The organism is Pseudomonas frederiksbergensis (assembly GCF_003732665.1).
GTDB classification, from domain to species: Bacteria; Pseudomonadota; Gammaproteobacteria; order Pseudomonadales; family Pseudomonadaceae; genus Aquipseudomonas; species Aquipseudomonas frederiksbergensis_G.
The window spans coordinates 1-55,692 of the sequence record NZ_MOBP01000005.1 but is presented as its reverse complement, the minus strand read 5'-3'; the positions used below and the strand labels follow the sequence as shown (position 1 = coordinate 55,692).

The window sequence follows — 55,692 nt, the reverse complement described above, 5'->3', positions numbered from 1 at the left end:
AACCGCTGACGATGCTGTTTTTCCTGGCGCTGATCGTGCTGTTGACGATGCTCGCCCAGCGCCTGGAATGGAACGAGGTGTTCGACACCCTGGCGGATTTCAAGGTGCGCACGCTGATCATTGCCTCGGGCGTGACGCTGCTGAGTTTTCTGGTGTATGCCTGCTTCGACCTGATCGGCCGCACCTACATCCGCCAGAACCTGACCTGGAAACAGATTCTGCCGGTGGGGATCATCAGCTACGCCTTCAACCTCAATTTGAGCGCCTGGGTCGGTGGCATCGCCATGCGCTATCGCCTGTATTCGCGGCTGGGCGTGAGCAAGGGCAACATCGCGAAAATCCTCGGGTTGAGCCTGGCCACCAACTGGATCGGCTACATGCTGATTGCTGGCGTGATCTTCAGCAGCGGCCTGGTCAGCATGCCGCCGGGCTGGAAGCTGAGCAGCGATGCGTTGCAAGTGGTGGGCGTGGTGTTGCTGTTGCTGAGCGCGGGCTATCTGGCGGCGTGCCAGTTTTCCAAGCGGCGGGAATGGGCGATTCGCGGGGTGGAAATCAACTTGCCGTCCCTGCGCATGGCCGTGCTGCAACTGGCGCTTGGGGCATTGAACTGGTCGTTGATGGCGGCGGTGATTTTCACCCTGCTGCCGAGCAAACTCGACTATCCGCTGGTGCTGGGGGTGTTGCTGATCAGTGCGATTGCCGGGGTCATTACCCACATTCCGGCGGGGCTTGGGGTGTTGGAGGCGGTGTTTGTGGCGCTGCTGCAACATGAAACGTCCCGGGGCAGCCTGGTGGCGGGGTTGCTGGCGTATCGGGCGATTTATTTCATCTTGCCGTTGTTGATTGCGTTGGTGATGTACCTGGTGGTGGAGGCCAAGGCCAAGGCGTTGCGCATTAAGAAGAAACCTGCCTGAGTAATGCGGTGAGGCGGATGCCGCCTTCGCGGGCAAGCCCGCTCCCACATTGGAATGCATTCCCCTGTGGGAGCGGGTTTGCTCGCGAATGTCTCAAGAACACCGCAAATTCAACTGGACTGAATAATGCTCAACCGCTCACCCACCACCATTTCCGTGATCCAGTCCACCAGGATCGAGGTGTAGGCCTGCTGGGCAACCGGGTCGGTCAAGGCGTGGTCGGCGCCGTCGATGATGCGGTGGGTCAAGGAGTGCGTCTGCTGACACGCCGCCCGGTAACTCATGATCGTCGCATGGGGAATATGGTCGTCCGTCTCCGATTCCACCAGCAACACATCCCCGGTAAATGCCGCGCAGGCATGCAGTGCCCGGTTGTTGGCGGCATGCACCAGGGTGCTGCGGTAATCGAGCAAATCCACCTTGTCCAGTTCGCGCTTGGGCGTGTGCCACTGTTCGTCGCGGTACAGCGCCGGCACCCGCAGCGCCAGCCAGCGCACCGGGCGCAATGAGGTGAGGATCGCCGCCAGGTAACCGCCATAACTGGTGCCGACCACCGCAATCGCAGAGGTGTCGAGCGCCGGGTGGGCGAGCAAGCGGTCGTAAGCGGCGAGCAAGTCCCGCAGGTTGTCTTCACGGGTTACCTTCGACAGCGCAAGGCCGGTGCCGCCGGTGTGGCCGCGCAGGTCGAAGGTCAGGCAGACACAGCCCAGGCCGGCGATGCCTTTGGCCCGTTCCAGGTCCCGCTCCTGACTGCCGCCCCAGCCATGCACGAACAGCACGCCCGGGACTTTCGATTTGGGGCTGAGGAAATGCCCGGTCATTTGTTCGCCGTCGATGTCGATTTCAATGGTTTCGCTTCTAGCCGTCATAGGATTTGACCGTTACGTACTTGAGAAGAAAATCGCCGTTTTCAGCGGGGCCGCGATAGACCTCGATCGCGTCCGCAGGCAGTGGTTGGTCGATGTAGGTTTCCACCGAAGACACACGGATCGCACGCATCCCCGGATCGTTGACGAAGCTCTGCAACGCCGCGACTTCGGCGCTGCTGGCGCCGCCCATGCGCCAGGATTGTTCGAGCACGCCGCTGCGCTGTTTGCCGCTGCTGTCCAGGCCCTGGGCGATGTCGTAATTGCGCCGCGAAGCATAGAAACCCGGGTAAGCCTCGTCCGCCGCGCTGTCGAACACCTGGGCTTGCTGGATCGCCAGGCGCACGTCTTCGGGCAATTCCAGCTCCAGCAAGTCTTCGTAGTAACCCTGAACCACCAGCAGATTGGACCCGCCATAAACCTGTTCGCCCTGCCCGTCTTCGGTCAAGTATTGATCACCGCAGTAACTCAGCACCTTGTCGCCGATAAACGTCTGGCCGACGCTGTGGGTAATCACTTGTTCGAGGTGCTGCTCCAACACCACGCCTTCGCTGAATAGCTGTTCGACGTCGGGCCGGGCGAGGATGGTGTCGAACTGGTCGAGGCTTTTGATCAGCTCCTGGCCGCGTCCGGCACAGGCATGAATGGGTTTGAGGCGGATAGGGCCGCTGTAGAGCAAGTGCTCCGCCGCTGGCCGCGCATCCGCCAGGGAAAACACGCTGAGGCCATCGAGAACAACATTGCGCACCCGTTCGCAAAACAGCGGCGACCAACCCTCCGGCGCCAGCGCATCGCGATTGAGCAAACCGTGGCTGATGGCTTTGGTGCAGATGAAGTCGTGATCGACATAACCGCCCCACAGATCTTCCGGCCCCTTGACGCCGAACTGAAGCGCGGCGGCGGCACCGACCAGCGTCTGGGTCGGCAACAGGTACAAGTCACGTCCGCTGTGGGATTCGCGATCGAAGCTGCCGCCGAATTTGAGCCCGAGGATTTGCGCCAGCCAACGGGCCAGGGCGCGATTGGTCTCGACTTCGTGCTGCGGGGCTTCGGGCCGCACGGAATGGGCAACGACCAGTTTTTTGCGATTTGTTGGGGTCATGCGTCCCCCTTCAATCTGCGCTGATGGGTGTGGCTTGATGGGTGCAGAGATCAAGCCAAGGCTCGCCGAAAAGAAACGGCTTTCGGATCAGTCGTTTGGGTAAACGGTGATGGCTTTAGGCCCGTTTTAATCTGCACGACTTACTTCAAGCCTAGAGCATTTTGCACGATCGGAAGACTTACACCGTTCCCCTGTGGGAGCGGGCTTGCTCGCGAAGGCGGTGTGTCAGCCAGCATCAATGTCTCTGATACACCGCATTCGCGAGCAAGCCCGCTCCCACAGCTAGGTCGGCGGTGTGGGTGGTTAGCGCGCCACGCTTACGGGCGGTGTCACCCCAAACCGCGCCCGATAATCACTCGGCGCCAACCCGGTGATTTTCTTGAACGTCGCCCGAAACGCGCTCGGGTCTTGATAACCCACGGTCCAGGCGATGTGGTCGATGGTGCCGTTGGTGAACTCCAACATCTCCCGGGCCTTGCCCACCCGCAGATGCTGGCAGTACTCGGTCGGTTTGAGCCCGGTCGCTGCGCGGAAGCGACGCAGGAAGGTGCGCTCTTCCAGCCCGGCCCGCTCGGCCATCGCCGTCAGCGAAACATCGGTGGCGCCGGTGCTTTGCAGCCAATGCTGGACCTTGAGAATCGAGGCGTCGCCGTGGCTGAGGATCGGCGCAAAGTTGCTGCCGCACTGGCTCGCGCTGTCGCTGTGCTCCACCACCAGAAACCGCGCGGTGCCGCTGGCGATGCTCGGCCCGAGCAGGCGATCGACCATGCGCAAGCCCAGCTCGGACCAGGCCATCAGCCCGGCGGTGGTGATCAGGTCACCGTCATCGACGATGGGCGTGTCAGCCAGGAGCCTGATCGACGGATAACGTTCGGCAAAGGTTTTGGCGGAGGTCCAGTGGGTGGTGGCGCTGCGACCGTCGAGCAATCCGCTTTCGGCCAGCAGGATCGAGCCCACGCACACGCCGCCCAGGGTCGCGCCCTGGGCATGTTGCTGGCGAATCCAGCGAATCAATCCCTGGGGCGCCTGGCTTTCGGAGAATCCACCAATCGACGGCGGGATCATCACCGCCACCAAAGCGTTGTCCGGGCCGGGATGGCTGTCGTACACCCGCTCGGGCACCTGATCGCCCTCGCCCCGCCAGTGACTGACCCGCAACAGCGGCAACTGCGCCGCCTGATGCTCGGCCGCAATGCGATTGGCGACCCCGAACAGGTCCGTCAACCCATGCACCGCCGCCATCTGCGCGCCGGGATAGATCAGCACGCCCAGCTCGGCGACTGCCCTTTCTAAGCCCATTGTCAGTTTTCCCCCTTCTATTGTCGGTGCGGCCAATCCTCGAATGGTCGGCCAGCGCCAATACTTCATTCCACACCAACACACACTTCGAGGAAACACCCATGGCCAAGCAAGCGCTCATCGTAGTTGATATCCAGAACGACTACTTCCCCCAAGGCAAATGGCCGTTGGTCGGCGCCGATGCCGCAGCCGACAACGCCGTGCGCCTGATCCAGGCCTTCCGCGACGCCGGTGATCCGGTGGTGCATATCCGCCACGAATTTACCTCCGATGCCGCGCCGTTCTTCACGCCGGGCTCCGACGGCGCAAAGCTGCACCCCAAAGTTCTCAACCGTCCTGACGAGCCGGTGGTGCTCAAGCATTTCGTCAACTCTTTCCGTGAAACCGAACTGGAAGCGATCCTTGACGAGCAAGGCATCGAAAACCTGGTGGTGGTCGGCAGCATGAGCCACATGTGCGTCGATGGCATCACCCGCGCCGCCGCCGACCTGGGCTACGGCGTGACCGTGATCCACGATGCCTGCGCCACCCGCGACCTGGAGTTCAACGGCGTTACGGTGCCGGCCGCCCATGTTCACGCAGCCTTCATGTCAGCGCTGGGGTTTGCGTATGCCAGCGTGGTGTCTGCCGAGGAATTTCTCGCCGGCTGACATCATCGAAACAACTGGTTAAACAAAAAGGCCCGCTGCGCTCCCTCGCTGCGGGCCTTTGTATTTCCGTTCGTAAAAAATCTCACGCGTGAGCTATTGAGGGCCATCTGGAATCACTGTAGTGTTTCTCACGCGTGAGATTTTCACAACGGAGTCACCAGTATGAATAGTCGCTCTCCATCAGGTCCGCCTGCCGAGCCTGTTACCGATACAGCGAGCCGCAAGGGAGAGCGCTCGAAACCGTCCGCGAAAAAACCGTCGAGCTTCTATATGAAGCAGATGCGCGCAGGACTGGGTGCCGCCGGTTATGTGAAACACGAGACTTGGGTGCTTCCCGAAAATCGAAGCCTGCTCAAGCAGATGGAGAAACAGCTACGCCAACCGATCCTGGCTGGCTCATTCATGTCGGAGAATTACATGAGCGCAGGTACTAACTGGAACATCGACCGCCTCTTCAACGCCTTCCAGGCCCTTGATGACGTGGTTTCCAAAGACATCACTCTGTCCCTCGTTCAGGGCTCCGAGTCAAGCATCAAGCTGGAAATGAATGACTTCGGCGGCTTGCCGATCTACATCGCGGTGGTGGGCGAACAGATCATCGTCGACACCGTGCTGGTGGACGTCGAATCGATCAAGGACGTACCGGCCTTCAACGACGCCGTACTGCGTAGCCGCGAGCTGTTCCCGCTGTCCTCGATCGGTATCGAGTCGATGCCCAACGGCCAGGTTGTCTACAACATGTTCGGCGCCTTGAGCTCCGATTCGAGCCTGACCAACGTCGTGACCGAGGTCAAAACCCTCGTCGACAACGTGCAGCGCGCCAGCGAAGCCTTTGAACGTTTCTTCCATTAATTTTTCAGGAATAGGGATTACCCAATGACTCAGTCCATTTGGAGCAAATTGTTCACCGCGCTGCGCGGCGGCGCCAGTGAAGTCGGCGAATCCATCGTCGACCAACAGGCCCTGCGTATCCTCGACCAGGAAATCCGCGACGCTGACGGCGCCTTGGCCAACGCCAAGCGCGAACTGGTCACTATCATGGCCAAGCACAAGCTGTCCGCTGATCGCGTGGCCGAATACAACGCCAAGATCAAGGACCTGGAAACCAAGGCCCTGGCCGCGATCCAGGCCAACCGTGAAGACCTGGCGATGGAAGTGGCCGAAGCCATTTCGACCCTGACCAACGAACTCGATGTCGAGCAGAAGCAAGCCACCGAATTCGGCGGCTATGCGGAAAACATGCGCAAAGACATCACCAAGGCCGAAAACCGCATCAAGAGCCTGCGCCAGCAAGTGGACATGGCCAAGGCCCGTGAAAGCGTGCAGAAAGCCCAAGTCAGCGCATCGATCGCCAGTGGCGGCGCCAACGGCAAGCTGGAAACCGCCGTCGGTACGTTGAACCGTTTGCAGGCCAAGCAGCAGCAACGCGCCGCTGAACTGCAAGCCCAGGATGAACTGGCCGACGCCTCGACCGGCACCGACCTGGAACGCAAACTGCGCGAAGCCGGGATTACCCCGGACACCGGCAGCGCCAATGCGATTCTGGAACGCCTGAAGCAGAAATCGGCTGAGTAATCAGGCCGGACGCATAACCTAACCTGTGGGAGCGGGCTTGCTCGCGAAAGCGGTGTGTCATTGAGCATTAGTGTTGCCTGACACGACGCCTTCGCGAGCAAGCTCGCTCCCACATGGATTGCATGTGTTCAATTTTTTCTCGAGTCGAGGTCAAGGATGGATGCCCTGAAGGGTTTCAAGACAATCGCTGGCCTGGCGATTTTCATGGTCGCGCTGCAAGTGCTCAACGCCGTCACCAGCTACAGCCTTCTCGCATTTGGCCTGGTCCCACGGACACTCTACGGACTGCCCGGCATCCTCACTTCGCCTTTCCTCCACGCGTCTTTCGCGCACTTGAGCGCGAACCTGATTCCCTTTTTGATCCTCGGCACGCTGGTCATCATCGACGGGCTCCAGCGCTTTATCGCCGTCAGCGCAATCATCATCGGCCTGGGTGGCTTGCTGGTGTGGCTGTTCGGTTTTTCCGGCGTGCACATCGGCGCCAGCGGCTGGGTGTTCGGGCTGTGGGCGTACATCCTGTCCCGCGCCTGGTTCCAGCACAGTTGGGGCAATCTGATTACCGCCGTTGTCGTCGCCTTGTTGTATGGCGGCCTGGTGTTTGGCTTCCTGCCGCGCCAGGGCGTTTCCTTCGAAGGCCATCTCGCCGGGGCCTTCGCCGGATTTATTGCAGCCAAGGTACTTCTCTCGGCGCCCGGCAAAAGGTTTAATGCCGCCCGGTGATGCAGATTCGGGCCGCACGCATTGCCTGGAACGAGTATTCCCACGGAGTCAGGGACGCCATGTCGATTTTCCTTCTATTACGCGTGTATGCCGCGACGTTCTTCCACCGCTTCGGCTGGGCAGGACTGGCGATTGCCTTGGGCATCCACCTGAGCACGGCTTACCTCGGCCTGGTGCTTCTGGGCGAACAACACCTCACCGCCCCCGCCACGTTTACCTACTTCTATCTCACCACCACGCTGACGGTCGGCTACGGCGATCTCGCGCCACAAACAGCCGCCGGACGCGTTTTTGTGGCCACCTGGATCATGCTCGGCGGCATTGCGCTGCTGACCGCAGCCATCGGCAAAACCACCAGCAGCGTTATCGATGTATGGAGAAAAGGCATGAAGGGTAAAGGCGATTTCACCGGCAAGTCCGGCCATACAGTGCTGATTGGCTGGGAAGGTTCGTCCAGCGAGCGGGTTATCGACTTGCTGTTGGAGGATGAAACCTCCAACGACAACCTGATCGTCATCTGCGATTGCGACCTTGAAGAAAACCCGATGCCGGGCAAGGCCTCCTTTATCAAAGGCGAAAGCCTGTCCTCCAGCGCGCTGCTGATACGCGCCGGCGTGCCCGGTGCCGAGCGGGTGCTGGTGCGTACCCATTCCGACGATCTGACCCTGGCCACCGTGCTGGCGGTCAATCAACTGAATCCGGTCGGGCACGTGGTCGCGCACTTCAATGAAAGCGAAATCGCCGCCCTTGCCAGTTCCTACGCGCCGAGCCTGGAATGCACGTCGAGCATGGCCATCGAAATGCTGGTGCGCGCATCCCAGGATCCGGGCTCGTCAGTGGTCATCAGTGAGTTACTGTGCGTAGGCCAGGGCGCCACGCAATACCTGATGAAACTGCCACAAGACTATGTGGCAACATTCGGCGAGCTGTATGCGCGCATGAAAGACCGCCACAACGCGACCCTCATCGGCTATCGCGCCAAGGGTGAGCAACAACCTTCGATCAATCCGCCCAACGCCACGCGCATTGAGGGCGGTGAACTCTTCTACATCGCCTCCACTCGCCTCAAGGAGATCTCCAATGGGATGGTTTAAACAGTTAATGGGGCTTGAGGCCCCGGCCCCGACGAACTCGCAGTGGACCGAAAATGACACCGTGCCGGTGACGGGCGCCCTGGGCCTGGCACAGGGCAAGGGGTTGATGTTCGACACCACCCTGCGATTGCTGCTCGACGAAAAAACCACCGTGACCATCCCGGTGCAATCGCAGCAGATCTGGAGCGTCGGCACCGTTGACCTCGGGCAGTCGACCTGGCTCTCGCGCTATTACATGAACGACGAAGACTATTGGCTGCAAGTCCACACCACGGGCGATGTCGCCGGGCAGGTCGAGTCGGTGATCCTGTTCAATTACCTCAGCTACGTGACCATCACCAGCGAAGCGGAATTGCGTCGCCTGGCCGGCCCGCAAAGCCTGATCGGGCTGCCGACCTACACCCACAACGGCGTCGAATACACCCGGGAATGGGGCACCGAAAACGGCCAGACCGAGTTGGTCCCGCTCAGTGAAAAGGTACGTAACCCGGACGAGTCCTACGTCATCGAGCACCGTTCGATGCTGTACGCCCGCGACACCGGCCTGACCGACCGTCGCGAACTGCTGCTGTTTTCCGTGGAAGAAGACTCGGAAGGCACCATCAGCTTGAGCACTTCGCTGGGTATTTCCCTGTACACCACCGACCTGAACGTTCTTTAAAAAGGAAGATTCCCCATGCTAGAAGCGCTCTCCATTTCCCTGAACAAAGCCGCCGTCCTCGGGTTTGTGACCTACATCATTGGCGCCGCCGTGCTGTTCGCGCTGTTCCAGTTCATCTACACCCGCATCACGCCGCACAAGGAGTTCGAACTGATCCGCTCGGGCAACGTTGCGGCGGCGATTGCCCTGGGGGGCGCGATCATCGGTTTCGCCATTCCGGCGAGCAACGTGATTGCCTACTCGATCAGCATCCTCGACTTCGTGGTCTGGGCCGTGATTGCCGCGTTCGTCCAACTGCTGGCGTTCCTGATGACCAGCCTGGTGCTCAAGGGCACCTCCGAGCGCATACGCAATGGTGAAATCGCTGCCGGCATCTACGTCGCAGCCGTGGCCATCAGCGTCGGCATGCTCAACGCCGCGTGCATGACCCCTTCCCAGAACTGATCGCGCCAACGGAGATCGTGATGAAACGAAGCAAGTACGTTCAGCTCTCGCTGGCCGCGTCGGTCGCCATGGCGATCTCAGGCTGCGGGCCGGCGGAAAAAACCTACGAGATACACAAGAAGTACAACTTCCAGTCCGTGCAGCAGTGCGCCGATGAAAAGCTGCCAGTCGACGTCTGTTCCGACGCCTACATGAAGGCCATGGCCGAGCATCGCCGCATCGCGCCGGTGTACGACAACCAGGCCGATTGCGACGCCGATTTCGTTGCAGACTGGTGCCAGCAGGATTCCGCCGGCAAGTTCATCCCCAAGCTCGGCGGTTTCGAACTGAACGCCGATGGCGAGGTGACGCAAGCCGAAGTGGACGCGGCCAAGGCCAAATTGCCCGCCTCGGAAGCGAGCGCCGTCGGTGGTTCGGGCTTCTCCGGCAGCAGCCTGCTGACCGGTCTGCTGATCGGCAACATGCTCAGCGGCAACCGCAGCAGCTACTACTCCGAGCCGGTTTACCGCTACCGCGATGATCGCGGCAGCTACTCGAACTCGACGCTCAGCCAGCGCATCTCCAGCGGTTCGACCTTCAACCGGTCCAACCAGGCGCGCTACGGCAGCAGTAACTACGCCGACACCGTCAGCCGCAGCAAGGCAGCCACTGTTTCCTCGGCCACCTCCCGCGGCGGTTTCGGCAGCCAGGCCAGTGCACGCAGCGGCTGGGGCGGCTCGGGCAAGAGTTCCGGCGGCTCAAGCAGTTAAGGAATAGGGCCATGAAGAAAATTCTCTGCGCAGAGCGTCATGACTGGAAACAGACCGCCGAAAGTCTCGGCTTTATGTTCCACACCATCGACGACGAACCTTACTGGGACGAGAGCGCGTATTACCAGTTCACGCTCAAGCAGATCGAGAACGACCTCGAAGACCCGACCACCGAGCTTCATGAGATGTGCATGGACCTGGTGGCCCGCGTGGTGCACAGCGAGGAATTGCTGGATCGCCTGAGCATTCCCGCGCCGTTCTACGACCTGGTTCGCACTTCATGGCTCGAAGGCCATCCGCACCTGTACGGGCGCATGGATTTCTCCTACAACGGCACGGGTCCGGCCAAGTTGCTGGAACTCAACTACGACACGCCGACCAGTCTGTATGAAGCGTCGGCGTTTCAGTGGGGCTGGCTGGAGCAATGCATCGAACGCGGCCTGCTGCCCAAGCACGCTGACCAGTTCAACAGCATCGACACCAAGCTGCACCAGGCCTTTGCCCAGTTGCAGCTCAAGCAGCCGTTCTATTTCGCCTCGATGAAAGATTCGGTCGAAGACAAAGGCACCACCGACTACCTGCGCCTGATCGCGGAAAAGGTCGGCATCGAATCCCGGCACATCGACCTCGAAGACATCGGCCTGACCAGTGACGGACGTTTCGTCGATCTTGAAGATCGCTGGATTCCACACCTGTTCAAGCTGCATGCCTGGGAATTCATCTTCCACGAACCATTTGGCGCCGCGATCGCCCAGAGCGATACGCAGTTTTTCGAGCCGGCCTGGAAAGCGATCATCTCCAACAAGGGCATCCTGCCGTTGCTGTGGGAGTTCAACCAAGGTCACCCGAACCTGCTCGCGGCGCACCTGGATACCGATCCGAACAAAGCCGTGCCCAAGGGTTGGGTGCGCAAGCCGTTTTTCTCCCGGGAAGGCGCCAACATCGAGCTGCAAACCGCCGATGGTCTGATCGTGAAAGAGGACGGGCCCTACACGGATGCGCCGTTTATCCTTCAAGAGTTTGCGCCGTTGCCGCAGTTTGGCGACAGCTTCACGCTGGTGGGCTCCTGGGTGATTGGCGACCAGGCGGCCGGCATCGGCGTACGAGAAGACAACAGCCTGATCACCAAGGATTCGAGCCGGTTTCTGCCGCACCTGATTCTTGATTGATCCGTCCTTTGCCTGCAAAAAAACCCGGTGCCGTGCATCGGGCTTTCGGGTGAAACAGACTCTGGACCCGACAACGACAAGACATACGTCTGAAAAGCCGGATAATGGCGGCCAATTCGTCCGCCGTTATGCTGGTAATCCCCCATGGAAATCAAGGTCAACTTTCTCGACAACCTTCGACTTGAAGCCAAGTTCGACGACTTCACGGTGGTGGCCGATCAACCTATCCGCTACAAGGGCGATGGCTCGGCACCGGGTCCGTTCGATTACTTTCTGGCTTCGTCGGCGTTGTGTGCGGCGTATTTCGTGAAGTTGTACTGCGACACTCGCAGCATTCCCACCGAAAACATCCGCCTGTCGCAGAACAACATTGTTGATCCGGAAAACCGCTACAACCAGATTTTCAAGATTCAGGTCGAGCTGCCTGCGGACATTTCCGACAAGGACCGCCAAGGCATCCTGCGCTCCATCGACCGCTGCACCGTGAAAAAAGTGGTGCAGGCCGGGCCTGAGTTTGTCATCGAAGAAGTCGATAACCTCGACGCAGACGCCCAGGCATTGCTGATGCCGGCGTACAGTTCCGAGGCGAGCACTTTTATTGCCGGCAAGGACCTGCCGCTGGAGCAGACCATCGCCAATATATCGGCCATCCTGGCGGACCTGGGCATGAAGATTGAAATCGCTTCGTGGCGCAATATCGTGCCCAACGTGTGGTCGCTGCACATCCGCGACGCACACTCGCCGATGTGTTTCACCAACGGCAAGGGCGCGACCAAAGAAGGCGCGCTGGCGTCGGCGCTGGGCGAGTTTATCGAGCGACTCAACTGCAACTTCTTCTACAACGACCAGTTCTGGGGCGAAGACATCGCCAACGCGCCGTTTGTGCATTACCCGGACGAGCGCTGGTTCAAGCCTGGCCGCAAAGATGCACTGCCGGCCGAAATTCTCGACGAGTACTGCCTGAAGATTTACAACCGCGACGGCGAGTTGCGCGGCTCCCATCTGATCGACACCAACTCGGGCAACGAAGAACGCGGCATCTGCTCGCTGCCGTACGTGCGCCAGTCCGACGGCGAAGTGGTGTATTTCCCGTCCAACCTGATCGAAAACCTGTTCCTGAGCAACGGCATGAGTGCCGGCAACACACTGGCCGAAGCCCAGGTGCAGTGCCTGTCGGAGATTTTCGAGCGCGCGGTCAAACGCGAAATCATCGAAGGCGAATTCGCCCTGCCGGACGTACCGGCCGAGGTGCTGGCGAAGTACCCCGGAATCCTGGCCGGTATCCAGGCACTGGAAGAACAAGGCTTCCCGGTGCTGGTGAAGGATGCGTCCCTGGGCGGTGAATTCCCGGTGATGTGCGTCACGTTGATGAACCCGCGCACCGGCGGTGTGTTCGCCTCGTTCGGCGCGCACCCAAGCCTGGAAGTGGCGCTGGAACGCAGCCTCACCGAATTGCTCCAGGGCCGCAGCTTCGAAGGCCTCAACGACCTGCCACAGCCGACCTTTGAAGGCCATGCGGTGACCGAGCCGAATAACTTCGTCGAGCACTTTATCGACTCCAGCGGCGTGGTGTCGTGGCGCTTCTTCAGTTCCAAGTCGGATTACGAATTCGTGGAGTGGGACTTCTCCGGGCAGGGTGAAAACTCGAACGCCGAGGAAGCCGCGACCTTGTTCGGCATTCTTAAAGCCATGGGCAAAGAATCGTACATGGCGGTCTACGAGCACATCGGCGCAACGGCGTGCCGCATCCTGGTGCCGGACTATTCGGAAATCTATCCTGCGGACGATTTGATCTGGGATAACACCAACAAAGCGCTGTTCTTCCGCGCCGACATCCTCAACCTGCATCGCCTGGACGAAGACGAACTGAAAGCGCTGGTCGAGCGTCTGGTGGAAAGCGAGCTGGACGACTACACCGACATCACCTCGTTGATCGGCATCGAATTTGACGACAACACGGCGTGGGGTCAGCTGACGATCCTGGAATTGAAACTGCTGATCTATCTCGCCCTGCAGCAATATGAAGAGGCGAAAGAGGCGGTAGAGATGTTCTTGCAGTACAACGACAACACGGTTGAGCGCGGCTTGTTCTACCAGGCGGTCAATGTGGTGCTGGAGATGAAACTGGACGAAGACCTGGAACTGGAAGACTACGAGGCTAATTTCCGCCGGATGTTTGGCAACGAGCGCACGGATGCCGCGATTGGATCGGTGGACGGCAGCGTACGCTTCCATGGCCTGACGCCGACCAGCATGAAACTGGAGGGGCTCGACCGGCACCTGCGGTTGATCGACAGCTACAAGAAGCTGCACACGGCCCGGGCCAACGTGACCGCTTCAACCCGTTAAACAGCGCCCACAAAAAAGCGAAGCCAGATGGCTTCGCTTTTTTTTGTTTACGGTTCTGAAAAAGCTACGGATCAGAACGGGATATCGTCATCAAAGCTGTCGAAATCCGGAGCCGGTTGCGGCGCTGCCTGCTGTGGCGGCGGAGCCTGGCGCGACTGTTGCGGAGCCGACTGCTGCGGGCGCGGAGCCTGCTGCTGGCGTGGGGCCGGAGCGGACTGCTGGTAGTTGTTGCCCCCACCTTGTTGGTCGCCCTGTTGTGGACGGCCGCCGAGCAGTTGCATGGTGCCTTGCATGTCGACCACGATTTCAGTGGTGTAACGCTTGATACCGTCTTTTTCCCACTCGCGGGTCTGCAGCTTGCCTTCGATGTAGACCTGCGAACCCTTGCGCAGGTATTCGCCGGCGATTTCGGCAACCTTGCCGAACATCGAAACACGGTGCCATTCGGTCTTCTCGACCTTCTGACCGGTTTGCTTGTCGGTCCACTGTTCGCTGGTCGCCAGACTCAGGTTGGTCACGGCGTTACCGTTAGGCAAGTAGCGAACTTCGGGATCCTGGCCGCAAGTGCCGACCAATATGACTTTGTTAACCCCACGGGCCATAACGTTCTCCTAGGCTACGCACGCTGCCTCGGCCGGGTTGTTCACCAGGCGCTCAAGGGTCGTGCGATCCAATAGTTCTGTGTCCAATTTGATGTAAATCGCCGCTTCGTCTGCGACGACCACTGCATCGGTTACCCCTACGACGGCCTTCAGGCGCTCAACCAGACCCGCTTCGCGGATCGCCTCGGGCGACAGCGGCAAGCGCAGACTCGTCACGTAGGGAGGTTCGCGCATGGTAACAGCAAAGGCCAGCCAGAGGGCAGCGAGACCCGCGCATCCAAGGAACACAACCGACAGACCGCCATGCTGAAACATCCAGCCGCCGAGGATACCGCCGAGTGCCGAACCGAGGAACTGGCTGGTGGAATAAACCCCCATCGCCGTACCCTTGCCGCCTGCTGGTGAAACCTTACTGATCAGCGAAGGCAATGAAGCTTCCAGTAGATTGAACGCGGTAAAGAACACCACCGTCCCGATCACCAGAGCCCGCAAGCTGTCGCCGAACTGCCAGAAGAATAGCTCAGTGAGCATCAGCGTCGCGACGGCGCCCAGCAAAACTCGTTTCATTTTGCGTCGCTTCTCGCCGTAGATGATGAACGGGATCATGGCGAAGAAGGAAATCAGCAGCGCGGTCAGGTACACCCACCAGTGCTGCTCCTTGGGCAGCCCGGCTTTTTCCACCAGGGCCAGGGGCAATGCGACGAAGCTCGACATCAACATCGCGTGCAACACAAAAATTCCCAGATCCAACCGTAACAGGTCTGGATGCTTGAGCGTCGGGATCAGCGCCTGGCGGGCAACGCCGGATTCGCGATGCTGCAACGGGCCAGTAGCGCGCGGCACCATGAACATCACGATGACGATGCCGAACAACGCCATGCCGCCAGTGGCGAGGAACAACCCGGACAGGCCGAAGGCACGGGTCAGCAAGGGGCCGACGACCATGGCGACGGCGAACGACAAGCCAATCGTCATGCCGATCATGGCCATCGCCTTGGTCCGGTGCTGCTCCCGGGTCAGGTCCGACAGCAACGCCATGACCGCCGCGGAAATCGCCCCGGCGCCTTGCAGGACGCGACCGGCGATTACGCCCCAGATCGAATCCGCATTGGCCGCCAATACGCTGCCCAGGGCGAAGACGATCAGCCCGAGGTAAATCACTGGACGTCGACCAATGCGGTCGGAGATGAAACCGAACGGAATCTGAAAAATCGCCTGAGTCAGGCCGTAAGCGCCAATCGCCAGCCCGATGAGGGCCGGGGTCGCTCCCGCCAGATCCATGCCATAGGTCGCCAGTACCGGCAACACCATGAACATGCCAAGCATACGGAAGGCGAACACCAGGGCCAGACCGCTGGCTGCGCGGGTCTCACTGCCACTCATGCGTTCGCTGTGGGGATCGTGCATGGAAAAACCTCATGTGAACCGGCGGCGATTCTACCAGTCCCATCGATTGACGGGGTATATCGCGACGCTATGACGCGCATAGATGACGCAGTCTTCATGTAAGCCTGCGCGCCCTGCATTTGATAGTGTGCATCCATCCAGTATTTGGCCGTATACTCCTACGTTTTCGACGCCCGCCGAGCGAGGCCACTTTGGACAAGATCCTGATTCGTGGGGCCCGAACCCACAACCTGAAGAACATCGACCTGACCCTGCCACGGGACAAACTGATCGTCATCACCGGCCTGTCCGGATCCGGCAAGTCGTCCCTGGCTTTCGACACGCTATACGCCGAAGGCCAGCGCCGCTACGTCGAATCGCTGTCGGCCTACGCCCGGCAGTTCCTGTCGATGATGGAAAAGCCTGACGTCGACACCATCGAAGGCCTGTCGCCGGCGATTTCCATCGAACAGAAGTCGACCTCGCACAACCCGCGTTCGACGGTCGGCACCATCACCGAAATCTACGACTACCTGCGCCTGCTGTACGCCCGCGTCGGTATTCCGCGCTGCCCGGACCACGACATTCCACTGGAAGCCCAGACTGTCAGCCAGATGGTTGACCTGGTGATGGCGCAACCGGAAGGCAGCAAACTGATGCTGCTGGCGCCGGTGATTCGCGAGCGCAAAGGCGAGCATCTGTCGGTCTTCGAAGAACTGCGCGCCCAGGGTTTTGTCCGTGCCCGTGTCAACGGCCGGCTCTGCGAGCTGGATGAGTTGCCGAAGCTGGATAAACAGAAGAAGCATTCGATTGATGTGGTGGTCGACCGCTTCAAGGTCCGCGCCGATCTGCAACAGCGCCTGGCCGAATCCTTCGAGACGGCGCTGAAACTGGCGGACGGTATCGCCCTGGTGGCACCGATGGACGACGAGCCCGGCGAAGAGATCATCTTCTCCGCCCGTTTCGCCTGCCCGATCTGCGGCCACGCCATCAGCGAACTCGAACCCAAGCTGTTCTCCTTCAACAACCCCGCCGGTGCCTGCCCGACTTGCGATGGCCTGGGGGTTAAGCAATTCTTCGACATCAAGCGACTGGTGAATGGCGAACTGACCCTGGCCGAAGGCGCGATTCGCGGCTGGGACAGGCGTAACGTCTATTACTTCCAGATGCTCGGGTCGCTGGCGTCCCACTACAAGTTCAGCCTGGAAGTGCCGTTCAACGACCTGCCGGCCGATCAGCAGAAATTCATCCTGCACGGCAGCGGTTCGCAGAACGTCGACTTCAAGTACCTGAACGACCGTGGCGATATCGTCAAACGCTCGCACCCGTTCGAAGGCATCGTGCCGAACCTGGAACGCCGCTACCGCGAAACCGAGTCCGCCTCGGTGCGTGAAGAGCTGGCCAAGTTCCTCAGCACCCAGCCATGCCCGGATTGCCGTGGCACGCGGCTGCGTCGCGAGGCGCGGCACGTTTGGGTCGGCGAGAAGACCTTGCCGGCGGTGACTAACCTGCCAATCGGCGACGCCTGTGAATATTTCGGCGGGCTGAAGCTGACCGGACGCCGTGGCGAAATTGCCGACAAGATCCTTAAGGAAATCCGCGAGCGCCTGCAGTTCCTGGTTAACGTCGGGCTCGACTACTTGTCGCTGGATCGCAGCGCCGACACCTTGTCCGGCGGTGAAGCCCAGCGTATTCGTCTGGCCAGCCAGATTGGCGCAGGTCTGGTCGGGGTTCTGTACATCCTCGATGAACCGTCGATTGGCCTGCACCAGCGGGACAACGATCGTTTGCTCGGCACCCTCAAGCACCTGCGGGACATCGGCAACACGGTGATTGTGGTCGAGCACGACGAAGACGCGATTCGCCTGGCGGACTATGTGGTGGACATTGGCCCGGGGGCCGGCGTGCATGGCGGCCACATTGTTGCTGAAGGCACCCCAGCGGAAGTCATGGCTCACCCGGATTCGCTGACCGGCAAGTACCTGTCAGGCCGGGTGAAGATTGCCGTGCCGGCCAAACGTACGCCGCGTAACAAGAAGATGACCTTGTCGCTCAAGGGCGCTCGCGGCAATAACCTGCGCAATGTCGATCTGGAGATTCCGCTGGGTCTGCTGACCTGCGTGACTGGCGTGTCCGGTTCGGGCAAATCGACGCTGATCAACAACACTCTGTTCCCGCTGAGCGCCACGGCACTCAACGGCGCCACGACCCTTGAAGCTGCCGCTCACGACAGCATCAAGGGCCTGGAGCATTTGGACAAGGTGGTCGATATCGACCAGAGCCCGATTGGCCGCACACCGCGTTCCAACCCGGCGACCTACACCGGGTTGTTCACACCGATTCGCGAGTTGTTCGCCGGCGTACCGGAGTCGCGCTCCCGTGGTTACGGCCCGGGGCGTTTCTCCTTCAACGTCAAGGGCGGGCGCTGCGAAGCGTGTCAGGGCGATGGCCTGATCAAGGTTGAAATGCACTTCCTGCCGGACATCTATGTCCCGTGCGACGTCTGCAAGAGCAAGCGCTACAACCGCGAAACCCTGGAGATCAAGTACAAGGGCAAGAACATCCACGAAACCCTCGAGATGACGATCGAGGAAGCACGGGTGTTCTTCGACGCGGTGCCGGCGCTGGCGCGTAAGCTGCAGACGTTGATGGACGTCGGCCTGTCTTACATCAAGCTCGGGCAGTCGGCGACCACGCTGTCCGGCGGCGAAGCCCAGCGGGTGAAACTGTCCCGCGAGCTGTCCAAGCGCGATACCGGCAAGACCCTGTATATCCTCGATGAGCCGACCACCGGCCTGCACTTCGCGGATATCCAGCAATTGCTCGACGTGCTGCATCGCCTGCGTGACCACGGCAACACAGTGGTGGTGATCGAGCACAACCTGGACGTGATCAAGACTGCCGACTGGTTGGTGGATCTTGGGCCGGAAGGTGGTTCCAAGGGCGGGCAGATTATTGCCGTCGGTACGCCGGAAGAAGTCTCGGAGATGAAGCAGTCTCACACGGGCTTCTACCTCAAGCCGCTGCTGGCTCGCGACAAGGCCTGATCAAGCCCCATGAAAAAGCCCCTGTCACTTTATCGGTGACAGGGGCTTTTTTATGTCTTGCACCTGTAGGAGCAAAGCTTGCTCGCGAAGGCGATTTCTAAAAAGCCATCGCCGGCAAGCCGTGCTCCTGCAAAGCAGAATCAGGTATGCGATTGCAGGTAGTTCTCGAGACCGATCAACTTGATCAGACCCAACTGCTTCTCCAGCCAGTAGGTGTGATCTTCTTCGGTGTCGTTCAGCTGGATGCGCAGGATCTCGCGGCTGACGTAGTCCTTGTGCTGCTCGCAGAGCTCAATGCCCTTGCAGAGTGCGGCACGGACCTTGTATTCCAGTCGCAGATCGGCAGCGAGCATGTCAGGCACTGTGGTGCCGACATCCAGATCATCCGGACGCATACGTGGCGTGCCTTCGAGCATCAGGATACGACGCATCAGAGCATCGGCGTGCCCTGCTTCTTCTTCCATCTCGTGGTTGATTCGTTCGTAGAGCTTGGTGAATCCCCAGTCCTCATACATCCGCGAGTGAACGAAATATTGGTCACGCGCGGCCAGTTCGCCGGTCAGCAACGTGTTGAGGTAATCGATTACGTCTGGGTGGCCTTGCATCGCCCTACATCTCCCTGCTTGAAAGTCTGTAGTTTGAACCAAGGCGACTGTTTGGTCACGCCGATTGCGCGATAAAAGCGAAGATATTCTGAGAAAAGTGGTTTAAATAACGCAAAAACCGCCCAAATGAGGGCGGTTCTGCTTCTCGTTTAGACTTAGTTAAGCTGTACGCCCAACACCTTTGCGATTGCTTCTCCGTACGCCGGATCTGCCTTGTAGAAATGCTGCAACTGGCGATCAACTACATCACCGGAAACCCCGGCCATCGCGCCGGCAATGTTGTTGATCAGCAGAGTTCTCTGCTCATCACTCATCAAGCGGAACAGCGCACCGGCGTGGCTGTAGTAATCGGTGTCTTCGCGGTGATCGTAACGATCAGCCGCACCGCTCAAGGCCAGCGCAGGCTCGGCATAACGAGGGGCTTGTTTCGGCGACTCTACGTAGCTGTTCGGCTCGTAGTTTGGCGCGGCGCCACCGTTACTGCCGAACGCCATGGAACCATCGCGCTGATAGCTGTTGACCTGATTGCGCGGAGCATTCACCGGCAGTTGTTGGTGATTGGTGCCGACACGGTAGCGGTGTGCATCAGCGTAAGCGAACACGCGACCTTGCAGCATGCGATCCGGAGACAGGCCTACGCCTGGGACCATGTTGCTCGGACCGAACGCGGCTTGCTCCACTTCGGCGAAGTAGTTTTGCGGATTGCGGTTGAGTTCCAGTTCACCGACTTCGATCAGCGGGAACTCTTTCTGCGACCAGGTCTTGGTCACGTCGAACGGATTCTCGTAATGCGCCGCTGCCTGGGCCTCGGTCATGATCTGGATGCATACACGCCATTTTGGGAAATCACCGCGTTCGATCGCACCGAACAGATCACGCTGGGCGTAATCCGGATCAATACCGGCCAAACGTGCAGCGTCTGCCGGCGCCAGGTTCTTGATCCCCTGCTGAGTCTTGTAGTGCCATTTCACCCAGTGCCGCTCGCCGACGGCGTTGATCAGGCTGTAGGTATGGCTGCCGAAGCCGTGCATGTGACGGTAACCGTCAGGAATGCCACGATCCGAAAACAGGATGGTGACCTGGTGCAGCGCCTCTGGAGAGTGCGACCAGAAGTCCCACATCATCTGCGCACTTTTCAGGTTGCTTTGCGGCAGACGCTTTTGCGTGTGGATAAAGTCAGGGAATTTCAGAGGATCGCGGATGAAGAACACCGGCGTGTTGTTGCCAACGATGTCCCAGTTACCTTCTTCGGTATAGAACTTCAGGGCGAAGCCCCGTGGGTCGCGCTCGGTATCAGCCGAACCGCGCTCGCCACCCACGGTGGAGAAGCGCAGGAACGTCGGGGTTTGCTTGCCAACGGACTCGAACAGCTTGGCGCTGGTGTACTGAGTGATGTCGCGGGTAACCGTGAACGTACCGTAGGCACCCGAGCCTTTGGCGTGAACGCGGCGCTCCGGGATGTTTTCACGGTTGAAGTGGGCAAGCTTCTCGATCAGATGAAAATCGTCGAGCAGCAGCGGGCCACGAGGGCCGGCGGAACGAGAATTCTGGTTGTCGGCGACAGGAGCGCCACTGGCGGTCGTAAGCGTTTTGTTTTGGCTCATGCGATCTTCTTCCTCTGTCAGTTTTGGAACTGCCGGCTAATCGGCTTGGGACGGAGTATTGACCATTGATCAGGAAGGCTACAAATTCATTAATTTGTTGCGATCAATAGAAAAATACTACCAACGAATCCCGTTCGCATCATGACGGCGTCAACCGCAGGGAAGCTTGTATAAACAGCGCATTTCTTACAGGCACAAAAAACCGGGCACTAGGCCCGGTTCTTCGTTTCAGACTGACGTCTTACTCAGCGGATACAGCTTCACCGCCAACTGGACGATCAACCAACTCGACGTACGCCATAGGCGCGTTATCGCCAGTGCGGAAGCCGCACTTGAGGATGCGCAGGTAGCCACCCTCACGGGTAGCGTAACGCTTGCCCAGGTCGTTGAAGAGCTTACCAACGATAGCTTTCGAACGAGTACGGTCGAAAGCCAGACGGCGGTTAGCCAGGCTGTCTGTCTTGGCCAAAGTGATCAGCGGCTCAGCAACGCGACGCAGTTCTTTAGCTTTCGGCAGTGTAGTTTTGATCAGCTCGTGCTCGAACAGCGACACTGCCATGTTTTGAAACATGGCCTTGCGGTGCGAGCTAGTGCGGCTCAGGTGACGACCACTTTTACGATGACGCATGGTTCATTCCTTACCAAACACAACGTTCGGTGATTACGACGATCAGGCAGTCGCCTTGTCGTCCTTCTTAAGACTTGCAGGCGGCCAGTTGTCGAGGCGCATGCCGAGGGACAGACCGCGGGAGGCCAGAACGTCCTTGATTTCAGTCAAGGATTTCTTGCCAAGGTTCGGAGTCTTCAACAGCTCTACTTCGGTACGCTGAATCAGGTCACCGATGTAGTAGATGTTTTCCGCCTTAAGGCAGTTAGCCGAACGTACAGTCAGTTCCAGATCGTCAACCGGGCGAAGCAGGATCGGATCGATCTCGTCTTCCTGCTCGACAACCACTGGCTCACTGTCACCTTTGAGGTCGACGAACGCAGCCAACTGCTGTTGCAGGATGGTTGCAGCGCGGCGGATAGCCTCTTCAGGATCCAGAGTACCGTTGGTTTCCAGATCAATAACCAGCTTGTCCAGGTTAGTACGCTGCTCGACACGGGCGTTTTCCACCACGTATGCGATACGGCGAACCGGGCTGAACGAAGAGTCAAGCTGCAAGCGACCGATGCTGCGGCTTTCGTCTTCATCGCTCTGACGCGAGTCTGCCGGTTCATAACCACGACCACGAGCTACGGTGAGCTTCATGTTCAGGGCGCCGTTAGACGCCAGGTTAGCGATTACGTGATCGGGGTTAACGATCTCGACATCATGATCCAGCTGAATATCGGCAGCGGTAACCACCCCCGAACCCTTCTTCGACAAGGTCAGCGTAACTTCGTCACGGCCGTGCAGCTTGATAGCCAGACCTTTAAGGTTCAACAGGATTTCAATTACGTCTTCCTGTACACCTTCGATGGCGCTGTACTCGTGGAGCACACCGTCAATCTCGGCCTCGACTACTGCACAGCCGGGCATTGAGGACAACAGGATGCGTCGCAGCGCGTTGCCCAGGGTGTGGCCAAAACCACGCTCGAGAGGCTCGAGAGTGATCTTGGCGCGGGTTGGACTGACAACCTGCACATCAATATGGCGGGGTGTCAGGAACTCATTTACCGAAATCTGCATGGATGCACCTATTTTCTAGCCCTTACTTGGAGTAGAGCTCGACAATCAGGCTTTCGTTGATGTCGGCGGACAGATCACTGCGAGCAGGAACGTTCTTGAAAACGCCCGACTTCTTCTCAGTGTCTACTTCTACCCATTCTACGCGGCCACGTTGGGCACACAGATCGAGAGCTTGGACAATGCGAAGTTGGTTCTTTGCTTTCTCGCGAATCGCGACCACGTCACCAGCACGAACCTGGTACGACGGCACGTTTACGGTCTGACCGTTAACGCTTACGGATTTGTGCGATACCAGCTGACGGGATTCGGCACGAGTAGAGCCAAAACCCATACGGTATACAACGTTGTCCAGACGGCATTCGAGCAGTTGCAACAGGTTTTCGCCAGTTGCACCTTTCTTGCCAGCAGCTTCTTTGTAGTAGCCGCTGAATTGACGCTCGAGAACGCCGTAGATACGACGGACCTTCTGCTTTTCACGCAGTTGGGTGCCGTAATCGGACTGGCGACCGCGGCGTTGGCCGTGGATACCAGGTGCTGCTTCAATGTTGCACTTCGATTCGATCGCGCGCACGCCGCTCTTCAGAAAGAGATCGGTGCCTTCACGACGAGCGAGTTTGCATTTTGGACCAATGTAACGAGCCATTCTTTACAATCTCCTGGATTACACGCGGCGCTTCTTCGGCGGACGGCACCCGTTGTGCGGGATTGGCGTCACGTCGGTGATGCTGGCGATCTTGTAGCCACAGCCGTTCAAAGCGCGGACTGCGGATTCACGACCTGGGCCTGGACCTTTGACGTTAACGTCGAGGTTTTTCAGACCGTATTCCAGCGCAGCTTGACCAGCACGTTCAGCAGCTACTTGAGCAGCAAACGGCGTGGACTTGCGGGAACCGCGGAAACCCGAACCACCGGAGGTAGCCCAGGAAAGAGCGTTGCCTTGACGGTCGGTGATGGTCACGATTGTGTTGTTAAACGACGCGTGGATGTGGGCGATGCCATCAACCACTGTCTTTTTAACTTTTTTACGAGGACGAGCAGCAGGTTTAGCCATGATTAATTTCCTGTCGATTCGCTGGGGCGATTACTTGCGGATCGGCTTACGCGGACCTTTACGGGTACGCGCGTTAGTCTTGGTACGCTGACCGCGCACTGGAAGACCACGACGATGACGCAGACCGCGATAGCAACCGAGGTCCATCAAACGCTTGATTTTCATGTTGATTTCGCGACGCAGGTCACCTTCAGTGGTGAACTTCGCCACTTCGCCACGCAGCTGTTCAATCTGCTCGTCGCTCAGATCTTTGATCTTTGCGGCTGGGTTTACCCCAGTCACTGCACAAATCTTCTGTGCAGTAGTGCGACCAACACCATAGATGTAGGTCAGCGAGATAACAGTATGCTTGTTATCTGGAATGTTAACGCCTGCAATACGGGCCATTCAGTGGGACTCCAATTGACAGCTACCTACGCCCCGGAAGCCAAGAAATAGGGCGCGAGATAATATCGCTGTAATAACAAATAATCAACCCGGCAGCGCACTAGCTGCCGGGCTTGAAGCACAATCACACTCAGCCTTGGCGCTGTTTGTGACGCGGTTCCGCGCTGCAAATTACTCGAACAACACCTTCGCGGCGAATAATCTTGCAGTTACGGCACAGCTTTTTCACCGATGCACGAACTTTCATCACCAACTCCTCGAACCTTATGGGTACTCAGCGCAACATGCCGCTGCCGTAACCCTTCAGGTTGGCTTTCTTCATCAGGGATTCGTACTGGTGCGAAACGAGGTGCGATTGTACTTGGGACATGAAGTCCATCACAACCACGACGACGATCAGCAACGAGGTCCCGCCAAGGTAGAACGGTACGTTTGCTGCAACCACCAGGAACTGGGGCAACAGGCACACGGCCGTCATGTAAAGAGCACCGAACATGGTCAAACGGGTCAGAACGCCATCAATGTAGCGCGCAGACTGCTCGCCTGGACGGATGCCCGGAATAAAGGCACCGGACTTCTTCAGGTTTTCCGCTACGTCTTTCGGATTGAACATCAACGCCGTATAGAAGAAGCAGAAGAAAATAATCCCTGCACTAAACAGCAGAATATTCAACGGCTGACCAGGAGCGATCGACTGCGAGATGTCCTGCAACCAGCCCATACCTTCAGACTGACCGAACCAGGCACCCAACGAAGCCGGGAACAGCAAAATGCTGCTCGCGAAAATGGCCGGAATAACACCGGCCATGTTCACCTTCAACGGCAAGTGGCTAGTCTGCGCAGCAAAGACCTTACGGCCCTGCTGACGCTTGGCGTAGTGAACAGCAATACGACGCTGACCACGCTCAATGAACACCACGAAACCGATAATCGCTACTGCCAGCAAACCGATGGCAACCAGGGCGAAGATGTTGATATCACCCTGACGTGCAGACTCGAAAGACTGCCCGATCGCTCTCGGAAGACCGGCGACGATACCCGAAAAAATCAACATCGAGATACCGTTGCCAACACCACGCTCAGTAATCTGCTCACCCAGCCACATCATGAACATCGCACCAGCCACAAAAGTGGATACCGCGACGAAATGGAAGCCAAAGTCACCAGTGAACGCAACGCCCTGCCCCGCCAGACCAATGGACATGCCAATAGCCTGGACGAGAGCGAGGACGACAGTGCCGTAGCGGGTGTACTGGCTGATCTTGCGACGGCCAGCTTCACCTTCCTTCTTCAACTGTTCCAGCTGCGGGCTGACGGCTGTCATCAGTTGCATGATGATCGATGCCGAAATGTACGGCATGATCCCCAGTGCAAAGATGCTCATCCGCTCCAGCGCGCCGCCGGAAAACATGTTGAACAAGCTAAGAATGGTCCCCTCATTCTGTCGAAACAGGTCCGCGAGTCGGTCCGGGTTGATACCTGGAACCGGGATGTGTGCGCCTATTCGGTAGACGATAATCGCCAGGAACAGAAAACGCAGACGAGCCCAGAGTTCAGACATACCGCCTTTGCCGAGCGCAGAGAGAGCACCTTGCTTAGCCATTTATTCCTCGAACTTGCCGCCAGCTGCTTCGATAGCCGCACGCGCACCTTTGGTGGCGCCGATTCCCTTTCCGATGGTGACAGCGCGAGTAACTTCGCCGGACAGCATGATTTTCACACGCTGTACGTTGACGTTAATCACGTTGGCATCTTTCAGGGACTGCACGGTGACGATGTCGCCTTCCACTTTGGCCAGCTCGGACAGACGCACTTCTGCGCGATCCATGGCTTTCAGGGAAACGAAACCGAATTTCGGCAGGCGACGATGCAGCGGCTGTTGACCGCCTTCAAAGCCTGGAGCAATGGTGCCACCGGAGCGGGAGGACTGACCTTTGTGGCCACGGCCACCGGTCTTGCCCAAACCACTACCGATACCACGGCCCGGACGATGCTTTTCGCGACGGGAACCCGGCGCTGGACTCAGATCATTGAGTTTCATCGATTAACCCTCGACACGCAGCATGTAGTAAGCCTTGTTGATCATCCCGCGATTCTCGGGAGTATCAAGTACTTCTACAGTGTGACCGATGCGACGCAGACCCAGACCCTTAACGCACAGTTTGTGGTTAGGGATGCGGCCGGTCATGCTTTTGATCAGCGTAACTTTAACGGTAGCCATGATCAGAAGATCTCCTTGACGCTTTTGCCACGCTTGGCGGCAATGGATTCAGGAGACTGCATAGCTTTCAAACCTTTGAAAGTGGCGTGAACCACGTTTACCGGGTTAGTCGAGCCGTAGCACTTGGCCAGAACGTTCTGAACGCCAGCAACTTCGAGGACAGCACGCATAGCGCCGCCAGCGATGATACCGGTACCTTCAGAAGCAGGCTGCATGTACACCTTCGAAGCGCCGTGACCGGACTTCATTGCGTACTGCAGCGTGGTGCCGTTCAGATCAACTTGGATCATGTTGCGGCGAGCAGCTTCCATTGCCTTCTGGATCGCGGCAGGCACTTCACGTGACTTGCCACGGCCGAAGCCAACACGCCCTTTACCATCACCAACCACGGTCAACGCGGTGAAAGTGAAGATACGGCCGCCTTTAACGGTTTTGGCTACGCGGTTAACTTGAACCAGCTTCTCAATGTAGCCTTCGTCGCGCTTTTGGTCGTTATTTGACATAACTTAGAACTCCAGCCCAGCTTCACGAGCAGCATCAGCCAGCGCCTTGACGCGGCCGTGGTACTTGAAGCCAGAGCGGTCGAAAGCCACCTGCGAGACGCCAGCGGCTTTAGCACGCGTAGCGACCAGCTGGCCAACCTTAGTGGCCGCGTCGATGTTGCCAGTGGCGCCATCACGCAGTTCTTTATCCAAAGTCGAGGCAGATGCCAGAACTTTGTTGCCGTCGGCCGAAATGACCTGGGCGTAGATGTGCTGCGACGAGCGGAACACGCAGAGACGCACGACTTCGAGTTCGTGCATTTTCAGGCGTGCTTTGCGAGCGCGACGCAGTCGAGTAACTTTTTTGTCGGTCATTTGCTATGCCCTACTTCTTCTTGGCTTCTTTACGACGGACGACTTCGTCCGCGTAGCGCACACCTTTGCCTTTGTACGGCTCTGGTGGACGGAAGTCGCGGATCTCGGCGGCCACTTGACCTACCAGCTGCTTATCGATGCCCTTGATCAGGATATCGGTCTGGCTAGGAGTCTCAGCGGTGATGCCTTCCGGCAGTTCATAATCCACTGGGTGCGAGAAGCCAAGAGCCAGGTTCAGCACTGTGCCTTTTGCTTGCGCTTTGTAACCAACACCGACCAGCTGGAGCTTACGCTCGAAGCCTTGGCTTACGCCTTGGACCATGTTGTTTACCAACGCACGAGTGGTACCAGCCATTGCGCGAGTTTGTTGATCGCCATTGCGAGCAGCGAAACGCAGCTCACCAGCTTCTTCAACGATCTCAACGGACGAATGGATGTTCAGTTCGAGAGTGCCCTTGGCACCCTTCACCGAAAGCTGTTGGCCTGCGAATTTTACTTCGACACCGGCTGGCAGCTTAACGGGGTTCTTAGCGACGCGTGACATGCTTATCCCCCCTTAGAACACAGTGCAAAGAACTTCGCCGCCGACACCGGCAGCGCGCGCAGCACGATCCGTCATCACACCTTTGTTGGTGGAGACGATAGACACACCGAGACCGCCACGAACTTTTGGCAGATCATCGACGGACTTGTACTGACGCAGGCCTGGACGGCTAACGCGCTTCACTTCCTCGATGACCGGACGGCCTTCGAAGTACTTCAGCTCGATGGACAGCAGTGGCTTGATTTCGCTGCTGATCTGATAACCCGCAATGTAACCTTCGTCCTTCAGGACTTTGGCAACAGCTACCTTCAAAGTAGAAGATGGCATGCTTACGACGGACTTTTCAGCCATCTGGGCATTACGGATTCGAGTTAGCATGTCCGCTAACGGGTCCTGCATACTCATGGGCTAGACGCTCCTAATACAAAAAAATTAGCCTTGCGGCTACTACTTGTCGCCGAGCTCATCCATGCGAAAAAAGCACGGGCTCAGGCGAGCCGGGTATTCTAGACACACCCCACAAATGAATCAAGCCCCAAAAGGGGCTTGATTCAAGTTCAAGGTCACCGGTGGTCAGGATCTTGCGATCCCGAGCACCGAGACTTTGATCATGCTTACCAGCTGGCTTTAACCAGACCAGGTACGTCACCACGCATTGCAGCTTCACGCAGTTTGTTACGGCCGAGGCCGAACTTGCGGTAAACGCCGTGTGGACGACCGGTCAGGCGGCAGCGGTTACGCATGCGCGAGGCGCTTGCGTCACGTGGCTGCTTCTGCAGAGCGACTGTAGCTTCCCAACGTGCTTCTGGACTTGCGTTCAGATCAACGATGATCGCTTTCAGTGCTGCACGCTTTTTGGCGTACTTGGCAACCGTGAGCTGACGCTTCAGCTCGCGGTTTTTCATGCTCATCTTGGCCATTTTCCTACTCCAATCAGTTGCGGAACGGGAATTTGAAAGCACGCAACAGGGCGCGACCTTCATCATCGTTCTTGGCAGTGGTGGTCAGGGTAATGTCCAGACCGCGGAGAGCATCGATCTTGTCGTAGTCGATTTCCGGGAAGATGATCTGCTCTTTAACGCCCATGCTGTAGTTACCACGACCATCGAAGGACTTGGCATTCAGGCCGCGGAAGTCGCGAACCCGAGGCAGGGAGATCGACAGCAGACGATCCAGGAACTCGTACATACGCTCACGGCGCAGGGTCACTTTGACGCCGATCGGCCAACCTTCACGGACTTTAAAGCCAGCGATGGATTTCCGAGCGTAAGTCACAACGACTTTCTGACCGGTGATCTTTTCCAGGTCGGCAACAGCGTGCTCGATGACTTTTTTGTCACCGACCGCTTCGCCCAGACCCATGTTCAGGGTGATCTTTGTAACGCGTGGAACTTCCATCACGTTCGAAAGCTTAAGTTCTTCCTTAAGCTTCGGTGCGATTTCCTTCCAGTAAATCTCTTTTAGTCGTGCCATGGTCTTCTACCTAGCAGTGTTCAAGCATCAACCGCTTTTTGGGTCGACTTGAAGACACGAATTTTCTTGCCGTCTTCTACTTTGAAACCAACGCGATCAGCCTTGTTGGTTTCGCCGTTGAAAATGGCGACGTTAGAAGCGTCCAGTGGAGCTTCTTTTTCGACGATACCGCCTTGTACGCCCGACATCGGGTTAGGCTTGGTATGACGCTTAACCAGGTTCAGACCACCAATAACCAGACGGTTATTAGCGAGAACCTTAAGCACCTTACCGCGCTTACCTTTGTCTTTGCCGGCGATCACGATGATCTCGTCGTCACGACGAATCTTTTGCATGTCGGATCTCCTTACAGCACTTCTGGGGCGAGCGAGACGATCTTCATGAACTTCTCAGTACGAAGTTCACGGGTCACTGGCCCAAAGATACGGGTGCCGATCGGCTCTTGCTTGTTGTTCAGAAGAACAGCAGCGTTGCCATCAAAGCGGATAATGGAGCCATCAGCACGGCGTACGCCGTGACGAGTGCGGACTACAACAGCAGTCATCACTTGGCCTTTTTTCACTTTACCGCGAGGAATTGCTTCCTTCACGGTAACTTTGATGATGTCACCGATACCAGCGTAACGACGATGGGAGCCACCCAGCACCTTGATGCACATAACGCGGCGTGCGCCGCTGTTATCGGCCACATCGAGCATGGATTGAGTCTGAATCATATAATTTCTCCGACCCCTAGTCCTTAGACTTCCACAGCGCGTTCGAGAACATCAACCAGCGCCCAAGACTTAGTCTTGGCCAAAGGACGAGTTTCACGAATAGTGACTTTGTCGCCGATGTGGCACTGATTGGTTTCGTCGTGCGCGTGCAGCTTAGTCGAACGCTTAACGTATTTACCGTAGATCGGGTGCTTTACGCGACGCTCGATCAGAACGGTGATGGTCTTGTCCATTTTGTCGCTGACAACACGGCCAGTCAGCGTACGGACGGTTTTTTCGGCTTCAGCCATGATTACTTACCTGCCTGCTGTTTGAGCACAGTCTTCACGCGAGCGATGTCACGCTTAACTTGCCGGAGCAGGTGAGACTGCCCCAACTGGCCAGTTGCTTTCTGCATGCGCAGATTGAACTGGTCGCGCAGCAGGCCGAGCAGTTGCTCGTTAAGCTGCGGCGCGTCTTTTTCACGAAGTTCGTTCGCTTTCATCACATCACCGTCCGTTTAACAAAGGCGGTGGCGAGCGGCAGCTTTGCAGCAGCCAGGGCAAAAGCCTCACGCGCCAGCTCTTCAGAAACACCCTCGATTTCATACAGGACTTTGCCTGGCTGAATCTGGGCAACCCAGTACTCCACACTACCCTTACCTTTACCCATCCGAACTTCGAGGGGCTTTTTGGAAATAGGCTTGTCCGGGAATACACGGATCCAGATCTTGCCACCACGTTTAACGTGACGGGTCAGTGCACGACGCGCTGACTCGATCTGACGAGCGGTGAGACGACCACGAGCTACAGACTTCAGCGCGAACTCGCCGAAGCTGACTTTGCTACCGCGCTGAGCCAGACCACGGTTGTGGCCTGTCATCTGCTTGCGGAACTTCGTACGCTTTGGTTGCAACATTTGGCGTACCCCTTACTTAGCAGCTTTTTTACGAGGCGCTGGTGCTTGTGGTTTCAGTTCTTCTTGGCGACCACCAATTACTTCGCCTTTGAAGATCCAAACCTTTACACCGATCACACCGTAAGTGGTGTGAGCTTCGTAGTTGGCATAGTCGATGTCGGCACGCAGGGTGTGCAGTGGCACACGACCTTCGCGATACCATTCAGTACGTGCGATTTCAGCACCGCCGAGACGACCGCTCACTTGGATTTTGATGCCTTTGGCACCAATGCGCATGGCGTTCTGTACAGCGCGCTTCATAGCGCGACGGAACATTACGCGACGCTCCAGCTGCTGAGCTACGCTCTGCGCAACCAACATACCGTCGAGTTCCGGCTTGCGGATTTCTTCGATATTGATGTGCACAGGCACACCCATTTGTTTGGTCAGGTCCTGACGCAGTTTCTCAACATCTTCACCTTTCTTCCCGATAACGATACCTGGACGAGCGGTGTGGATGGTGATACGTGCAGTTTGGGCCGGACGATGGATATCGATACGGCTTACGGACGCGCTTTTTAGTTTGTCTTGGAGATACTCGCGCACCTTCAGATCAGCGAACAAATAGTCCGCATAAGTCCGACCGTCTGCGTACCAGACGGAGGTGTGCTCCTTGACGATTCCCAGGCGAATGCCAATGGGATGTACTTTCTGACCCATCTCTTCGACTCCGTTACTTGTCAGCAACCTTGACAGTGATATGGCAAGACCGCTTGACGATGCGATCAGCACGGCCTTTGGCACGTGGCATGATTCGCTTCAGCGAACGCCCTTCGTTGACGAAAACGGTGCTGACTTTAAGGTCATCAACGTCTGCGCCTTCGTTATGCTCGGCGTTGGCTACGGCCGACTCCAGCACTTTCTTCATGATCTCGGCGGCTTTCTTACTGCTGAAAGCCAACAGGTTGAGCGCTTCGCCCACCTTCTTCCCGCGGATCTGGTCGGCGACCAAGCGGGCTTTCTGGGCGGAGATTCGAGCGCCCGACAACTTAGCGGCTACTTCCATCGTTCCTTACCCCTTAACGCTTGGCTTTCTTGTCTGCCACGTGCCCACGATATGTGCGGGTACCGGCAAACTCGCCTAGTTTGTGGCCGACCATGTCTTCGTTCACGAGAACTGGAACATGTTGACGACCGTTATGCACAGCAATGGTCAAACCGACCATTTGTGGCAGGATCATGGAACGGCGCGACCAGGTCTTAACTGGTTTGCGATCGTTCTTTTCCGCCGCCACTTCGATCTTCTTCAGTAGGTGAAGATCAATAAAAGGACCTTTTTTCAGAGAACGTGGCACTGTCGTATCCCTCTATTTACTTGCGACGACGGACGATCATTTTGTCGGTACGCTTATTACCACGAGTCTTCGCGCCCTTAGTCGGGAAGCCCCATGGCGATACCGGATGACGACCACCAGAGGTACGACCTTCACCACCACCATGTGGGTGGTCAACCGGGTTCATGGCAACACCACGAACGGTTGGGCGAACGCCACGCCAGCGTTTGGCACCAGCTTTACCCAGCGAACGCAGGCTGTGCTCGGAGTTCGAGACTTCACCCAGGGTCGCGCGGCATTCAGCCAGCACTTTACGCATCTCACCAGAACGCAGACGCAGGGTCACGTAGACACCTTCACGAGCGATCAGCTGAGCCGAAGCACCAGCGGAACGAGCGATTTGCGCGCCTTTACCTGGCTTCAATTCGATGCCGTGTACGGTGCTACCAACTGGAATGTTACGCAGTTGCAGAGCGTTGCCCGGCTTGATCGGTGCCAAAGCACCTGCGATCAGCTGGTCGCCAGCACTCACGCCTTTAGGGGCGATGATGTAGCGACGCTCGCCATCTGCGTACAGCAGCAGAGCGATGTGAGCAGTACGGTTTGGATCGTATTCAATACGCTCGACAGTGGCAGCGATGCCATCTTTGTCGTTACGACGGAAATCGACCAGACGATAATGCTGCTTATGGCCACCACCGATGTGACGAGTGGTAATACGACCATTGTTGTTACGACCACCAGTCTTCGATTTTTTCTCGAGCAGCGGTGCGTGAGGAGCGCCTTTATGCAGCTCCTGGTTGACCACCTTGACCACAAAACGGCGGCCAGGGGAAGTCGGTTTGCATTTAACGATTGCCATGATGCACCCCTTCCTTACTCAGCACTGCTGCTGAAATCGAGATCTTGGCCTGGCTGAAGGGAGATAACTGCCTTCTTCCAGTCATTACGCTTGCCCAGACCGCGAGCAGTGCGCTTGCTCTTACCCAGAACATTCAGGGTAGTAACACGCTCTACTTTCACGCTGAACAGGCTTTCGACGGCCTTCTTGATTTCCAGCTTGGTTGCGTCAGTTGCAACCTTGAAAACGAACTGGCCTTTCTTGTCAGCCAGAACCGTAGCCTTTTCGGAAACGTGCGGGCCAAGCAGAACTTTAAATACGCGTTCCTGGTTCATCCCAGCAGCTCCTCGAATTTCTTCACGGCCGACACGGTGATCAACACCTTGTCGTATGCGATCAGACTAACTGGATCGGAACCTTGAACGTCACGGACATCAACGTGTGGCAGGTTACGAGCAGCCAGGTACAGGTTCTGATCAACTACTTCAGACACGATCAAGACGTCAGTCAGGCCCATGCCAGTCAGTTTGTTCAGCAGATCTTTGGTCTTCGGTGCATCAACAGCGAAGTCCTGAACCACAACCAGACGATCAGTACGCACCAGCTCAGCAAGGATGGAACGCATTGCTGCGCGATACATCTTCTTGTTCAGCTTCTGGGTGTGATCCTGAGGACGAGCTGCGAAAGTAGTACCGCCGCCGCGCCAGATTGGGCTACGGATAGTACCGGCACGAGCACGGCCAGTACCTTTCTGACGCCAAGGGCGCTTACCGCCACCACGAACGTCGGAACGGGTCTTTTGCTGCTTGCTACCTTGACGGCCGCCAGCCATGTAGGCCACGACTGCTTGGTGAACCAGCGTCTCGTTGAATTCGCCGCCAAATGTCAGTTCGGAAACTTCGATCGCTTGAGCGTCATTTACATTTAATTGCATGTCAGCTTCCCCTTAACCGCGAGCCTTGGCTGCTGGACGTACAACCAAGTTGCCGCCAGTAGCGCCAGGAACAGCGCCCTTGACCAACAACAGATTGCGTTCAGCGTCCACGCGCACTACTTCCAGGGACTGCACGGTCACGCGCTCAGCGCCCATATGACCGGACATTTTTTTGCCCTTGAATACACGACCAGGAGTCTGGCACTGGCCGATAGAGCCTGGAACGCGGTGGGACACGGAGTTACCGTGGGTATTATCTTGCCCGCGGAAGTTCCAACGCTTGATCGTACCCTGGAAGCCTTTACCCTTGGACTGACCGGTTACATCAACCAGTTGACCAGCAGCGAAGATTTCAGCGTTGATCAGATCGCCGGCCTGGTACTCGCCTTCTTCAAGGCGGAATTCCATTACGGTACGACCAGCGGCAACGTTCGCTTTAGCGAAGTGGCCAGCTTGAGCAGCTGTAACACGCGAAGCACGACGCTCGCCTACAGTGACTTGCACTGCACGATAGCCATCGGTCTCTTCAGTTTTGAACTGGGTGACGCGATTCGGTTCGATCTCAATGACCGTGACCGGAATGGAGACACCTTCTTCGGTGAAAATACGGGTCATACCGCATTTACGACCGACTACACCAATAGTCATGTTGTAAACCTCATGAGTGTACGGGGCTTTCACCCGCTATGGCCGCCCATTTCAGAGCGTTACACGACTAAGACCGAGTCTTAGCCGAGGCTGATCTGCACTTCCACACCGGCCGCAAGATCGAGCTTCATAAGAGCATCAACGGTTTTATCCGTTGGCTGGACGATGTCCAGAACGCGCTTATGAGTACGGATCTCGTACTGGTCACGCGCGTCTTTGTTGACGTGCGGGGAGACCAGAACGGTGAACCGCTCTTTACGGGTAGGCAGTGGAATTGGACCACGCACTTGAGCACCAGTACGTTTCGCGGTTTCCACGATTTCCTGGGTGGATTGGTCGATCAGGCGATGGTCAAAAGCCTTCAACCTGATACGGATTTGCTGATTTTGCATTGGATTTCAGACTCCGGCTGCTATTCCCACCGAGCGCAATACGCCCGTTAAAAGGAGGCGCAATTCTATAGACGGGCTACTACAGTGTCAACCCAATAAAAAAGCCCCCGCTAAGCGGGGGCTTTTTCAAGTCATCGCTTATTAAGCGATGATTTTGGCTACGACGCCAGCGCCGACGGTACGACCGCCTTCACGAATAGCGAAACGCAGACCATCTTCCATTGCGATGGTTTTGATCAGGGTGACAACCATTTTGATGTTGTCGCCTGGCATTACCATTTCAACGCCTTCCGGCAGTTCGCAGTTACCGGTCACGTCAGTGGTCCGGAAGTAGAACTGTGGACGGTAGCCTTTGAAGAACGGAGTGTGGCGACCGCCTTCTTCTTTGCTCAACACGTACACTTCAGCTTCGAAGGTAGTGTGCGGCTTAACCGAACCTGGCTTGACCAGAACCTGGCCACGCTCAACGTCGTCACGCTTGGTGCCGCGCAGCAGCACGCCGCAGTTCTCGCCAGCACGACCTTCGTCGAGCAGCTTACGGAACATTTCAACACCGGTGCAGGTGGTGACGGTAGTGTCACGCAGACCAACGATTTCCAGTGGATCCTGAACCTTGACGATACCGCGCTCGATACGGCCAGTTACAACAGTACCGCGACCGGAGATCGAGAATACGTCTTCGATTGGCATCAGGAACGGCTTGTCGATAACACGAACTGGATCTGGGATGTAGCTGTCCAGAGTCTCAACCAGTTTACGAACGGCAGTGGTGCCCATTTCGTTGTCGTCTTGGCCGTTCAGAGCCATCAGAGCCGAACCGATGATGATCGGAGTGTCGTCACCTGGGAAGTCGTAAGTGCTCAGCAGATCGCGCACTTCCATCTCAACCAGTTCCAGCAGCTCAGCGTCGTCAACCATGTCAGCCTTGTTCAGGAAGACAACGATGTACGGAACGCCAACCTGACGGGACAACAGGATGTGCTCACGGGTTTGTGGCATCGGACCATCAGCGGCCGAGCAAACCAGAATAGCGCCGTCCATTTGAGCAGCACCGGTGATCATGTTCTTCACATAGTCAGCGTGACCTGGGCAGTCAACGTGAGCGTAGTGACGGATCAGCGAGTTGTATTCAACGTGAGCGGTGTTGATGGTGATACCACGAGCCTTTTCTTCTGGAGCGCTGTCGATTTTATCGAAAGCAACAACAGCCGAACCGAAAACTTCGGAGCAGACGCGAGTCAGAGCAGCGGTCAGCGTGGTTTTACCGTGGTCGACGTGACCGATGGTGCCAACGTTGACGTGCGGGAGGGTACGGTCAAATTTTTCTTTAGCCACGACAATTAACTCCTAGCCTAAAGGGGCTGAATCAGCCTTGTTTTTTGGTAACGGTTTCGACGATGTGCGACGGAGCCGTATTGTATTTTTTGAATTCCATAGAGTAGCTTGCGCGACCTTGGGACATGGAACGGACGTCGGTTGCGTAACCGAACATCTCACCCAGCGGAACCTCGGCGCGAATCACTTTGCCGGAAACCGTGTCTTCCATACCCAGGATCATGCCGCGACGACGGTTAAGGTCGCCCATCACGTCACCCATATAGTCTTCAGGCGTAACAACCTCTACCGCCATGATCGGCTCAAGCAACTCACCACCGCCCTTCTGGGCCAGTTGCTTGGTCGCCATGGAAGCAGCCACCTTAAACGCCATCTCGTTGGAGTCGACGTCGTGGTAGGAACCATCAAACACGGTAGCCTTCAGGCCGATCAGCGGATAACCGGCAACAACGCCGTTCTTCATCTGCTCTTCGATACCCTTCTGGATAGCCGGGATGTATTCCTTAGGAACCACACCACCTACCACTTCGTTCACGAATTGCAGACCTTCCTGACCTTCGTCAGCAGGAGCAAAACGGATCCAGCAGTGGCCGAACTGACCACGACCGCCGGATTGACGAACGAACTTACCTTCGATTTCACAGTTCTTCGTGATGCGCTCACGATAGGAAACCTGAGGCTTACCGATGTTGGCTTCGACGTTGAACTCACGGCGCATCCGGTCAACCAGGATGTCCAGGTGCAACTCGCCCATGCCGGAGATGATCGTTTGACCAGTCTCTTCATCAGTTTTGACGCGGAAAGATGGATCTTCCTGAGCAAGCTTGCCCAGAGCGATACCCATTTTTTCCTGGTCGTCCTTGGTCTTAGGCTCTACGGCAACCGAAATAACCGGCTCCGGGAAGTCCATGCGCACCAGGATGATTGGCTTGTCAGCGTTGCACAAAGTCTCACCAGTGGTGACGTCCTTCATGCCGATCAAGGCCGCGATGTCACCAGCGCGTACTTCCTTGATTTCTTCACGGGCGTTTGCGTGCATTTGCACCATACGACCCACGCGCTCTTTCTTGCCTTTAACCGAGTTGATCACGCCGTCGCCGGAGGCCAACACGCCCGAGTAAACTCGAACGAAGGTCAAAGTACCCACGAATGGGTCGGTAGCGATCTTGAACGCCAGAGCCGAGAACGGCTCGCTGTCGTCTGCGTGACGCTCCATTTCCTTGGTCTCGTCATCCGGGTCAGTACCCTTGATGGCAGGAATGTCGGTTGGAGCAGGCAGGTAGTCGATCACGGCGTCGAGAACCAGGGGAACACCCTTGTTCTTGAAGGAAGAACCGCAAACAGCCAAGACGATCTCACCAGCGATAGTACGCTGACGCAGAGCGGCCTTGATTTCCGCGTTGGTGAGTTCTTCACCTTCGAGGTACTTGTTCATCAGCTCTTCGCTGGCTTCGGCCGCAGCCTCAACCATGTTGCCGCGCCACTCGTCAGCCAGTTCCTGCAATTCAGCAGGGATAGGCTTGCGAACTGGAACCATGCCTTTGTCAGCGTCGTTCCAGTAAACAGCTTCCATAGCCAACAGATCGATCTGACCCTGGAAGTTGTCTTCGGAACCGATTGCCAACTGGATTGGCACCGGGGTGTGGCCCAGACGCTGTTTGATCTGACCGATCACGCGCAGGAAGTTCGCACCAGCACGGTCCATCTTGTTTACGTAAACAAGACGTGGAACGCCGTATTTGTTGGCTTGACGCCATACGGTTTCCGACTGAGGCTCAACACCCGAGGTGCCGCAGAACACAACGACCGCGCCGTCGAGAACACGCAGGGAACGTTCAACTTCAATAGTGAAGTCTACGTGGCCCGGGGTGTCGATGACGTTGAAACGGTATTGGTCCTTGTGCTGCTTCTCGGAACCCTGCCAGAAGGCGGTAATGGCAGCAGAAGTAATGGTAATACCACGCTCCTGCTCCTGAACCATCCAGTCTGTGGTCGCGGCGCCGTCATGCACCTCGCCCATTTTGTGACTTTTGCCAGTGTAAAAAAGGACGCGCTCGGTGGTGGTGGTTTTACCAGCATCCACGTGAGCAACGATACCGATGTTACGGTAGCGGTTAATCGGTGTTGTACGAGCCATAAAGCCCTCGCAAAATTAGTGACGCTAAAATTAGAAGCGGTAGTGCGAGAAAGCCTTGTTGGCTTCAGCCATACGGTGCACGTCTTCACGCTTCTTAACTGCAGCACCTTTACCTTCAGCGGCATCCAACAGTTCGCCAGCCAAACGCAGAGCCATAGACTTCTCGCCGCGCTTGCGGGCGAAGTCTACCAACCAGCGCATTGCCAGGGCGTTACGACGGGACGGGCGAACTTCGACCGGAACCTGGTAAGTAGCACCGCCTACACGGCGCGACTTCACTTCGACCAGCGGAGCGATGGCGTCGAGAGCTTTCTCGAAGATTTCCAGGGGATCGCTGTTCTTGCGTTCTTTAACCTTTTCCAGCGCGCCATAAACGATACGCTCGGCAACGGCTTTCTTGCCGCTTTCCATAACGTGGTTCATGAACTTGGCCAGGATTTGGCTTCCGTATTTTGGATCGTCAAGCACTTCGCGCTTGGCTGCTACGCGTCTTCTTGGCATGGATAAGCCCTCAAACGGTCTTCAGGTTCGCTCGGAATCGGTGCCCTTTCGGGACGCCTCCGACCTTACTCTTATCGACTCAGAAAAATAGAAAATCAGTTTTTACAAAAAGCCGCTACTACTTAGGCTTCTTGGTACCGTACTTCGAACGACCCTGGTTACGACCTTTAACGCCGGAAGTATCCAAAGAACCGCGTACGGTGTGGTAACGAACACCTGGCAAGTCTTTTACACGACCGCCGCGGATCAGTACCACGCTGTGCTCTTGCAGGTTGTGGCCTTCACCGCCGATGTACGAGGAAACCTCGAAACCGTTGGTCAGGCGCACACGGCATACTTTACGCAGTGCCGAGTTAGGTTTTTTCGGCGTGGTGGTATACACACGGGTGCATACGCCACGACGTTGCGGGCAGTTCTGCAGCGCAGGCACGTCGGATTTCTCGACGATACGCTTACGCGGCTGACGTACCAGCTGGTTGATAGTTGCCATCTACTAGCTCCACTGTTGTCTTGCGACGCTATTGTCTTGCAAGAAAAGCAAAATGGCAGGAACGAATTCCCGCCAAATTTAGGGGTACAAGAGTCTAAAGAGGATCTTGTCCCCAGTCAAGGCAAGGCCCCGACCTCCCCGCTCATCCAACCTCGACAAATTGTCTCGATTCGATGAACGGAACGACCGGGGCCCCACACTCATTTACCGCAGAACTCAGTTACCGCTCGAGTTCAGTGCTTCGGTCAGTGCAGCTTCCACTTCACTGGCGCTTACGCGCAACGGTTTGTCAGCATCACGGCGGCGCTTACGCTCGCTGTGATAAGCCAGACCAGTACCCGCCGGGATCAAACGACCCACGACTACGTTTTCTTTCAGGCCGCGCAGGTAATCGCGCTTGCCGGTTACCGCCGCTTCGGTCAGTACGCGGGTGGTTTCCTGGAAGGAAGCCGCCGAGATGAACGATTCGGTGGACAACGACGCCTTGGTGATACCCAACAGCACGCGAGTGAACTTGGAAACGAATTTCTCGTCGCCAGCCAGACGCTCGTTCTCTACCAGAACGTGAGTCAATTCCATCTGGTCGCCCTTGATGAAACTGGAATCGCCGGATTCAGCGATTTCAACTTTACGCAGCATCTGACGCAGGATGGTCTCGATGTGCTTGTCGTTGATCTTCACGCCTTGCAGACGATAAACGTCCTGGATCTCGTTCACGATGTACTTGGCCAGCGCACTCACACCCAGCAGACGCAGGATGTCGTGTGGATCGCTCGGGCCGTCGGAGATAACTTCGCCGCGGTTTACCTGTTCGCCTTCGAAGACGTTCAGGTGACGCCACTTCGGAATCAGCTCTTCGTACGGATCGCTACCGTCGTTCGGGGTAATGACCAGACGGCGCTTGCCTTTGGTCTCTTTACCGAACGCGATGGTGCCGCTGACTTCAGCCAGAATCGAGGCTTCTTTCGGACGACGGGCTTCGAACAAGTCGGCAACACGCGGCAGACCACCGGTGATGTCGCGGGTTTTCGAAGTTTCTTGCGGGATACGAGCGATAACATCACCGATCGCAACCTGCACACCATCCGCTACACCGACCAGGGCGTTAGCCGGCAGGAAGTACTGAGCCGGTACGTCTGTACCTGGCAGCAGCAGATCCTTGCCATCGACACCGACCATCTTAACGGCAGGACGAATGTCCTTACCGGCAGCTGGACGGTCTTTGGCGTCGAGTACTTCAATGTTGGTCATACCGGTCAATTCGTCAGTCTGACGCTTGATCGTGATGCCTTCTTCCATGCCCACGTAGGTCACGGTACCTTTCATTTCGGTAACGATTGGGTGAGTGTGCGGATCCCACTTGGCCACGATTGCGCCAGCGTCGACCTTGTCACCTTCTTTAACCGAAATCACAGCACCGTACGGCAGCTTGTAACGCTCGCGCTCACGACCGAAGTCATCAGCGATTGCCAGCTCACCGGAACGGGACACCGCAACCAGGCAACCATCCACTCGTTCAACGTGCTTCAGGTTGTGCAGACGGACAGTACCGCCATTCTTCACCTGAACGCTGTCGGCTGCGGAGGTCCGGCTTGCCGCACCACCGATGTGGAACGTACGCATGGTCAGCTGAGTACCCGGCTCACCGATGGACTGGGCAGCGATAACGCCGACCGCTTCACCGATGTTCACCTGGTGACCACGAGCCAAGTCACGGCCGTAGCACTTGGCGCAAATGCCGTAGCGGGTTTCGCAGCTGATCGGCGAACGCACGATCACTTCGTCGATGCTGTTCAGCTCGATGAACTCGACCCACTTCTCGTCTACCAGCGTGCCGGCAGGAACGATGATTTCTTCAGTACCTGGCTTGAACACGTCACGGGCGATAACTCGACCCAATACGCGCTCGCCCAATGGCTCAACAACGTCACCGCCTTCAATGTGCGGAGTCATTACCAGGCCATGCTCGGTGCCGCAATCGATCTCGGTCACAACCAGATCCTGCGCCACGTCTACCAGACGACGAGTCAGGTAACCGGAGTTCGCAGTTTTCAACGCGGTATCCGCCAAACCTTTACGAGCACCGTGAGTGGAGATGAAGTACTGAAGTACGCTCAAACCTTCACGGAAGTTCGCAGTAATCGGCGTTTCGATGATGGAACCGTCCGGCTTGGCCATCAGGCCACGCATACCGGCGAGCTGACGGATCTGCGCAGCAGAACCCCGTGCGCCCGAGTCGGCCATCATGTACATCGAGTTGAAGGATTCCTGGTCGACTTCGACGCCATGACGGTCGATGACTTTCTCTTTCGAGAGGTTGGCCATCATCGCCTTGGAAACTTCGTCGTTCGCCTTGGACCAAAGGTCGATCACTTTGTTGTACTTCTCGCCCTGGGTTACCAGGCCGGAGGCGTACTGACTTTCGATCTCTTTCACTTCGTCGGTAGCAGCACCGATGATGCGGGCTTTTTCATCCGGGATAACGAAGTCGTTAACACCGATGGAAACGCCGGAAATGGTCGAATAGGCAAAACCGGTGTACATCAACTGGTCGGCGAAGATCACGGTCTCTTTCAAACCAACCACGCGGTAGCACTGGTTGATCAGCTTGGAGATCGCCTTTTTCTTCATCGGCTGGTTGACGACGTCGTACGACAGGCCAGGTGGAACAACCTGGAACAACAGCGCACGGCCAACGGTGGTGTCGACGATACGGGTGTTCTTGACGCTGCCGCCATCACGATCGTTAACGGTTTCGTTGATCCGCACTTTGACTTTGGCGTGCAGTGCGGCTTCGCCGGCACGGAACACACGGTCAACTTCTTGCAGATCCGCGAACACACGACCTTCGCCCTTGGCGTTGATCGCTTCACGAGTCATGTAGTACAGACCCAATACAACGTCCTGCGACGGAACGATGATTGGCTCACCGTTGGCTGGCGACAGAATGTTGTTGGTCGACATCATCAACGCACGCGCTTCCAACTGGGCTTCCAGTGTCAGCGGTACGTGCACGGCCATTTGGTCGCCGTCGAAGTCGGCGTTGTACGCAGCACAGACCAACGGGTGCAGCTGGATAGCCTTACCTTCGATCAGTACCGGCTCAAACGCCTGGATACCCAGACGGTGAAGGGTCGGTGCACGATTGAGAAGAACCGGGTGTTCGCGGATTACTTCAGCGAGAACGTCCCAAACTTCCGGCAGCTCGCGCTCGACCATCTTCTTGGCAGCTTTGATGGTGGTAGCGAGACCACGCATTTCCAGCTTGCCGAAAATGAACGGCTTGAACAGCTCGAGAGCCATCTTCTTCGGCAGACCGCACTGGTGCAGACGCAGGGTCGGACCTACGGTAATTACCGAACGACCGGAGTAGTCAACACGCTTACCGAGCAAGTTCTGACGGAAACGACCTTGCTTACCCTTGATCATGTCAGCCAGGGATTTCAGAGGACGCTTGTTGGAACCGGTGATAGCGCGGCCACGACGACCGTTGTCGAGCAGTGCATCGACGGCTTCCTGCAACATACGCTTTTCGTTGCGCACGATGATGTCCGGAGCGGACAGATCGAGCAGGCGCTTCAAGCGGTTGTTACGGTTGATCACTCGACGATACAGATCGTTGAGGTCGGAAGTCGCGAAGCGACCGCCATCCAGCGGGACCAGTGGACGCAAATCTGGCGGCAGAACCGGCAGAACGGTCAGCACCATCCATTCTGGAAGGTTGCCGGAACCCTGGAAGGCTTCCATCAACTTCAGACGCTTGGACAGCTTCTTGATTTTGGTTTCGGAGTTGGTTTGCGGAATTTCTTCACGCAGACGGCCAATCTCGTGTTCCAGGTCGATAGCGTGCAGCAGTTCACGAACAGCTTCGGCACCCATGCGGGCATCGAAATCGTCGCCGAACTCTTCCAGCGCTTCGAAGTACTGCTCGTCGTTCAGCAGCTGACCTTTTTCAAGGGTGGTCATGCCCGGGTCGATAACGACGTAGCTCTCGAAGTAGAGAACGCGTTCGATATCACGCAGGGTCATGTCCATCAGCAAACCGATACGCGACGGCAGCGATTTCAGGAACCAGATGTGGGCAACCGGCGAAGCCAGTTCGATGTGCGCCATGCGCTCACGACGAACTTTAGCCAGCGCGACTTCAACGCCGCACTTCTCGCAGATCACGCCGCGATGCTTCAAGCGCTTGTACTTACCGCACAGGCACTCGTAATCCTTTACCGGGCCAAAGATCTTGGCGCAGAACAGGCCGTCACGCTCTGGTTTGAACGTACGGTAGTTGATGGTTTCCGGCTTTTTAACTTCACCGAACGACCACGAACGGATCATCTCAGGCGATGCCAATCCAATACGGATGGCGTCGAACTCTTCGACTTGACCCTGGTTTTTCAGCAAATTCAGTAGGTCTTTCAAGGCCTTTCCTCCTGGCGGAGCAGAGAGCGGGCAATCCTGCCCCGCTCTCGATTCGCGTCACGTGTTATTCGGTTTCCAGATCGATATCGATGCCGAGGGAACGAATTTCCTTGATCAACACGTTGAAAGACTCGGGCATGCCCGGCTCCATACGGTGATCGCCATCCACGATGTTTTTGTACATCTTGGTACGGCCGTTCACATCGTCCGACTTCACTGTGAGCATTTCTTGCAGAGTGTAAGCGGCACCGTATGCTTCCAGTGCCCAGACCTCCATCTCCCCGAAACGCTGACCACCGAACTGTGCCTTACCACCCAGCGGCTGCTGGGTAACCAGGCTGTACGAACCGGTAGAACGAGCGTGCATCTTGTCGTCTACCAAGTGGTTCAGCTTCAGCATGTACATGTAGCCAACAGTAACCGGGCGCTCGAACTTGTTGCCGGTACGGCCGTCGGTCAGCTGCATCTGGCCGCTTTCTGGCAGGTCTGCCAGCTTCAGCATGGCCTTGATTTCGCTTTCCTTGGCGCCGTCGAACACTGGAGTGGCCATTGGAACGCCGCCACGCAGGTTCTTCGCCAGATCCAGGATTTCCTGGTCGGAGAAGCTATCCAGATCTTCGTTACGACCGCCGATCTGGTTGTAGATCTCGTCGAGGAATTTACGAAGCTCAGCGACTTTGCGCTGTTCTTCGATCATCCGGTTGATCTTCTCGCCCAGACCTTTAGCCGCGAGGCCGAGGTGGGTTTCAAGGATCTGACCAACGTTCATACGCGAAGGTACGCCCAACGGGTTGAGGACGACGTCGACCGGGGTGCCATTGGCATCGTGCGGCATGTCTTCAACCGGCATGATCACGGAGACCACACCTTTGTTACCGTGACGACCGGCCATCTTGTCGCCCGGCTGGATGCGGCGACGGATTGCCAGGTAAACCTTGACGATTTTCAGCACGCCTGGAGCCAGGTCATCGCCCTGCTGCAGTTTGCGCTTCTTGTCTTCGAACTTGTCGTCCAGCAGACGGCGACGATCAACGATGTAGGCCTGGGCCTTCTCGAGCTGCTCGTTCAGAGCATCTTCAGTCATGCGCAGTTTGAACCACTGACCATGCTCAAGACCGTCGAGTACTTCGTCGGTGATGTCCTGACCTTTCTTCAGGCCGGCGCCGCCTTCGGCTTTGTGGCCGACCAGAGCGGAACGCAGACGTTCGAAAGTTGCGCCTTCAACGATACGGAACTCTTCGTTCAGGTCCTTGCGGATCTCGTCGAGTTGAGTCTTCTCGATCGACAGTGCACGAGCATCACGCTCAACGCCGTCGCGGGTGAAGACCTGTACGTCGATGACGGTCCCCTTGGTGCCGGTAGGCACACGCAGGGAGGTGTCTTTAACGTCGCTGGCTTTTTCACCGAAGATGGCACGCAACAGCTTCTCTTCCGGAGTCAGTTGGGTCTCGCCTTTCGGAGTGACCTTACCAACCAGGATGTCGCCTGCGCCAACTTCAGCACCTACGTAAACGATACCGGCTTCGTCCAGCTTGTTCAGTGCAGCTTCACCCACGTTCGGGATGTCTGCAGTGATTTCCTCTGGCCCAAGCTTGGTATCACGAGCCACACAGGTCAGTTCCTGGATGTGGATCGTGGTGAAGCGGTCTTCTTGAACAACTCGTTCCGACAGGCAGATGGAGTCTTCGAAGTTGTAACCGTTCCAGGCCATGAACGCGATGCGCATGTTCTGACCCAACGCCAGTTCACCCATATCGGTGGACGGGCCGTCAGCCATGATGTCGCTACGCTGAACCCGATCACCTTTACGCACCAGCGGACGCTGGTTGATGCAGGTGTTCTGGTTGGAGCGGGTGTATTTGGTCAGGTTGTAGATGTCGACACCAGCTTCACCGGTTTCAACTTCATCATCAGCAACACGAACCACGATACGGCTGGCATCAACGGAGTCGATCACGCCGCCACGACGAGCCACGACGCAAACGCCGGAGTCACGGGCTACGTTACGCTCCATGCCAGTACCGACCAGCGGCTTGTCAGCGCGCAGGGTTGGTACAGCTTGACGCTGCATGTTCGAACCCATCAACGCACGGTTGGCGTCATCGTGCTCGAGGAACGGGATCAGCGACGCTGCAACCGAAACTACCTGCTTCGGCGAAACGTCCATCAAGGTGACGTCTTCCGGCGCCTTGACGGTGAACTCGTTCAAGTGACGAACAGCTACCAGCTCGTCGATCAGCATTTTCTTGTCGTTCATCGTGGCCGAAGCCTGAGCGATCACGTGATCAGCTTCTTCGATGGCGGACAGGAACACGATCTCGTCGGTGACCAGAGCGTCTTTCACCACACGGTACGGGCTCTCGAGGAAGCCGTACTGGTTGGTGCGCGCATAGGCAGCCAGGGAGTTGATCAGACCGATGTTCGGACCTTCCGGCGTTTCAATCGGGCATACACGACCATAGTGAGTCGGGTGTACGTCACGAACTTCAAAGCCAGCACGCTCACGAGTCAAACCGCCCGGGCCGAGCGCAGACACACGACGCTTGTGGGTGATCTCGGACAGCGGGTTGTTCTGGTCCATGAACTGGGAAAGCTGGCTGGAACCGAAGAACTCTTTCACCGCCGCAGCCACTGGCTTGGCGTTGATCAGGTCTTGCGGCATCAGGCCTTCGCTTTCTGCCATCGACAGACGCTCTTTGACCGCACGCTCAACACGTACCAGGCCAACGCGGAACTGGTTTTCGGCCATTTCGCCTACGCAGCGAACACGACGGTTACCCAGGTGGTCGATGTCATCGACGATGCCTTTACCGTTACGGATGTCGACCAGAGTCTTCAGAACCGCGACGATGTCTTCTTTGCACAACACGCCCGAACCTTCGATCTCGGTACGACCGATACGACGGTTGAACTTCATCCGGCCGACCGCAGACAGGTCATAGCGCTCAGGGCTGAAGAACAGGTTGTTGAACAGAGTCTCGGCAGCGTCTTTGGTTGGCGGCTCGCCTGGACGCATCATGCGATAGATCTCGACCAGCGCTTCCAATTGGTTGCTGGTGGAGTCGATCTTCAGCGTGTCGGAGACGAACGGACCGCAGTCGATATCGTTGGTGTACAGAGTTTCGATGCGAACAACCTGGGCCTTGGCGATTTTTGCCAGGATCTCGGTGTTCAGCTCGGTGTTGCACTCTGCCAGGATTTCGCCGGTTGCCGGGTGCACGATGACCTTGGCTGTAGTGCGACCCAGGACGTAGTCCAGAGGCACTTGCAGCTCTTTGATCCCTGCTTTTTCCAGCTGGTTGATGTGGCGAGCAGTGATACGACGACCTTGCTCGACAATAACCTTGCCTTTGTCATCCAGGATATCCAGGACAGCAATTTCACCGCGCAGGCGATGAGGCACCAGTTCCAGGCTGAGGTTTTCACCTTGCACGTGGAAGACGTTGGTGGTGTAGAACGCGTCCAGCACTTCTTCAGTGGTATAGCCGAGCGCGCGCAGCAATACCGATGCAGGCAGCTTGCGACGACGGTCGATACGCACGAATACGCAGTCTTTCGGATCGAACTCGAAGTCCAACCACGAACCGCGGTAAGGAATGATGCGCGCGGAGTACAGCAGTTTACCGGAGCTGTGCGTCTTGCCACGGTCGTGGTCGAAGAACACGCCCGGGGAACGGTGCAGCTGGGAAACGATTACACGCTCGGTACCGTTGATTACGAAAGTACCGTTCTCAGTCATCAGGGGGATTTCACCCATGTAGACTTCTTGCTCTTTGATGTCCTTGATCGCTTTGTTCGACGATTCTTTGTCGAAAATGATCAGGCGCACTTTTACCCGCAAAGGTACGGCATAAGTTACACCGCGCAATACGCATTCTTTGACATCAAATGCCGGTTCGCCCAGGCGATAACCGACGTACTCCAGCGCAGCATTGCCGGAGTAGCTGATGATCGGGAAAACGGATTTGAAGGCCGCATGCAGGCCCACGTCGCGGAACTGATCTTTAGTCGCTCCCGCTTGCAAGAATTCACGATACGAATCCAGCTGGATGGCCAGGAGGTACGGCACATCCATGACGTCCGGCAACTTGCTAAAGTCCTTGCGGATACGTTTTTTCTCAGTATATGAGTAAGCCATCAGCGTTCCCCAGCTTGGTCACCTGCTTGTTTGGCCCCTCCCGACGGGAGCAGCCAGAAAATCGTGCAAACCCCATGGTTTGCTCCACCGCATCGGGTGGTTACAGCTCGTTACCAGCACCGACCCAGTCGGCTGCCAATAACGGAAAAAGGCCGGTGGCAAGAGCCACCAGCCATCAGCCTTTCGCTTAACGCTCGGGCTGGAGGTGCAAAGTCGATGCTTACTTCAGCTCGACTTTAGCGCCTGCTTCTTCCAGAGTGGCTTTTGCTTTGTCAGCTGCGTCTTTCGATACAGCTTCCAGAACGATGCCAGGAGCGCCGTCAACTACTGCCTTGGCTTCTTTCAGGCCCAGACCGGTCAGTTCACGTACTGCCTTGATCACGTTAACTTTCTTCTCGCCAGCTTCGGTCAGCATGACGTTGAATTCGGTTTGCTCTTCAACAACGGCGGCAGCAGCAGCTGGACCAGCGGAAGCAGCGGCAGCGGAAACGCCGAATTTTTCTTCGAAAGCTTTGATCAGCTCAACAACCTGCAGAACCGACATTTCAGCTACGGCGTTGAGGATATCTTCTTGGGAGATAGACATTACTGTATTTCCTGAATTGGGGGACGGCCTACGCGGCCATCGAAATAAACAAAAATACGCGAAAGGAGATGCTCAGCCTTAGGCTGCAGCAGCTTCTTTTTGCTCGCGAACTGCAGCCAGAGTACGAGCCAACTTGCTGGTAGCGCCTTGAATCACGCTCATCAGCTGAGAAATAGCTTCGTTACGGGTCGGCAGTGTTGCCAGTACGTCGATTTGGTTAGCTGCGAGGAACTTGCCCTCGAACGCAGCTGCCTTGATCTCGAACTTATCCTGACTCTTGGCGAATTCTTTGAACAAACGGGCAGCAGCGCCTGGATGATCTTTGGAGAACGCGATCAGAGTCGGGCCGGTGAACACGTCGTTGAGGACACTGTATTCAGTGTCAGCAACAGCGCGCTTGAGCAGGGTGTTACGTACAACACGTACGTATACGCCAGCTTCACGAGCCTCTTTACGGAGTCCGGTCATTGCGCCTACTGTCACACCGCGGGCATCAGCCACAACAGCGGACAGGGCAACTTTGGCAGCCTCGTTGACTTCAGCGACGATGGCCTTCTTGTCTTCGAGATTAATTGCCACGGGTTTAACTCCTGCTTGTTACCGTTTCATCTGGCCGAAGCCGGATGTCGTTTTGGTGTCTGATTCGGTAAGGAACCGGGAGCACCATCTGCGTAGGCTTGAGGTTTAAGACTTGCGTCGCCTACGGTCTTGGATAGCCCCCGCCAGGCAGGGACCCCAATTTTTCAATTGGCGCAATCGCTTGCGCCAACCTGTGTCTTACGCGTCGAGCGAGCCTTGGTCGATGACCAGGCCTGGACCCATGGTGGTGCTCAGGGTAACGCGCTTGACGTAAATACCTTTCGAGGAAGCTGGCTTGATACGCTTCAGATCAGCGATCAGGGCTTCAACGTTTTCCTTCAGCTTGACGGCATCGAAGCCGACTTTGCCAACGGAGGTGTGGATGATGCCGTTTTTGTCGGTGCGATAACGAACCTGACCAGCCTTGGCGTTTTTAACCGCGGTAGCTACGTCTGGAGTTACGGTGCCGACTTTAGGGTTAGGCATCAGGCCACGTGGGCCCAGGATCTGACCCAACTGACCAACAACGCGCATTGCATCCGGGGATGCGATAACTACGTCATAGTTCAGGTCGCCGCCTTTCATTTCGGCAGCCAGATCGTCCATACCTACACGGTCAGCGCCGGCAGCCAGAGCGGCCTCAGCAGCTGGACCCTGGGTGAAAACAGCAACGCGAACAGTCTTGCCAGTGCCGTGTGGCAGCACAGTAGCGCTACGAACGACCTGGTCGGATTTACGCGGGTCAACGCCCAGGTTTACAGCAACGTCGAACGACTCGCTGAACTTGACGGTCGACAGCTCAGCCAGCAGAGCAGCAGCATCTACAAAGTTGTAGGACTTGCCTGCTTCGATTTTGCCGGCGATAGCCTTTTGACGCTTGGTCAACTTAGCCATTACACACCCTCCACGTTAAGGCCCATGCTACGAGCAGAACCGGCGATAGTACGCACGGCTGCTTCCATATCAGCTGCAGTCAGATCCGCGTTTTTGGTTTTCGCGATTTCTTCCAGCTGAGCACGGGTCACGGTGCCAACCTTAACGGTGTTCGGACGAGCGGAACCGCTAGTCAGACCAGCAGCTTTCTTCAGCAGAACCGAAGCAGGTGTGGATTTGGTTTCGAAAGTGAAGCTACGGTCGCTGTAGACAGTGATGATCACTGGAGTCGGCAGACCTGCTTCAAGACCCTGAGTACGGGCGTTGAAAGCCTTGCAGAATTCCATGATGTTCACGCCGTGCTGACCCAGAGCAGGACCAACAGGTGGGCTTGGGTTAGCCTGAGCGGCCTTCACTTGCAGCTTGATGTAAGCGGTAATCTTCTTGGCCATGAGGCACTCCAATTACGGGTTCGAACGCCTCGAAAGGCTCCCCGGTTACTTGCGCGTTTATCCCAGTGACGACAAAACCCCACAGCCTAGGGCTGCGGGGTTGGGATGCTTGCCCAGCTAGACCTTTTCGACCTGGCTGAACTCTAGCTCTACCGGAGTAGAGCGACCGAAAATGAGCACCGCCACTTGGATCCGGCTCTTTTCGTAGTTAACTTCTTCAACCGTGCCGGTAAAATCAGCAAACGGCCCGTCGTTGACTCGCACCGACTCGCCTGGCTCGAAGAGTGTCTTCGGCTTCGGCTTGTCGCTACCGTCAGCAACGCGACGCAGAATCGCTTCCGCCTCTTTATCTGTGATCGGTGCAGGCTTGTCGGCAGTACCGCCGATAAAACCCATCACCCGAGGAGTATCCTTGACCAAGTGCCAAGTACCCTCATTCATGTCCATCTGAACCAGCACGTAACCTGGGAAGAACTTGCGTTCGCTTTTGCGTTTCTGGCCATTACGCATTTCAACCACTTCTTCAGTGGGAACCAGAATTTCGCCGAAGCCATCTTCCATGCCAGCCAGCTTTACGCGCTCTACCAACGAGCGCATGACATGCTTCTCGTAACCGGAGTAAGCATGCACAACGTACCAACGCTTAGCCACGGGACACCCTTAGCCGACAATCAAGGAAACAAGCCAGCCGAGCAGGGAATCAAGCCCCCACAACAGCAACGCCATAACCAGAACAACAGCCACAACAATCAACGTGGTCTGCGTGGTTTCTTGGCGAGTTGGCCATACGACTTTACGAATCTCGGTGCGAGCTTCCTTAACCAGTACAAAGAAAGACTTGCCCTTGACTGTCTGCAGGCCTACAAAGGCAGCTACAGCAGCAATGGCGAGCAAAGCTAGTACGCGGTACAGGATCGGCGAAGCAGAGTAATACTGATTGCCAACAACGCCAACAACCACCAAAGCGACTACTACTAGCCACTTGAGCAGATCGAAGCGAGAGCCTTGAGCTTCAGCTTTAGGAGTCATCTATGAAGATCCTGTGAAAAGAAAGCCAGACACACCAAGTGAATCTGGCAGGTCAGGAGGGAATCGAACCCCCAACCTACGGTTTTGGAGACCGTCGCTCTGCCAATTGAGCTACTGACCTAAAACAAAATCAGGCCGACCATTATGCCGGCCTGAAAAAGACATTACAACAACTTACTCGATGACTTTAGCTACGACACCAGCGCCGACGGTACGACCGCCTTCACGGATAGCGAAGCGAAGACCATCTTCCATCGCGATGGTTTTGATCAGGGTAACGGTCATCTGAACGTTATCACCCGGCATCACCATTTCAACGCCTTCTGGCAATTCGCAGTTACCGGTCACATCCGTAGTACGGAAATAGAACTGTGGACGGTAGCCCTTGAAGAACGGCGTATGACGACCACCTTCTTCCTTGCTCAGAACGTAAACCTCTGCAGTGAACTTGGTGTGCGGCTTGACAGTGCCTGGCTTGACCAAAACCTGGCCACGCTCAACATCATCACGCTTAGTACCGCGCAGCAGCACCCCACAGTTCTCGCCAGCACGACCTTCGTCGAGCAGCTTGCGGAACATCTCAACACCAGTGCAAGTAGTTTTGACAGTGTCACGAAGACCAACAATCTCAACTTCTTCCTGAATGCGAACAATGCCACGCTCAACACGACCAGTCACGACAGTACCGCGACCGGAGATCGAGAACACATCCTCGATCGGCATCAAAAACGGCTTATCAATAGCGCGCTCAGGCTGCGGAATGTAGCTATCCAGAGTCTCGACCAACTTCTTGACGGCAGTTGTACCCATCTCGTTGTCGTCTTGACCGTTCAACGCCATCAGCGCCGAACCAATGATGATCGGAGTGTCATCACCTGGGAAATCGTAAGTGCTCAGCAGATCACGCACTTCCATCTCAACCAGCTCCAGCAGCTCAGCATCATCAACCATGTCCGCCTTATTCAGGAAGACAACGATGTACGGAACGCCAACCTGGCGAGAGAGCAAGATGTGCTCACGGGTTTGCGGCATCGGACCATCAGCGGCCGAGCAAACCAGAATCGCGCCATCCATCTGAGCAGCACCGGTAATCATGTTTTTTACGTAGTCAGCGTGACCTGGGCAGTCAACGTGTGCGTAGTGACGCACGGCCGAATCGTATTCAACGTGAGCGGTGTTGATGGTGATACCACGAGCTTTTTCTTCTGGGGCGCTATCGATCTTGTCGAAGTCGACCTTTGCCGAACCGAACACTTCGGAGCAGACGCGGGTCAAGGCTGCGGTCAAAGTAGTCTTGCCATGGTCTACGTGACCAATGGTGCCTACGTTGACGTGCGGCTTATTACGTTCGAACTTTTCCTTAGCCATCGAAATAACTCCCAGCAGAAGAATTGAGCAAGTAACATCGGCCATTAAAACAAAGGCAGATATTTTCATATCTGCCTTGTTATATGGAGCTCTTGAGCGGATTTGAACCGCTGACCTCACCCTTACCAAGGGTGTGCTCTACCAACTGAGCTACAAGAGCGCAACACTTCGCAGGACCTGCAAACTTGGAGCGGGTAGCGGGAATCGAACCCGCATCATCAGCTTGGAAGGCTGAGGTTCTACCACTAAACTATACCCGCGGAGCTTGCAGCTCTCGCTAAAAATGGTGGAGGGGGAAGGATTCGAACCTTCGAAGTCGTAGACGTCAGATTTACAGTCTGATCCCTTTGGCCGCTCGGGAACCCCTCCTAAGCGAGCCGGCATTCTATATCATGCCAGCCTTCTGTCAAGCATTTTCTCATAAAAAACCTGAGGTTAGCTGCGTTGACATCGCACCGCACTGTTTACCGTTAAAGGTCTTCACTGCGAAGCGGGCGCCATTCTATGCAAACTATTCGGCGGGTGCAACCCCCTCGCACGGCATTATTTTATGTTTTAACTCATTGAATTCTTTAGAAAGGTTCTGCAGCTTTGAATCATCCAGCAAACGCCGGCTTTCGGGCGCCACGCGGAGCCAAAAACCGCCAGATTCAGGAGTGTCCTTAGGCAACGGTTGAACCTTGATATCCATACCACTCAATCGGCGCTCGATTGCCTGCGCAGTTTCCTGCCGCGCAATACCTCCCACATAGAGACAATCAGTGTCCGCCTGAAGAGACTTACCCTTATCACGAGCTACGTCAGCCGCCTCACTCAACAGCCGAATATCCTGCTGGGACCCACGATACAAACTCAGAGGCGTCACATCCTTCGCACGAAGCGGCGCCTCTTGTTGATGCCATACGTAATAAAACACATTGAGAACGAGCAACAGCAGAAACAACCAACGCATAAGAACCTCAGGGCAAAGGACACGCCATAGCCAAACCTACAAACACCAGGTCAGGAACCACTCGAGCCTCAGGCACGACCCCGGAGACCAGATCGGCATCTCCACCAGTGAGGAATACGGTGAAGTCCTCCCCCCAATAGCTGCGCGCCAACTCGAGTTGAGTAAGGACAAAGCCGCGCAGCATCAACGAGCATCCTCTCTCAACCGCTTCGACGGTTGTCCGGCCAGGCACAAGACTTTCCAGAGCGCGCTCAGCCGCAAGATCGCCATAACGGATGCGGCGAGTATGGGTACGTAGCTGGTTGCGCATCAAAGGCATCCCCGGACAAATGAATCCGCCAAGATGCGTTCCATCGCCAGCTATAAAGTCTGCAGTGACCGCCGTGCCGAAATCCAACACAAGACATGCGCCGGAGGCGAGATGAAACCCACCTAACATCGCCAGCCAACGATCAAGACCAAGCCTTTCGAAATCGTCATAGCCGTTGCGAACCCCGGACATTTCACGAGCCGGCGCCGCGCACGTCACCGACACGCCAAAAGCCGCCGTCAAAAGGGAGATCAGGGCAGCGGTTTCCTCTCCCGTTCTGACACTGACTAATCGACAGTGCTTCAGCTCCAATCTACCGAGCTGCTTCAGCCCATCCAACAACGCGAGGTCCGAATCAACAACCCCCTCTGCCACCACGAGCCTGATGTCCGCACCAAGCACCCGCCACTTGATAAAGCTGTTACCGCAGTCGAGCTCAAGAATCATCACGCAACCTCAAACTGAGCTCACCACCACTAAAGATTTTTTCCACACCATCCACCTTCAAGCGTAAGGCACCCTGGCTATCGATACCCATTACGACACCATCTATCTGATTGACACCCGCAATCAATGAGACAGCCCGCCCTTGCCACAGATGGTTTTGCTCCCATTCGGCATGGATAGCTGAAAACCCATCGCGCTGATGACGACCCAGGTAAGCCTGAAGCATCAAGTTCAACTCCACTACCAGGAGATTGCGATCAAACACCTTACCGGACTCGAGCCGCATCGATGTCCACTGCTGATCCACCTCGTCGGCCGCTTGCATGTTCACATTGACTCCAACGCCTATGACTACATGACAGACGTCCGCGGGATCACCAACCAGTTCAAGCAGGATGCCAGCGATCTTTTTTTGACCAGCCAGAAGGTCGTTAGGCCATTTTAACCCTACACCCGCAACACCCTGCTTACGCAAGGCATGCATGACAGCAAGCCCGACAACCAGGCTCAAACCTTCCAACTGACGCATCCCACCTTCAATGCGCAACACAAGGCTGTAGTAGAGGTTTTCCGCAAATGGGCTAACCCATTTACGACCTCGCCTTCCCCGACCGGCAGTCTGTCGCTCCGCGAGCACCAGGAACGGCGCAGCCTGGCCTTGCTCGATAGCGCGCAAGGCTTCTGCGTTAGTGGAATCAATAGAATCAAAGACCTGGACAGGCCAACCGCAAATAGACGACTTATCATCTATTTCTGCAGGATCAAGCAGCGTCAATGGCGCGGCCAATTGATAGCCACGACCACGCACCTTATGAATTGATAGCCCCAACTCAGCCTCTAGATGCTGTAGTTGCTTCCATACCGCGCTACGACTGATCCCCAAGGCAACACCCAGAGCTTGACCTGAATGGAATCGGCCATCCTTTAGAAGCTTTAACAACGTCAGCATGCAAGTCTCGCCTCACAATGAGGCCCGAATAATAGCCATGCGTCGAGCCGTTGCATAGAAACCCTGTCGGTCGGATTTTTCTTCGGGCAAAACAAAACCCCTACCTGCATACGCAGATAGGGGTTTCGGAATTTAATCTTGACGATGACCTACTCTCACATGGGGAAACCCCACACTACCATCGGCGATGCATCGTTTCACTGCTGAGTTCGGGATGGGATCAGGTGGTTCCAATGCTCTATGGTCGTCAAGAAATTCGGTAGCCGGCTCGTTTTCCTTACGGATCACGCTCCAGCGAATGGGTATGTGACAGCTTTGTGTGTTTTTTTGCTGCGAACTTTCGGTTCAT

63 protein-coding genes, 4 tRNA genes and 1 rRNA gene (1 of these 68 only partly in view) are annotated in these 55,692 nt (G+C 56.6%); 12 read left to right on the top strand and 56 right to left on the bottom strand.

What is annotated here, in order from left to right:
• Positions 1-914, top strand: partial view of a lysylphosphatidylglycerol synthase domain-containing protein gene (locus BK665_RS08040; RefSeq protein ID WP_123404403.1) — the 3' portion only. The gene continues 73 nt to the left of window position 1, outside the view; only the last 914 of its 987 coding nucleotides appear in the window; its start codon lies off the left edge, out of view; the stop codon is at positions 912-914.
• 110 nt (positions 915-1,024) lie between these two features.
• Here the strand turns inward: BK665_RS08040 and BK665_RS08035 are convergent, their stop codons facing one another.
• The 3 genes from BK665_RS08035 to BK665_RS08025 form a co-directional block, all read right to left on the bottom strand.
• A complete protein-coding gene (locus BK665_RS08035; RefSeq protein WP_123404401.1) occupies positions 1,025-1,783 on the bottom strand; it encodes an alpha/beta hydrolase family protein in 759 nt (252 codons plus the stop codon).
• Complete coding sequence (locus tag BK665_RS08030) at positions 1,773-2,882, bottom strand: DUF3182 family protein (RefSeq protein WP_123404399.1); 1,110 nt, start codon at positions 2,880-2,882, stop codon at positions 1,773-1,775. The genes BK665_RS08035 and BK665_RS08030 overlap by 11 nt, the downstream gene beginning before the upstream one ends.
• A 303-nt stretch (positions 2,883-3,185) precedes the next feature.
• Positions 3,186-4,181, bottom strand: a complete 996-nt coding sequence (locus BK665_RS08025; RefSeq protein WP_123404397.1) for a GlxA family transcriptional regulator — start codon at positions 4,179-4,181, stop codon at positions 3,186-3,188.
• Between the two features lie 101 nt (positions 4,182-4,282).
• On the opposite strand from BK665_RS08025, the gene BK665_RS08020 reads away from it, so the two are divergent.
• The 10 genes from BK665_RS08020 to BK665_RS07970 all read left to right on the top strand — a co-directional run bounded on the left by BK665_RS08020 (position 4,283) and on the right by BK665_RS07970 (position 13,592).
• A complete protein-coding gene (locus BK665_RS08020) occupies positions 4,283-4,831 on the top strand; it encodes a cysteine hydrolase family protein (RefSeq protein WP_123404395.1) in 549 nt (182 codons plus the stop codon).
• Positions 4,832-5,101: 270 nt separating this feature from the next.
• Positions 5,102-5,683, top strand: a complete 582-nt coding sequence (locus BK665_RS08015) for a YjfI family protein (protein WP_123404393.1) — start codon at positions 5,102-5,104, stop codon at positions 5,681-5,683.
• Between the two features lie 24 nt (positions 5,684-5,707).
• Positions 5,708-6,406 carry a PspA/IM30 family protein gene (locus BK665_RS08010; protein WP_123404391.1) on the top strand — a complete coding sequence of 233 codons (699 nt, stop codon included), beginning with the start codon at positions 5,708-5,710 and terminating at the stop codon, positions 6,404-6,406.
• Between the two features lie 156 nt (positions 6,407-6,562).
• Positions 6,563-7,126: a rhomboid family intramembrane serine protease gene (locus tag BK665_RS08000; protein ID WP_123404389.1), complete on the top strand. Its 564-nt coding sequence runs from the start codon at positions 6,563-6,565 to the stop codon at positions 7,124-7,126.
• A 59-nt stretch (positions 7,127-7,185) separates the two neighbouring features.
• Positions 7,186-8,220, top strand: coding sequence for an ion channel (locus BK665_RS07995; RefSeq protein WP_123404387.1), 1,035 nt, complete (start codon positions 7,186-7,188; stop codon positions 8,218-8,220).
• Positions 8,207-8,881, top strand: coding sequence for a DUF2491 family protein (locus BK665_RS07990; RefSeq protein ID WP_123404385.1), 675 nt, complete (start codon positions 8,207-8,209; stop codon positions 8,879-8,881). The genes BK665_RS07995 and BK665_RS07990 overlap by 14 nt, the downstream gene beginning before the upstream one ends.
• 15 nt (positions 8,882-8,896) lie before the next feature.
• Positions 8,897-9,325 carry a DUF350 domain-containing protein gene (locus BK665_RS07985; RefSeq protein WP_123404383.1) on the top strand — a complete coding sequence of 143 codons (429 nt, stop codon included), beginning with the start codon at positions 8,897-8,899 and terminating at the stop codon, positions 9,323-9,325.
• Positions 9,326-9,345: 20 nt separating this feature from the next.
• A complete protein-coding gene (locus BK665_RS07980; RefSeq protein ID WP_123404381.1) occupies positions 9,346-10,074 on the top strand; it encodes a DUF1190 domain-containing protein in 729 nt (242 codons plus the stop codon).
• A gap of 11 nt (positions 10,075-10,085) precedes the next feature.
• Complete coding sequence (locus BK665_RS07975) at positions 10,086-11,243, top strand: glutathionylspermidine synthase family protein (RefSeq protein WP_123404379.1); 1,158 nt, start codon at positions 10,086-10,088, stop codon at positions 11,241-11,243.
• 144 nt (positions 11,244-11,387) lie between these two features.
• Complete coding sequence (locus BK665_RS07970; protein ID WP_123404377.1) at positions 11,388-13,592, top strand: OsmC domain/YcaO domain-containing protein; 2,205 nt, start codon at positions 11,388-11,390, stop codon at positions 13,590-13,592.
• A gap of 71 nt (positions 13,593-13,663) precedes the next feature.
• Here BK665_RS07970 and BK665_RS07965 read toward each other — a convergent pair whose 3' ends face one another.
• Both BK665_RS07965 and BK665_RS07960 read right to left on the bottom strand, forming a co-directional pair.
• Positions 13,664-14,194, bottom strand: coding sequence for a single-stranded DNA-binding protein (locus BK665_RS07965; protein ID WP_123404375.1), 531 nt, complete (start codon positions 14,192-14,194; stop codon positions 13,664-13,666).
• 9 nt (positions 14,195-14,203) lie between these two features.
• Entirely contained in the window at positions 14,204-15,601 is a 1,398-nt protein-coding gene (locus BK665_RS07960; RefSeq protein ID WP_123404373.1) for an MFS transporter, read from the bottom strand.
• Positions 15,602-15,792: 191 nt separating this feature from the next.
• On the opposite strand from BK665_RS07960, the gene uvrA reads away from it, so the two are divergent.
• On the top strand, positions 15,793-18,627 hold the full coding sequence (uvrA, locus tag BK665_RS07955; RefSeq protein WP_123404371.1) for an excinuclease ABC subunit UvrA: 2,835 nt from the start codon (positions 15,793-15,795) through the stop codon (positions 18,625-18,627).
• A gap of 140 nt (positions 18,628-18,767) precedes the next feature.
• Here uvrA and bfr read toward each other — a convergent pair whose 3' ends face one another.
• The 51 genes from bfr to rrf all read right to left on the bottom strand — a co-directional run bounded on the left by bfr (position 18,768) and on the right by rrf (position 55,595).
• Positions 18,768-19,232 (bottom strand): bacterioferritin, encoded by a 465-nt coding sequence (gene bfr / locus BK665_RS07950; protein ID WP_123404369.1) that lies wholly within the window; start codon positions 19,230-19,232, stop codon positions 18,768-18,770.
• A gap of 155 nt (positions 19,233-19,387) precedes the next feature.
• The gene (locus BK665_RS07945; protein WP_123404367.1) at positions 19,388-20,836 is read right to left on the bottom strand and encodes a catalase; all 1,449 of its coding nucleotides are present in this window, start codon (positions 20,834-20,836) and stop codon (positions 19,388-19,390) included.
• A gap of 241 nt (positions 20,837-21,077) precedes the next feature.
• A complete protein-coding gene (gene rplQ, locus BK665_RS07940) occupies positions 21,078-21,464 on the bottom strand; it encodes a 50S ribosomal protein L17 (RefSeq protein ID WP_007896790.1) in 387 nt (128 codons plus the stop codon).
• A 42-nt stretch (positions 21,465-21,506) separates the two neighbouring features.
• Positions 21,507-22,508, bottom strand: a complete 1,002-nt coding sequence (locus BK665_RS07935; RefSeq protein ID WP_003186012.1) for a DNA-directed RNA polymerase subunit alpha — start codon at positions 22,506-22,508, stop codon at positions 21,507-21,509.
• A 22-nt stretch (positions 22,509-22,530) separates the two neighbouring features.
• Complete coding sequence (rpsD, locus tag BK665_RS07930; protein ID WP_003210056.1) at positions 22,531-23,151, bottom strand: 30S ribosomal protein S4; 621 nt, start codon at positions 23,149-23,151, stop codon at positions 22,531-22,533.
• A gap of 18 nt (positions 23,152-23,169) precedes the next feature.
• Entirely contained in the window at positions 23,170-23,559 is a 390-nt protein-coding gene (rpsK, locus tag BK665_RS07925) for a 30S ribosomal protein S11 (RefSeq protein WP_002555466.1), read from the bottom strand.
• 30 nt (positions 23,560-23,589) lie between these two features.
• Positions 23,590-23,946: a 30S ribosomal protein S13 gene (rpsM, locus tag BK665_RS07920; protein ID WP_003186020.1), complete on the bottom strand. Its 357-nt coding sequence runs from the start codon at positions 23,944-23,946 to the stop codon at positions 23,590-23,592.
• A gap of 130 nt (positions 23,947-24,076) precedes the next feature.
• Positions 24,077-24,193, bottom strand: coding sequence for a 50S ribosomal protein L36 (gene rpmJ / locus BK665_RS07915; RefSeq protein WP_002555468.1), 117 nt, complete (start codon positions 24,191-24,193; stop codon positions 24,077-24,079).
• A 27-nt stretch (positions 24,194-24,220) separates the two neighbouring features.
• On the bottom strand, positions 24,221-25,549 hold the full coding sequence (gene secY, locus BK665_RS07910; protein ID WP_003228718.1) for a preprotein translocase subunit SecY: 1,329 nt from the start codon (positions 25,547-25,549) through the stop codon (positions 24,221-24,223).
• The gene (gene rplO / locus BK665_RS07905) at positions 25,550-25,987 is read right to left on the bottom strand and encodes a 50S ribosomal protein L15 (protein WP_007896782.1); all 438 of its coding nucleotides are present in this window, start codon (positions 25,985-25,987) and stop codon (positions 25,550-25,552) included.
• A 3-nt stretch (positions 25,988-25,990) separates the two neighbouring features.
• Positions 25,991-26,167 (bottom strand): 50S ribosomal protein L30, encoded by a 177-nt coding sequence (gene rpmD, locus BK665_RS07900; protein WP_003186033.1) that lies wholly within the window; start codon positions 26,165-26,167, stop codon positions 25,991-25,993.
• Positions 26,168-26,169: 2 nt separating this feature from the next.
• Positions 26,170-26,670, bottom strand: a complete 501-nt coding sequence (rpsE, locus tag BK665_RS07895; RefSeq protein WP_007943782.1) for a 30S ribosomal protein S5 — start codon at positions 26,668-26,670, stop codon at positions 26,170-26,172.
• A gap of 3 nt (positions 26,671-26,673) precedes the next feature.
• A complete protein-coding gene (rplR, locus tag BK665_RS07890; protein ID WP_003186037.1) occupies positions 26,674-27,024 on the bottom strand; it encodes a 50S ribosomal protein L18 in 351 nt (116 codons plus the stop codon).
• 10 nt (positions 27,025-27,034) lie between these two features.
• A complete protein-coding gene (rplF, locus tag BK665_RS07885; protein ID WP_003176412.1) occupies positions 27,035-27,568 on the bottom strand; it encodes a 50S ribosomal protein L6 in 534 nt (177 codons plus the stop codon).
• Between the two features lie 12 nt (positions 27,569-27,580).
• Positions 27,581-27,973 (bottom strand): 30S ribosomal protein S8, encoded by a 393-nt coding sequence (gene rpsH / locus BK665_RS07880; protein ID WP_003186040.1) that lies wholly within the window; start codon positions 27,971-27,973, stop codon positions 27,581-27,583.
• Positions 27,974-28,182: 209 nt separating this feature from the next.
• Positions 28,183-28,488 (bottom strand): 30S ribosomal protein S14, encoded by a 306-nt coding sequence (gene rpsN, locus BK665_RS07875; RefSeq protein WP_003176414.1) that lies wholly within the window; start codon positions 28,486-28,488, stop codon positions 28,183-28,185.
• Positions 28,489-28,501: 13 nt separating this feature from the next.
• On the bottom strand, positions 28,502-29,041 hold the full coding sequence (gene rplE, locus BK665_RS07870; protein WP_003176415.1) for a 50S ribosomal protein L5: 540 nt from the start codon (positions 29,039-29,041) through the stop codon (positions 28,502-28,504).
• A gap of 20 nt (positions 29,042-29,061) precedes the next feature.
• The gene (gene rplX / locus BK665_RS07865) at positions 29,062-29,376 is read right to left on the bottom strand and encodes a 50S ribosomal protein L24 (RefSeq protein WP_003176416.1); all 315 of its coding nucleotides are present in this window, start codon (positions 29,374-29,376) and stop codon (positions 29,062-29,064) included.
• A gap of 11 nt (positions 29,377-29,387) precedes the next feature.
• Entirely contained in the window at positions 29,388-29,756 is a 369-nt protein-coding gene (gene rplN, locus BK665_RS07860; RefSeq protein WP_002555479.1) for a 50S ribosomal protein L14, read from the bottom strand.
• Between the two features lie 23 nt (positions 29,757-29,779).
• Positions 29,780-30,046 (bottom strand): 30S ribosomal protein S17, encoded by a 267-nt coding sequence (rpsQ, locus tag BK665_RS07855; protein ID WP_003176419.1) that lies wholly within the window; start codon positions 30,044-30,046, stop codon positions 29,780-29,782.
• Positions 30,047-30,048: 2 nt separating this feature from the next.
• Entirely contained in the window at positions 30,049-30,240 is a 192-nt protein-coding gene (gene rpmC, locus BK665_RS07850) for a 50S ribosomal protein L29 (protein WP_008030901.1), read from the bottom strand.
• Complete coding sequence (gene rplP / locus BK665_RS07845; protein ID WP_007896757.1) at positions 30,240-30,653, bottom strand: 50S ribosomal protein L16; 414 nt, start codon at positions 30,651-30,653, stop codon at positions 30,240-30,242. The genes rpmC and rplP overlap by 1 nt, the downstream gene beginning before the upstream one ends.
• 12 nt (positions 30,654-30,665) lie before the next feature.
• Positions 30,666-31,352 carry a 30S ribosomal protein S3 gene (rpsC, locus tag BK665_RS07840; RefSeq protein ID WP_003176422.1) on the bottom strand — a complete coding sequence of 229 codons (687 nt, stop codon included), beginning with the start codon at positions 31,350-31,352 and terminating at the stop codon, positions 30,666-30,668.
• Between the two features lie 13 nt (positions 31,353-31,365).
• Positions 31,366-31,698: a 50S ribosomal protein L22 gene (gene rplV / locus BK665_RS07835; protein ID WP_003103908.1), complete on the bottom strand. Its 333-nt coding sequence runs from the start codon at positions 31,696-31,698 to the stop codon at positions 31,366-31,368.
• Between the two features lie 13 nt (positions 31,699-31,711).
• On the bottom strand, positions 31,712-31,987 hold the full coding sequence (gene rpsS / locus BK665_RS07830; protein WP_002555486.1) for a 30S ribosomal protein S19: 276 nt from the start codon (positions 31,985-31,987) through the stop codon (positions 31,712-31,714).
• A 16-nt stretch (positions 31,988-32,003) separates the two neighbouring features.
• The gene (rplB, locus tag BK665_RS07825) at positions 32,004-32,828 is read right to left on the bottom strand and encodes a 50S ribosomal protein L2 (RefSeq protein ID WP_003210080.1); all 825 of its coding nucleotides are present in this window, start codon (positions 32,826-32,828) and stop codon (positions 32,004-32,006) included.
• 14 nt (positions 32,829-32,842) lie between these two features.
• Complete coding sequence (rplW, locus tag BK665_RS07820; protein WP_002555488.1) at positions 32,843-33,142, bottom strand: 50S ribosomal protein L23; 300 nt, start codon at positions 33,140-33,142, stop codon at positions 32,843-32,845.
• The gene (gene rplD, locus BK665_RS07815) at positions 33,139-33,741 is read right to left on the bottom strand and encodes a 50S ribosomal protein L4 (protein ID WP_007896707.1); all 603 of its coding nucleotides are present in this window, start codon (positions 33,739-33,741) and stop codon (positions 33,139-33,141) included. The genes rplW and rplD overlap by 4 nt, the downstream gene beginning before the upstream one ends.
• A gap of 12 nt (positions 33,742-33,753) precedes the next feature.
• Positions 33,754-34,389, bottom strand: coding sequence for a 50S ribosomal protein L3 (rplC, locus tag BK665_RS07810; RefSeq protein ID WP_003186059.1), 636 nt, complete (start codon positions 34,387-34,389; stop codon positions 33,754-33,756).
• Between the two features lie 80 nt (positions 34,390-34,469).
• Complete coding sequence (gene rpsJ, locus BK665_RS07805) at positions 34,470-34,781, bottom strand: 30S ribosomal protein S10 (RefSeq protein ID WP_003186070.1); 312 nt, start codon at positions 34,779-34,781, stop codon at positions 34,470-34,472.
• 141 nt (positions 34,782-34,922) lie between these two features.
• On the bottom strand, positions 34,923-36,116 hold the full coding sequence (gene tuf / locus BK665_RS07800) for an elongation factor Tu (RefSeq protein WP_008145495.1): 1,194 nt from the start codon (positions 36,114-36,116) through the stop codon (positions 34,923-34,925).
• A 31-nt stretch (positions 36,117-36,147) separates the two neighbouring features.
• Positions 36,148-38,253, bottom strand: coding sequence for an elongation factor G (gene fusA / locus BK665_RS07795; RefSeq protein WP_064680057.1), 2,106 nt, complete (start codon positions 38,251-38,253; stop codon positions 36,148-36,150).
• A 30-nt stretch (positions 38,254-38,283) separates the two neighbouring features.
• The gene (gene rpsG, locus BK665_RS07790; protein WP_002555493.1) at positions 38,284-38,754 is read right to left on the bottom strand and encodes a 30S ribosomal protein S7; all 471 of its coding nucleotides are present in this window, start codon (positions 38,752-38,754) and stop codon (positions 38,284-38,286) included.
• A 118-nt stretch (positions 38,755-38,872) separates the two neighbouring features.
• The gene (gene rpsL / locus BK665_RS07785) at positions 38,873-39,244 is read right to left on the bottom strand and encodes a 30S ribosomal protein S12 (RefSeq protein WP_002555494.1); all 372 of its coding nucleotides are present in this window, start codon (positions 39,242-39,244) and stop codon (positions 38,873-38,875) included.
• Positions 39,245-39,460: 216 nt separating this feature from the next.
• On the bottom strand, positions 39,461-43,660 hold the full coding sequence (gene rpoC, locus BK665_RS07780) for a DNA-directed RNA polymerase subunit beta' (RefSeq protein ID WP_123404365.1): 4,200 nt from the start codon (positions 43,658-43,660) through the stop codon (positions 39,461-39,463).
• Positions 43,661-43,724: 64 nt separating this feature from the next.
• Positions 43,725-47,798, bottom strand: a complete 4,074-nt coding sequence (gene rpoB / locus BK665_RS07775; protein ID WP_123404363.1) for a DNA-directed RNA polymerase subunit beta — start codon at positions 47,796-47,798, stop codon at positions 43,725-43,727.
• Positions 47,799-48,018: 220 nt separating this feature from the next.
• A complete protein-coding gene (gene rplL, locus BK665_RS07770) occupies positions 48,019-48,384 on the bottom strand; it encodes a 50S ribosomal protein L7/L12 (protein WP_123404361.1) in 366 nt (121 codons plus the stop codon).
• Positions 48,385-48,462: 78 nt separating this feature from the next.
• The gene (gene rplJ, locus BK665_RS07765; protein WP_025215759.1) at positions 48,463-48,963 is read right to left on the bottom strand and encodes a 50S ribosomal protein L10; all 501 of its coding nucleotides are present in this window, start codon (positions 48,961-48,963) and stop codon (positions 48,463-48,465) included.
• A gap of 198 nt (positions 48,964-49,161) precedes the next feature.
• Positions 49,162-49,857 (bottom strand): 50S ribosomal protein L1, encoded by a 696-nt coding sequence (rplA, locus tag BK665_RS07760; RefSeq protein ID WP_007896626.1) that lies wholly within the window; start codon positions 49,855-49,857, stop codon positions 49,162-49,164.
• Entirely contained in the window at positions 49,857-50,288 is a 432-nt protein-coding gene (rplK, locus tag BK665_RS07755) for a 50S ribosomal protein L11 (RefSeq protein WP_095147410.1), read from the bottom strand. The genes rplA and rplK overlap by 1 nt, the downstream gene beginning before the upstream one ends.
• 117 nt (positions 50,289-50,405) lie before the next feature.
• Entirely contained in the window at positions 50,406-50,939 is a 534-nt protein-coding gene (gene nusG / locus BK665_RS07750; protein ID WP_007896622.1) for a transcription termination/antitermination protein NusG, read from the bottom strand.
• A 9-nt stretch (positions 50,940-50,948) separates the two neighbouring features.
• Positions 50,949-51,317, bottom strand: a complete 369-nt coding sequence (secE, locus tag BK665_RS07745) for a preprotein translocase subunit SecE (RefSeq protein ID WP_008145488.1) — start codon at positions 51,315-51,317, stop codon at positions 50,949-50,951.
• A 45-nt stretch (positions 51,318-51,362) separates the two neighbouring features.
• Positions 51,363-51,438, bottom strand: a tRNA-Trp gene (locus BK665_RS07740).
• 53 nt (positions 51,439-51,491) lie between these two features.
• Complete coding sequence (gene tuf / locus BK665_RS07735) at positions 51,492-52,685, bottom strand: elongation factor Tu (protein WP_007896619.1); 1,194 nt, start codon at positions 52,683-52,685, stop codon at positions 51,492-51,494.
• 84 nt (positions 52,686-52,769) lie between these two features.
• Positions 52,770-52,845 (bottom strand) — tRNA-Thr (locus BK665_RS07730).
• A 26-nt stretch (positions 52,846-52,871) separates the two neighbouring features.
• Positions 52,872-52,945: transfer RNA gene (locus BK665_RS07725), tRNA-Gly, on the bottom strand.
• 24 nt (positions 52,946-52,969) lie between these two features.
• Positions 52,970-53,054, bottom strand: a tRNA-Tyr gene (locus BK665_RS07720).
• Between the two features lie 142 nt (positions 53,055-53,196).
• Positions 53,197-53,637, bottom strand: coding sequence for a hypothetical protein (locus BK665_RS07715; protein ID WP_123404359.1), 441 nt, complete (start codon positions 53,635-53,637; stop codon positions 53,197-53,199).
• 7 nt (positions 53,638-53,644) lie between these two features.
• Positions 53,645-54,394 carry a pantothenate kinase gene (locus BK665_RS07710; RefSeq protein ID WP_123404357.1) on the bottom strand — a complete coding sequence of 250 codons (750 nt, stop codon included), beginning with the start codon at positions 54,392-54,394 and terminating at the stop codon, positions 53,645-53,647.
• Entirely contained in the window at positions 54,384-55,343 is a 960-nt protein-coding gene (birA, locus tag BK665_RS07705) for a bifunctional biotin--[acetyl-CoA-carboxylase] ligase/biotin operon repressor BirA (protein ID WP_123404355.1), read from the bottom strand. Before birA ends, BK665_RS07710 begins: the two co-directional genes overlap by 11 nt.
• 136 nt (positions 55,344-55,479) lie before the next feature.
• A 5S ribosomal RNA gene (rrf, locus tag BK665_RS07700) occupies positions 55,480-55,595 on the bottom strand.
• Positions 55,596-55,692: the final 97 nt, after the last annotated feature.

What these genes read in the sequence shown, in the direction of transcription:
- BK665_RS08035 (WP_123404401.1), bottom strand. Translation starts at nt 1,783, where the DNA reads ATGACGGCTAGAAGCGAAACCATTGAAATCGACATCGACGGCGAACAA.
- BK665_RS08030 (WP_123404399.1), bottom strand. Translation starts at nt 2,882, where the DNA reads ATGACCCCAACAAATCGCAAAAAACTGGTCGTTGCCCATTCCGTGCGG.
- BK665_RS08025 (WP_123404397.1), bottom strand. Translation starts at nt 4,181, where the DNA reads ATGGGCTTAGAAAGGGCAGTCGCCGAGCTGGGCGTGCTGATCTATCCC.
- BK665_RS08020 (WP_123404395.1), top strand. Translation starts at nt 4,283, where the DNA reads ATGGCCAAGCAAGCGCTCATCGTAGTTGATATCCAGAACGACTACTTC.
- BK665_RS08015 (WP_123404393.1), top strand. Translation starts at nt 5,102, where the DNA reads ATGAAGCAGATGCGCGCAGGACTGGGTGCCGCCGGTTATGTGAAACAC.
- BK665_RS08010 (WP_123404391.1), top strand. Translation starts at nt 5,708, where the DNA reads ATGACTCAGTCCATTTGGAGCAAATTGTTCACCGCGCTGCGCGGCGGC.
- BK665_RS08000 (WP_123404389.1), top strand. Translation starts at nt 6,563, where the DNA reads ATGGATGCCCTGAAGGGTTTCAAGACAATCGCTGGCCTGGCGATTTTC.
- BK665_RS07995 (WP_123404387.1), top strand. Translation starts at nt 7,186, where the DNA reads ATGTCGATTTTCCTTCTATTACGCGTGTATGCCGCGACGTTCTTCCAC.
- BK665_RS07990 (WP_123404385.1), top strand. Translation starts at nt 8,207, where the DNA reads ATGGGATGGTTTAAACAGTTAATGGGGCTTGAGGCCCCGGCCCCGACG.
- BK665_RS07985 (WP_123404383.1), top strand. Translation starts at nt 8,897, where the DNA reads ATGCTAGAAGCGCTCTCCATTTCCCTGAACAAAGCCGCCGTCCTCGGG.
- BK665_RS07980 (WP_123404381.1), top strand. Translation starts at nt 9,346, where the DNA reads ATGAAACGAAGCAAGTACGTTCAGCTCTCGCTGGCCGCGTCGGTCGCC.
- BK665_RS07975 (WP_123404379.1), top strand. Translation starts at nt 10,086, where the DNA reads ATGAAGAAAATTCTCTGCGCAGAGCGTCATGACTGGAAACAGACCGCC.
- BK665_RS07970 (WP_123404377.1), top strand. Translation starts at nt 11,388, where the DNA reads ATGGAAATCAAGGTCAACTTTCTCGACAACCTTCGACTTGAAGCCAAG.
- BK665_RS07965 (WP_123404375.1), bottom strand. Translation starts at nt 14,194, where the DNA reads ATGGCCCGTGGGGTTAACAAAGTCATATTGGTCGGCACTTGCGGCCAG.
- BK665_RS07960 (WP_123404373.1), bottom strand. Translation starts at nt 15,601, where the DNA reads ATGCACGATCCCCACAGCGAACGCATGAGTGGCAGTGAGACCCGCGCA.
- bfr (WP_123404369.1), bottom strand. Translation starts at nt 19,232, where the DNA reads ATGCAAGGCCACCCAGACGTAATCGATTACCTCAACACGTTGCTGACC.
- BK665_RS07945 (WP_123404367.1), bottom strand. Translation starts at nt 20,836, where the DNA reads ATGAGCCAAAACAAAACGCTTACGACCGCCAGTGGCGCTCCTGTCGCC.
- rplQ (WP_007896790.1), bottom strand. Translation starts at nt 21,464, where the DNA reads ATGCGTCATCGTAAAAGTGGTCGTCACCTGAGCCGCACTAGCTCGCAC.
- BK665_RS07935 (WP_003186012.1), bottom strand. Translation starts at nt 22,508, where the DNA reads ATGCAGATTTCGGTAAATGAGTTCCTGACACCCCGCCATATTGATGTG.
- rpsD (WP_003210056.1), bottom strand. Translation starts at nt 23,151, where the DNA reads ATGGCTCGTTACATTGGTCCAAAATGCAAACTCGCTCGTCGTGAAGGC.
- rpsK (WP_002555466.1), bottom strand. Translation starts at nt 23,559, where the DNA reads ATGGCTAAACCTGCTGCTCGTCCTCGTAAAAAAGTTAAAAAGACAGTG.
- rpsM (WP_003186020.1), bottom strand. Translation starts at nt 23,946, where the DNA reads ATGGCCCGTATTGCAGGCGTTAACATTCCAGATAACAAGCATACTGTT.
- rpmJ (WP_002555468.1), bottom strand. Translation starts at nt 24,193, where the DNA reads ATGAAAGTTCGTGCATCGGTGAAAAAGCTGTGCCGTAACTGCAAGATT.
- secY (WP_003228718.1), bottom strand. Translation starts at nt 25,549, where the DNA reads ATGGCTAAGCAAGGTGCTCTCTCTGCGCTCGGCAAAGGCGGTATGTCT.
- rplO (WP_007896782.1), bottom strand. Translation starts at nt 25,987, where the DNA reads ATGAAACTCAATGATCTGAGTCCAGCGCCGGGTTCCCGTCGCGAAAAG.
- rpmD (WP_003186033.1), bottom strand. Translation starts at nt 26,167, where the DNA reads ATGGCTACCGTTAAAGTTACGCTGATCAAAAGCATGACCGGCCGCATC.
- rpsE (WP_007943782.1), bottom strand. Translation starts at nt 26,670, where the DNA reads ATGTCAAATAACGACCAAAAGCGCGACGAAGGCTACATTGAGAAGCTG.
- rplR (WP_003186037.1), bottom strand. Translation starts at nt 27,024, where the DNA reads ATGACCGACAAAAAAGTTACTCGACTGCGTCGCGCTCGCAAAGCACGC.
- rplF (WP_003176412.1), bottom strand. Translation starts at nt 27,568, where the DNA reads ATGTCACGCGTCGCTAAGAACCCCGTTAAGCTGCCAGCCGGTGTCGAA.
- rpsH (WP_003186040.1), bottom strand. Translation starts at nt 27,973, where the DNA reads ATGAGTATGCAGGACCCGTTAGCGGACATGCTAACTCGAATCCGTAAT.
- rpsN (WP_003176414.1), bottom strand. Translation starts at nt 28,488, where the DNA reads ATGGCCAAGATGAGCATGAAAAACCGCGAGCTGAAGCGTCAGCTCACG.
- rplE (WP_003176415.1), bottom strand. Translation starts at nt 29,041, where the DNA reads ATGGCACGACTAAAAGAGATTTACTGGAAGGAAATCGCACCGAAGCTT.
- rplX (WP_003176416.1), bottom strand. Translation starts at nt 29,376, where the DNA reads ATGCAAAAGATTCGTCGTGACGACGAGATCATCGTGATCGCCGGCAAA.
- rplN (WP_002555479.1), bottom strand. Translation starts at nt 29,756, where the DNA reads ATGATTCAGACTCAATCCATGCTCGATGTGGCCGATAACAGCGGCGCA.
- rpsQ (WP_003176419.1), bottom strand. Translation starts at nt 30,046, where the DNA reads ATGGCTGAAGCCGAAAAAACCGTCCGTACGCTGACTGGCCGTGTTGTC.
- rpmC (WP_008030901.1), bottom strand. Translation starts at nt 30,240, where the DNA reads ATGAAAGCGAACGAACTTCGTGAAAAAGACGCGCCGCAGCTTAACGAG.
- rplP (WP_007896757.1), bottom strand. Translation starts at nt 30,653, where the DNA reads ATGTTGCAACCAAAGCGTACGAAGTTCCGCAAGCAGATGACAGGCCAC.
- rpsC (WP_003176422.1), bottom strand. Translation starts at nt 31,352, where the DNA reads ATGGGTCAGAAAGTACATCCCATTGGCATTCGCCTGGGAATCGTCAAG.
- rplV (WP_003103908.1), bottom strand. Translation starts at nt 31,698, where the DNA reads ATGGAAGTAGCCGCTAAGTTGTCGGGCGCTCGAATCTCCGCCCAGAAA.
- rplB (WP_003210080.1), bottom strand. Translation starts at nt 32,828, where the DNA reads ATGGCAATCGTTAAATGCAAACCGACTTCCCCTGGCCGCCGTTTTGTG.
- rplW (WP_002555488.1), bottom strand. Translation starts at nt 33,142, where the DNA reads ATGAACCAGGAACGCGTATTTAAAGTTCTGCTTGGCCCGCACGTTTCC.
- rplD (WP_007896707.1), bottom strand. Translation starts at nt 33,741, where the DNA reads ATGCAATTAAATGTAAATGACGCTCAAGCGATCGAAGTTTCCGAACTG.
- rplC (WP_003186059.1), bottom strand. Translation starts at nt 34,389, where the DNA reads ATGACTATTGGTGTAGTCGGTCGTAAATGCGGTATGACCCGTATTTTC.
- rpsJ (WP_003186070.1), bottom strand. Translation starts at nt 34,781, where the DNA reads ATGCAAAATCAGCAAATCCGTATCAGGTTGAAGGCTTTTGACCATCGC.
- fusA (WP_064680057.1), bottom strand. Translation starts at nt 38,253, where the DNA reads ATGGCTCGTACAACACCGATTAACCGCTACCGTAACATCGGTATCGTT.
- rpsG (WP_002555493.1), bottom strand. Translation starts at nt 38,754, where the DNA reads ATGCCAAGAAGACGCGTAGCAGCCAAGCGCGAAGTGCTTGACGATCCA.
- rpsL (WP_002555494.1), bottom strand. Translation starts at nt 39,244, where the DNA reads ATGGCAACTATCAACCAGCTGGTACGTCAGCCGCGTAAGCGTATCGTC.
- rpoB (WP_123404363.1), bottom strand. Translation starts at nt 47,798, where the DNA reads ATGGCTTACTCATATACTGAGAAAAAACGTATCCGCAAGGACTTTAGC.
- rplL (WP_123404361.1), bottom strand. Translation starts at nt 48,384, where the DNA reads ATGTCTATCTCCCAAGAAGATATCCTCAACGCCGTAGCTGAAATGTCG.
- rplA (WP_007896626.1), bottom strand. Translation starts at nt 49,857, where the DNA reads ATGGCTAAGTTGACCAAGCGTCAAAAGGCTATCGCCGGCAAAATCGAA.
- rplK (WP_095147410.1), bottom strand. Translation starts at nt 50,288, where the DNA reads ATGGCCAAGAAGATTACCGCTTACATCAAGCTGCAAGTGAAGGCCGCT.
- secE (WP_008145488.1), bottom strand. Translation starts at nt 51,317, where the DNA reads ATGACTCCTAAAGCTGAAGCTCAAGGCTCTCGCTTCGATCTGCTCAAG.
- tuf (WP_007896619.1), bottom strand. Translation starts at nt 52,685, where the DNA reads ATGGCTAAGGAAAAGTTCGAACGTAATAAGCCGCACGTCAACGTAGGC.
- BK665_RS07715 (WP_123404359.1), bottom strand. Translation starts at nt 53,637, where the DNA reads ATGCGTTGGTTGTTTCTGCTGTTGCTCGTTCTCAATGTGTTTTATTAC.
- BK665_RS07710 (WP_123404357.1), bottom strand. Translation starts at nt 54,394, where the DNA reads ATGATTCTTGAGCTCGACTGCGGTAACAGCTTTATCAAGTGGCGGGTG.
- birA (WP_123404355.1), bottom strand. Translation starts at nt 55,343, where the DNA reads ATGCTGACGTTGTTAAAGCTTCTAAAGGATGGCCGATTCCATTCAGGT.